The organism is Methylotenera mobilis 13 (genome assembly GCF_000384255.1).
Taxonomy (GTDB): Bacteria; Pseudomonadota; Gammaproteobacteria; order Burkholderiales; family Methylophilaceae; genus Methylotenera; species Methylotenera mobilis_B.
Window position 1 is genome coordinate 2180764 of record NZ_KB913035.1, and the last position, 57671, is coordinate 2238434.

The 57671-nt window shown below is 42.7% G+C and carries 62 protein-coding genes and 3 tRNA genes (2 of these 65 only partly in view); 27 read left to right on the forward strand and 38 right to left on the reverse strand.

Annotated features, from left to right (window positions below):
• From A391_RS0110270 to A391_RS0110285, 4 genes are all read right to left on the reverse strand, one after another.
• On the reverse strand, positions 1-132 hold the 5' portion of the coding sequence (locus A391_RS0110270; RefSeq protein ID WP_019899192.1) for a methanol dehydrogenase [cytochrome c] subunit. 144 nt of this gene lie to the left of the window's left edge; 132 of the gene's 276 nt are visible here — the first part of the coding sequence; the start codon lies at positions 130-132; the stop codon falls past the left edge of the window.
• A 147-nt stretch (positions 133-279) separates the two neighbouring features.
• Positions 280-855, reverse strand: coding sequence for a cytochrome c(L), periplasmic (moxG, locus tag A391_RS0110275; RefSeq protein WP_019899193.1), 576 nt, complete (start codon positions 853-855; stop codon positions 280-282).
• Positions 856-905: 50 nt separating this feature from the next.
• Complete coding sequence (moxJ, locus tag A391_RS0110280) at positions 906-1739, reverse strand: methanol oxidation system protein MoxJ (protein WP_019899196.1); 834 nt, start codon at positions 1737-1739, stop codon at positions 906-908.
• A gap of 187 nt (positions 1740-1926) precedes the next feature.
• Entirely contained in the window at positions 1927-3726 is a 1800-nt protein-coding gene (locus A391_RS0110285; RefSeq protein WP_019899197.1) for a methanol/ethanol family PQQ-dependent dehydrogenase, read from the reverse strand.
• 237 nt (positions 3727-3963) lie between these two features.
• Here A391_RS0110285 and A391_RS0110290 point away from each other — a divergent pair, with 237 nt between their 5' ends.
• The 5 genes from A391_RS0110290 to A391_RS14200 all read left to right on the forward strand — a co-directional run bounded on the left by A391_RS0110290 (position 3964) and on the right by A391_RS14200 (position 7135).
• Positions 3964-4908, forward strand: coding sequence for a sensor histidine kinase (locus A391_RS0110290; RefSeq protein WP_019899199.1), 945 nt, complete (start codon positions 3964-3966; stop codon positions 4906-4908).
• Between the two features lie 63 nt (positions 4909-4971).
• A complete protein-coding gene (locus A391_RS0110295; RefSeq protein ID WP_019899201.1) occupies positions 4972-5610 on the forward strand; it encodes a response regulator transcription factor in 639 nt (212 codons plus the stop codon).
• A 26-nt stretch (positions 5611-5636) separates the two neighbouring features.
• The gene (locus A391_RS0110300) at positions 5637-6017 is read left to right on the forward strand and encodes a hypothetical protein (RefSeq protein ID WP_019899202.1); all 381 of its coding nucleotides are present in this window, start codon (positions 5637-5639) and stop codon (positions 6015-6017) included.
• Positions 6018-6062: 45 nt separating this feature from the next.
• Complete coding sequence (locus A391_RS0110305) at positions 6063-6425, forward strand: thioredoxin family protein (protein ID WP_019899203.1); 363 nt, start codon at positions 6063-6065, stop codon at positions 6423-6425.
• Complete coding sequence (locus A391_RS14200) at positions 6422-7135, forward strand: hypothetical protein (RefSeq protein ID WP_019899204.1); 714 nt, start codon at positions 6422-6424, stop codon at positions 7133-7135. Before A391_RS0110305 ends, A391_RS14200 begins: the two co-directional genes overlap by 4 nt.
• A gap of 231 nt (positions 7136-7366) precedes the next feature.
• Here the strand turns inward: A391_RS14200 and A391_RS0110315 are convergent, their stop codons facing one another.
• The 11 genes from A391_RS0110315 to A391_RS0110365 all read right to left on the reverse strand — a co-directional run bounded on the left by A391_RS0110315 (position 7367) and on the right by A391_RS0110365 (position 14175).
• Positions 7367-7627, reverse strand: coding sequence for a (2Fe-2S)-binding protein (locus A391_RS0110315; protein WP_019899205.1), 261 nt, complete (start codon positions 7625-7627; stop codon positions 7367-7369).
• Between the two features lie 94 nt (positions 7628-7721).
• Entirely contained in the window at positions 7722-8609 is an 888-nt protein-coding gene (locus A391_RS0110320) for a hypothetical protein (protein WP_157261352.1), read from the reverse strand.
• A gap of 79 nt (positions 8610-8688) precedes the next feature.
• Complete coding sequence (locus A391_RS0110325; RefSeq protein ID WP_232416175.1) at positions 8689-9075, reverse strand: hypothetical protein; 387 nt, start codon at positions 9073-9075, stop codon at positions 8689-8691.
• A gap of 451 nt (positions 9076-9526) precedes the next feature.
• A tRNA-Gly gene (locus A391_RS0110330) sits at positions 9527-9602 on the reverse strand.
• A gap of 55 nt (positions 9603-9657) precedes the next feature.
• Positions 9658-9731 (reverse strand) — tRNA-Cys (locus tag A391_RS0110335).
• 114 nt (positions 9732-9845) lie between these two features.
• A tRNA-Gly gene (locus tag A391_RS0110340) sits at positions 9846-9921 on the reverse strand.
• A 74-nt stretch (positions 9922-9995) separates the two neighbouring features.
• Entirely contained in the window at positions 9996-10592 is a 597-nt protein-coding gene (pgsA, locus tag A391_RS0110345) for a CDP-diacylglycerol--glycerol-3-phosphate 3-phosphatidyltransferase (RefSeq protein WP_029144122.1), read from the reverse strand.
• Positions 10593-10675: 83 nt separating this feature from the next.
• Complete coding sequence (gene uvrC, locus A391_RS0110350) at positions 10676-12475, reverse strand: excinuclease ABC subunit UvrC (RefSeq protein WP_019899209.1); 1800 nt, start codon at positions 12473-12475, stop codon at positions 10676-10678.
• A 98-nt stretch (positions 12476-12573) separates the two neighbouring features.
• Positions 12574-13095, reverse strand: a complete 522-nt coding sequence (locus A391_RS0110355; RefSeq protein ID WP_019899211.1) for an SRPBCC family protein — start codon at positions 13093-13095, stop codon at positions 12574-12576.
• 137 nt (positions 13096-13232) lie between these two features.
• A complete protein-coding gene (locus A391_RS0110360; protein ID WP_019899212.1) occupies positions 13233-13415 on the reverse strand; it encodes a tautomerase family protein in 183 nt (60 codons plus the stop codon).
• Positions 13416-13482: 67 nt separating this feature from the next.
• Entirely contained in the window at positions 13483-14175 is a 693-nt protein-coding gene (locus A391_RS0110365) for a cation diffusion facilitator family transporter (RefSeq protein ID WP_019899213.1), read from the reverse strand.
• Positions 14176-14250: 75 nt separating this feature from the next.
• Between A391_RS0110365 and A391_RS0110370 the strand changes: the two genes are divergently transcribed.
• Positions 14251-15096 carry a 23S rRNA (adenine(2030)-N(6))-methyltransferase RlmJ gene (locus tag A391_RS0110370; RefSeq protein WP_019899214.1) on the forward strand — a complete coding sequence of 282 codons (846 nt, stop codon included), beginning with the start codon at positions 14251-14253 and terminating at the stop codon, positions 15094-15096.
• A 170-nt stretch (positions 15097-15266) separates the two neighbouring features.
• On the forward strand, positions 15267-15812 hold the full coding sequence (locus A391_RS0110375) for a TIGR00645 family protein (protein WP_019899215.1): 546 nt from the start codon (positions 15267-15269) through the stop codon (positions 15810-15812).
• Positions 15813-15818: 6 nt separating this feature from the next.
• On the opposite strand, the gene A391_RS0110380 is transcribed toward A391_RS0110375, so the two are convergent.
• From A391_RS0110380 to A391_RS0110455, 17 genes are all read right to left on the reverse strand, one after another.
• The gene (locus A391_RS0110380; protein ID WP_019899216.1) at positions 15819-16913 is read right to left on the reverse strand and encodes a DUF2914 domain-containing protein; all 1095 of its coding nucleotides are present in this window, start codon (positions 16911-16913) and stop codon (positions 15819-15821) included.
• A 19-nt stretch (positions 16914-16932) separates the two neighbouring features.
• Entirely contained in the window at positions 16933-17337 is a 405-nt protein-coding gene (locus tag A391_RS0110385; RefSeq protein WP_019899217.1) for a hypothetical protein, read from the reverse strand.
• A gap of 536 nt (positions 17338-17873) precedes the next feature.
• Positions 17874-18518 carry a hypothetical protein gene (locus A391_RS0110390; protein ID WP_019899218.1) on the reverse strand — a complete coding sequence of 215 codons (645 nt, stop codon included), beginning with the start codon at positions 18516-18518 and terminating at the stop codon, positions 17874-17876.
• 75 nt (positions 18519-18593) lie between these two features.
• A complete protein-coding gene (locus A391_RS0110395; RefSeq protein ID WP_029144124.1) occupies positions 18594-18905 on the reverse strand; it encodes a hypothetical protein in 312 nt (103 codons plus the stop codon).
• 111 nt (positions 18906-19016) lie between these two features.
• Complete coding sequence (gene acnB, locus A391_RS0110400) at positions 19017-21620, reverse strand: bifunctional aconitate hydratase 2/2-methylisocitrate dehydratase (protein ID WP_019899221.1); 2604 nt, start codon at positions 21618-21620, stop codon at positions 19017-19019.
• 137 nt (positions 21621-21757) lie between these two features.
• Positions 21758-22066, reverse strand: a complete 309-nt coding sequence (locus A391_RS0110405) for a hypothetical protein (RefSeq protein ID WP_019899223.1) — start codon at positions 22064-22066, stop codon at positions 21758-21760.
• A 95-nt stretch (positions 22067-22161) separates the two neighbouring features.
• The gene (locus A391_RS0110410) at positions 22162-23703 is read right to left on the reverse strand and encodes a fumarate hydratase (protein WP_019899225.1); all 1542 of its coding nucleotides are present in this window, start codon (positions 23701-23703) and stop codon (positions 22162-22164) included.
• A gap of 8 nt (positions 23704-23711) precedes the next feature.
• A complete protein-coding gene (locus A391_RS0110415) occupies positions 23712-25349 on the reverse strand; it encodes an acyl-CoA synthetase (protein ID WP_019899226.1) in 1638 nt (545 codons plus the stop codon).
• Entirely contained in the window at positions 25349-26479 is a 1131-nt protein-coding gene (locus A391_RS0110420) for an HpcH/HpaI aldolase/citrate lyase family protein (RefSeq protein ID WP_019899227.1), read from the reverse strand. The genes A391_RS0110415 and A391_RS0110420 overlap by 1 nt, the downstream gene beginning before the upstream one ends.
• 1 nt (position 26480) lies before the next feature.
• Positions 26481-26786: a succinate dehydrogenase assembly factor 2 gene (locus A391_RS0110425; protein WP_232416176.1), complete on the reverse strand. Its 306-nt coding sequence runs from the start codon at positions 26784-26786 to the stop codon at positions 26481-26483.
• Between the two features lie 6 nt (positions 26787-26792).
• Positions 26793-27530, reverse strand: a complete 738-nt coding sequence (locus A391_RS0110430; protein ID WP_019899229.1) for a succinate dehydrogenase iron-sulfur subunit — start codon at positions 27528-27530, stop codon at positions 26793-26795.
• Between the two features lie 19 nt (positions 27531-27549).
• Positions 27550-27735: a hypothetical protein gene (locus A391_RS14455; RefSeq protein ID WP_157261353.1), complete on the reverse strand. Its 186-nt coding sequence runs from the start codon at positions 27733-27735 to the stop codon at positions 27550-27552.
• Positions 27735-29495, reverse strand: coding sequence for a succinate dehydrogenase flavoprotein subunit (gene sdhA, locus A391_RS0110435; RefSeq protein ID WP_019899233.1), 1761 nt, complete (start codon positions 29493-29495; stop codon positions 27735-27737). Before sdhA ends, A391_RS14455 begins: the two co-directional genes overlap by 1 nt.
• A gap of 7 nt (positions 29496-29502) precedes the next feature.
• Positions 29503-29850 (reverse strand): succinate dehydrogenase, hydrophobic membrane anchor protein, encoded by a 348-nt coding sequence (sdhD, locus tag A391_RS0110440; protein ID WP_029144125.1) that lies wholly within the window; start codon positions 29848-29850, stop codon positions 29503-29505.
• A gap of 11 nt (positions 29851-29861) precedes the next feature.
• Positions 29862-30251 carry a succinate dehydrogenase, cytochrome b556 subunit gene (sdhC, locus tag A391_RS0110445; protein ID WP_019899235.1) on the reverse strand — a complete coding sequence of 130 codons (390 nt, stop codon included), beginning with the start codon at positions 30249-30251 and terminating at the stop codon, positions 29862-29864.
• A complete protein-coding gene (locus tag A391_RS0110450; protein WP_019899236.1) occupies positions 30252-31442 on the reverse strand; it encodes a malic enzyme-like NAD(P)-binding protein in 1191 nt (396 codons plus the stop codon).
• Positions 31443-31481: 39 nt separating this feature from the next.
• Complete coding sequence (locus A391_RS0110455; protein ID WP_019899237.1) at positions 31482-32216, reverse strand: GntR family transcriptional regulator; 735 nt, start codon at positions 32214-32216, stop codon at positions 31482-31484.
• Between the two features lie 182 nt (positions 32217-32398).
• Between A391_RS0110455 and A391_RS0110460 the strand changes: the two genes are divergently transcribed.
• From A391_RS0110460 to A391_RS0110485, 6 genes are all read left to right on the forward strand, one after another.
• Positions 32399-33280 (forward strand): HpcH/HpaI aldolase/citrate lyase family protein, encoded by an 882-nt coding sequence (locus A391_RS0110460; protein ID WP_019899238.1) that lies wholly within the window; start codon positions 32399-32401, stop codon positions 33278-33280.
• A gap of 12 nt (positions 33281-33292) precedes the next feature.
• Positions 33293-34360, forward strand: coding sequence for a MaoC family dehydratase (locus A391_RS0110465; RefSeq protein ID WP_036317254.1), 1068 nt, complete (start codon positions 33293-33295; stop codon positions 34358-34360).
• Positions 34360-35358 (forward strand): HpcH/HpaI aldolase/citrate lyase family protein, encoded by a 999-nt coding sequence (locus A391_RS0110470; protein ID WP_019899240.1) that lies wholly within the window; start codon positions 34360-34362, stop codon positions 35356-35358. The genes A391_RS0110465 and A391_RS0110470 overlap by 1 nt, the downstream gene beginning before the upstream one ends.
• Positions 35359-35486: 128 nt before the next feature.
• Positions 35487-36371, forward strand: coding sequence for a methylisocitrate lyase (gene prpB, locus A391_RS0110475; RefSeq protein ID WP_019899241.1), 885 nt, complete (start codon positions 35487-35489; stop codon positions 36369-36371).
• Position 36372: 1 nt separating this feature from the next.
• A complete protein-coding gene (prpC, locus tag A391_RS0110480; protein WP_019899242.1) occupies positions 36373-37527 on the forward strand; it encodes a bifunctional 2-methylcitrate synthase/citrate synthase in 1155 nt (384 codons plus the stop codon).
• A gap of 133 nt (positions 37528-37660) precedes the next feature.
• On the forward strand, positions 37661-39124 hold the full coding sequence (locus A391_RS0110485) for a bifunctional 2-methylcitrate dehydratase/aconitate hydratase (RefSeq protein ID WP_019899243.1): 1464 nt from the start codon (positions 37661-37663) through the stop codon (positions 39122-39124).
• A gap of 47 nt (positions 39125-39171) precedes the next feature.
• Here the strand turns inward: A391_RS0110485 and ung are convergent, their stop codons facing one another.
• The gene (gene ung, locus A391_RS0110490) at positions 39172-39867 is read right to left on the reverse strand and encodes a uracil-DNA glycosylase (RefSeq protein WP_019899244.1); all 696 of its coding nucleotides are present in this window, start codon (positions 39865-39867) and stop codon (positions 39172-39174) included.
• Between the two features lie 276 nt (positions 39868-40143).
• Between ung and purB the strand changes: the two genes are divergently transcribed.
• The 11 genes from purB (at position 40144) to A391_RS0110545 (ending at position 51934) form a co-directional block, all read left to right on the forward strand.
• Complete coding sequence (gene purB, locus A391_RS0110495) at positions 40144-41517, forward strand: adenylosuccinate lyase (RefSeq protein ID WP_019899245.1); 1374 nt, start codon at positions 40144-40146, stop codon at positions 41515-41517.
• Between the two features lie 40 nt (positions 41518-41557).
• Entirely contained in the window at positions 41558-43315 is a 1758-nt protein-coding gene (locus A391_RS0110500) for an autotransporter assembly complex protein TamA (RefSeq protein ID WP_019899247.1), read from the forward strand.
• Positions 43315-46473: a translocation/assembly module TamB domain-containing protein gene (locus A391_RS0110505; RefSeq protein WP_019899249.1), complete on the forward strand. Its 3159-nt coding sequence runs from the start codon at positions 43315-43317 to the stop codon at positions 46471-46473. Before A391_RS0110500 ends, A391_RS0110505 begins: the two co-directional genes overlap by 1 nt.
• A 17-nt stretch (positions 46474-46490) precedes the next feature.
• Positions 46491-47312, forward strand: coding sequence for an NYN domain-containing protein (locus tag A391_RS0110510; protein ID WP_019899250.1), 822 nt, complete (start codon positions 46491-46493; stop codon positions 47310-47312).
• Positions 47309-47908, forward strand: a complete 600-nt coding sequence (gene wrbA, locus A391_RS0110515) for an NAD(P)H:quinone oxidoreductase (protein WP_019899251.1) — start codon at positions 47309-47311, stop codon at positions 47906-47908. The genes A391_RS0110510 and wrbA overlap by 4 nt, the downstream gene beginning before the upstream one ends.
• Before the next feature lie 2 nt (positions 47909-47910).
• Positions 47911-48636, forward strand: coding sequence for a HugZ family protein (locus tag A391_RS0110520; RefSeq protein ID WP_019899252.1), 726 nt, complete (start codon positions 47911-47913; stop codon positions 48634-48636).
• Between the two features lie 20 nt (positions 48637-48656).
• The gene (locus tag A391_RS0110525) at positions 48657-49010 is read left to right on the forward strand and encodes a DUF2069 domain-containing protein (RefSeq protein WP_029144126.1); all 354 of its coding nucleotides are present in this window, start codon (positions 48657-48659) and stop codon (positions 49008-49010) included.
• A 97-nt stretch (positions 49011-49107) separates the two neighbouring features.
• Entirely contained in the window at positions 49108-49851 is a 744-nt protein-coding gene (gene surE, locus A391_RS0110530; RefSeq protein WP_019899254.1) for a 5'/3'-nucleotidase SurE, read from the forward strand.
• A 55-nt stretch (positions 49852-49906) separates the two neighbouring features.
• Positions 49907-50545 carry a protein-L-isoaspartate(D-aspartate) O-methyltransferase gene (locus A391_RS0110535; protein ID WP_036303770.1) on the forward strand — a complete coding sequence of 213 codons (639 nt, stop codon included), beginning with the start codon at positions 49907-49909 and terminating at the stop codon, positions 50543-50545.
• A complete protein-coding gene (locus A391_RS0110540; protein WP_019899256.1) occupies positions 50542-51555 on the forward strand; it encodes a peptidoglycan DD-metalloendopeptidase family protein in 1014 nt (337 codons plus the stop codon). Before A391_RS0110535 ends, A391_RS0110540 begins: the two co-directional genes overlap by 4 nt.
• Before the next feature lie 22 nt (positions 51556-51577).
• Positions 51578-51934, forward strand: coding sequence for a hypothetical protein (locus A391_RS0110545; RefSeq protein WP_019899257.1), 357 nt, complete (start codon positions 51578-51580; stop codon positions 51932-51934).
• Positions 51935-52063: 129 nt separating this feature from the next.
• Here the strand turns inward: A391_RS0110545 and A391_RS0110550 are convergent, their stop codons facing one another.
• The 4 genes from A391_RS0110550 to A391_RS0110565 form a co-directional block, all read right to left on the reverse strand.
• On the reverse strand, positions 52064-52435 hold the full coding sequence (locus A391_RS0110550) for a thioredoxin family protein (RefSeq protein WP_019899258.1): 372 nt from the start codon (positions 52433-52435) through the stop codon (positions 52064-52066).
• Positions 52436-52527: 92 nt separating this feature from the next.
• Complete coding sequence (locus tag A391_RS0110555) at positions 52528-53130, reverse strand: nitroreductase family protein (protein ID WP_019899259.1); 603 nt, start codon at positions 53128-53130, stop codon at positions 52528-52530.
• A gap of 6 nt (positions 53131-53136) precedes the next feature.
• Positions 53137-54216, reverse strand: coding sequence for an alkene reductase (locus A391_RS0110560; protein WP_019899260.1), 1080 nt, complete (start codon positions 54214-54216; stop codon positions 53137-53139).
• Positions 54217-54275: 59 nt separating this feature from the next.
• A complete protein-coding gene (locus A391_RS0110565) occupies positions 54276-54887 on the reverse strand; it encodes a YceI family protein (protein ID WP_019899262.1) in 612 nt (203 codons plus the stop codon).
• Positions 54888-55215: 328 nt separating this feature from the next.
• Between A391_RS0110565 and A391_RS0110570 the strand changes: the two genes are divergently transcribed.
• The 3 genes from A391_RS0110570 to tadA are packed head-to-tail and all read left to right on the forward strand — an operon-like array spanning position 55216 to position 57134.
• Positions 55216-56130, forward strand: coding sequence for a LysR family transcriptional regulator (locus tag A391_RS0110570; RefSeq protein WP_019899264.1), 915 nt, complete (start codon positions 55216-55218; stop codon positions 56128-56130).
• An 11-nt stretch (positions 56131-56141) separates the two neighbouring features.
• Positions 56142-56594, forward strand: a complete 453-nt coding sequence (locus A391_RS0110575; protein WP_029144127.1) for a phosphate-starvation-inducible PsiE family protein — start codon at positions 56142-56144, stop codon at positions 56592-56594.
• A gap of 42 nt (positions 56595-56636) precedes the next feature.
• Positions 56637-57134, forward strand: coding sequence for a tRNA adenosine(34) deaminase TadA (gene tadA, locus A391_RS0110580; RefSeq protein ID WP_019899268.1), 498 nt, complete (start codon positions 56637-56639; stop codon positions 57132-57134).
• 87 nt (positions 57135-57221) lie between these two features.
• On the opposite strand, the gene A391_RS0110585 is transcribed toward tadA, so the two are convergent.
• Positions 57222-57671 carry the 3' portion of a Bax inhibitor-1/YccA family protein gene (locus tag A391_RS0110585; protein ID WP_019899270.1) on the reverse strand. 240 nt of this gene lie beyond the right edge of the window, so 450 of the gene's 690 nt are visible here — the last part of the coding sequence; the start codon falls outside the window, past its right edge; the stop codon is at positions 57222-57224.

Sequence of the window (57671 nt, forward strand, 5' to 3'; positions counted from 1 at the left end):
TTTTTCAGGGTAGCCAGGCTTAGCTTCCCAGCAATTGCCTGGTTCTTTACAGTTATGGCCGTCATATGCAAAAGCTGCGCCTGATGCAACCATTGCACTTGCGATTGCTACTAAAGTCAAAATTCGTTTCATTCAAATCTCCTTGTCATATGGTCGCTGGTGAAATTGCACTATTAACAAAACGCCACCAGTGAGCGTCTTGCTATGTTCATTTAATCTAACTATCAACATTAGCTTCTTGTGCTAAATTACTTTTACACTTTAATTTTTCCATCTAAATTATTTTTTCCACTTGGCTTTCTTTGGGTCACCCACATACACACTACGAATCCAACTCATGATTTGAAGAATCTCATCTTGTGAAATCAATCCTTTTTGTGGGCCCATCATGCCTTGCCCGCCGCCATAAATCGTCTCAAAAAAACCTTTGTCATAAGCATTGCCTGGGTATGTCCAGTAATCGTCGGCAAGTGCAGGTCCAAGCTTTCCTTCAGCCAAATGTCCATGACACCCTGAACATGCTGTTGAAAACAATGTGTAACCATTTTTAATCACGTCTTCATTCAGGTTATATGGGTTTTTTCCAGTTCTTTTAAACTCCTGAACGGCTGGAGAGTCAGTGCCCTTTCCATCATTAAAGTCTAGTGGTTCACCAGAAATAGTCCCTCTAAAGTCTAAAACAGGACCTAAAGACTCTGGATTTGGGTGAACTAGTGCTTCTTTTGCCACAGCAGTCTTCTGCTCACCTGACGCAGCAGATTGTGGAGAGGCATGACATGCTGATAAGAAACTTGCCATCACTGCGGCTGTACAGAATGCTGAAATTTGGCTACGTTTAAAAGATAAAACTAACATCTTGACCTCTACATATTTTCTAAATGGTATTAATTAACTGCGAAACTTTGTTAAATAGGCAACAGCGGGATGCCTTCTCGCTTAAGTACTGACTCAATCTCACTGCGTTTTTCATCTATGGCTTTATTAAGTGCCTGTTGTAATTGCACATCATCCTTACGCACCCCCATCACAATCTCATAGTGCATTTGTACAGATTCACCATTAGATTTTTTTGCATCATCTTTCACCAACTGTACTTTCAATGGTTCTTTTGATTGCTTCACATAGCGTGCCGCCTCTGGCGCCCACAGCATGGCTGCATGGATATATTTATTAGACACATCGTTCACAACCTCTTGTGGGTCAACCCTCACATATTTATTACGTGTAGACTGGTACTTTTGCTTCTCTGCAAAATAATCAAACATGTCATCAAATCGATTAATTTGTAGTAACATCACCTTGCCTGGACTATCTGGCATGACACCAATGCGGAAATTTCTCTCTTTCAATAAATCATCATTCCACGAAGAAATATCAATTTCACGATCTTCTCTAGTAATAAACACGTAACCAGTTTTGTAATAAGGTTTAGTCTTAAGCACGCGTGGATCTGTACTATCTACGCCAAGTACCATATCGCATTTCTTCTTATCTAAGAAAAAACCAACGGCATAGCGCGGATCATCCCAGTACACATAATTCAATTTTTTATTCAATGACTTCGCGATTATTTCTGCAATATCATTCTCAAAACCCTCTTTCTTATCATTAGAAAAAGGCATTTCATTTTTTCCAGCACATACGTTCAAATCATCGGCATACACCTGCACTGCCCACAAACTTAAAACACCAAGTACTAAAGACTTAAAACCAGAACGCAAAAACTTTTTATTTTTCATGCTAAAAAATACTCCTCATGCTAAAAAATTCAGGACACATCCAAATAAACATCATGAAACATAAACTGATAGGTGATACATGAAACTCATTTGGATAAGCCTTGGGTGAATGCAGGATAGGTATCAACCACCCATCCTGCACTACCTTACTGATTCAGCTAATGACTAATTCAACTAGCGTTTTGGTTTAAAGACTAAACACCATCAAACCGCCACCCATGTTGGTGTGATTTTGTAGCTCTTTGAAAGCACCTACAGCACCAAGGCCAGCACTTGGGTCAGTCAAGTCAAACACTAGACCAACACCAGGCCAACCACCTACGCCATACATACTTGCAACGTATTGCTTGCCTTTAAATGCATAAGTCATAGGAGATCCGATACCACCTGAAGGCATTTTGAATTTCCACAACTCTTTACCGTTGTTTTTATCCAATGCTTTGATATGGCCGTCTAAAGTGTTGTACCAAACTAAGCCACCTTTGGTGTACAAAGTACCACCCCAAGCCGCGAATTTTTCCCACTTAGACCATTTCACTTTACCTGTCACAGTGTCAAAGGCACGTACAGTACCCATCTCTGTTTTAGTCGGTCCACTAGGTCCAGGATACATTGCTAGCGTTGCACCAACAAAGAACTGGCCTGCACGGTATGGCAGCATGAACGGCTCCCAATCCATACAAATATGATTCAAACCAGCATACAAAGTACGTGATTCTGGGTCATATGAATCGACACCTTGGTTGTGGAAACCCATCGCTGATGGACAGATATTAGTGCCTTTATGATCCATACGTGTTGAAAACTCTGGGTCACGCACTGGCAAACCTGTTTTCAAATCAACTTTCTTAAACACGTTAACCGCCGGATCAACTTTGTCAGCTAAAATTAATTTACCTGTATCACGATTGAGTGTGTACATAATGCCGTTACGGTCAATATGCGTAAGAAGCGGCGTCATTTTTCCTTGAACAGGTTGATCAGTCAGCACCATTTGATTTACACCTGCAAAGTCCCACTCATCATGAGGTGTTTTTTGGTAGCCCCATTTTGCTTCGCCTGTATCTACATCACGCGCCCAAATTGTCATCGTCCACTTATTATCACCAGGGCGCATGGTTTCATTCCAAGGTGCAGGGTTACCTGATCCGTAGTAGAACAAATTCAATTTAGGGTCATATGCATACCAACCCCAGTTAGTACCGCCACCAATTTTCCAAGCATCGCCTTCCCATGTTTTGGTACCTAAACCAAATTGACCATAGTGAGGGTTATGTTCATTGAAGTTTTTTGCTAAGCGAATTTCACTATCAGGGCCTGTAGCAAATGCACGCCACTTCAATGCACCAGTTTTCAAATCAACAGCATTCACCGCACCACGAACCCCTAATTCAGCACCTGAACAACCAATCAATACCGTATCTTTAACGACATAAGGTGCTTGCGTAAATGTCATACCAACTTTAGGATCGCAAAGTTCAACTTTCCAGTTCACCTTACCAGTTTTAGCGTCTAAAGCTAACAAGTGACCATCTGCTTGTTTTTTAACGATTTGACCAGCACCATAAGCCACGCCGCGGTCAACAATATCGCAACACATCACGGCTTTAGTAGAGGCATCTTGTTTTGGCTTATGAGACCAAACAATTTTGCCCGGGTCATTTAAATTAACAGCGAACGTATTGTTTGGGAATGCAGAATGGATATACATCATGTCACCAATCACTAGCGGCGCACCTTCATGACCATGCAACACACCGGTTGAGAACGACCATGCAGCCTTTACATTCTTGACATTGTTTTTATTAATTTGATCTAGCGTACTATTATGCTGGCTGTTGTATCCACCAGTTTGCGTTGCCCATTGGTTTGGGTCATTCACACGTTTGGTTAAATCCTCATCTGCAAAAGCAGTTTGCACTGCTGCAAGAACAAGTAAACCGCCGATTGCTGCACTAACACTGACGTTAGCAACTTTGCGTTTCATATTGATCGTCTCCCTATAAATTGGTTAAACCGTATAAATCCGAAGCCATCATGATTATCAATTTGGCGAGGTGCATTATGTGCCCTCGCTATCTTCCAAATAAGATGAAACATTCCCGATGAAAAATGAAATTACTCATTACTGTTACATCTTGTAACTAGTCATTTACTCGATTTCATATCATCGGGAATTATTCCCCTATTCAAGATCCTGTATTTACAGAACAATCACTCACTTATGAAAATCAAAGAATTTTGGAATATACGTAAGCATTCTCAACGTGATGCAGCGGTGATAACCGTTGTGATTTCGCTGATATACATCTTCATATTGTGGATTGACTTGGCAGAAACCCTGACCAATTGGTTTGCACAATACGAAGAAGTACAGCTAGATGAAGTGCCATTTCTACTGTTGCTAATAGCGTTCGGAATGGCATGGTTCTCGAGAAGAAGAATGGTAGAACTCAATAACGAAATTCATTTACGTGTATCAGCAGAAGAAAAAATCATGCAATTACTAGTGCAAAACAAAGCACTCACTAGACATGTATTAAAAATACAAGAAGCCGAACGCCTACACCTTGCTAGAGATTTACATGATGATATTGGCCAATACTTATTAGCGATTCGATTAGACGCCTCTGCATTGAATTTAAGTAAAAAAGATCAAAATCTACATGCATCTACTACTCTTTATGCAAAAAGAATTTTAGCTAATGCTCAACATATACAAGAGATGACCAGAACACTGATGCGTCGTCTAAGACCAGCACCAACCAGTAGCCAAGACTGTACAGCAGCTATCAGCATATTGATTAAAGAATGGCACGAGCAACAACCTCATATTCAGTTAGATATCAACGTTGAAGCATGCTCATCCTTATTTACAGAACAAATTAACATCACCATTTATAGATTCATTCAAGAAGCACTCACCAATATCTCAAAACATGCTGACGCGCTAAATGTCAGCATTTCGCTCAAGTCAATCTCAAATGAACGTGGTCGGTTGCTATGTATAGAAATCATCGACGATGGCGTTGGATTTAAAGCTGAAGAAACTTCATATGGAATGGGAATCATCGGGATGCGCGAACGTATAGATGCAGTGAATGGTACCTTCATTGCAAAAAACAATACCAGCAAAGGTGTAACCATCAGCGCACAAATCCCTATCTAGACTTTTTTAAAATACATAAAGCGATTAAAAATCAATGTCACAGAAATTACTTGGGGTAAATGAATGAATAAAACAATTCTATTAGTGGATGACCATGCAGTAGTAAGACAAGGCTTAAAAAGTCTATTAGGTCAATGGGGATATCGTGTGGTGGCAGAAGCATCCAGCGGCGAGTCCGCAATATTGTTATGGCAAGAACATCAGCCCAGCTTAGTACTCATGGACCTAGACATGCCAGGACTAGGTGGCCTAGAGGCATTACAAAGAATTTTAGCGCGTAGCAAAGATGCAAAAGTGCTCATCTACAGTATGCATGATGACAACATCTATGCAATGCGTGCCATCCAAGCAGGTGCAAAAGGCTATGTGGTAAAGACAGATGACGTCAATATTTTATTAGAAGCGGTTGATAAAATCATGAAAGGTGGAAAATTTATAGAACAAAAACTAGCACAACATCTCGCCATCGATTTAATCAATGAAGCCAACAAACCTTTAGAAAAACTTTCCCCTAGAGAGTTTGAAGTATTTAGGCAACTAGCATCAGGTAACTCTCTTACTATCATTTCGGATAGTTTAAACATTAGCTATAAAACTGTTGCCAACATTCAAACCCAAATTAGACAAAAGCTTAACGTACATACAACCGCTAATCTTGTTCATCTCGCCATTCAGTTTGGCGTTACTCAGAGCAAAATCTAACTATCAACCATTCAAGGATCATCATTTTGAAAAATACAAAAACATTTTTAACACTGGCAATGACCAGTCTGATTATCGGTATTTTTATCAGCAACGTAAGCTTTGCAGAAAACACCAAACCAAATAACACTTACCAAGAAATGGAGTTTATTCAAACATTCAAAGGTAAAAATAAAGCGTTTGTACTGCAAACACTAGGCCAGCCAACTAAAAAAAGTAAACCTGTCAAACCATCTAATGCAGACAGCATCGTAGGCCAATCAAATGGTCCGGCTAATTTAAAGAAGGATGAAATTGAGATGTGGTACTACTTTAATCTAGTCAAATACAACTCAAAAAATACTTATAAACAAACTGAAATTACCTTCATCAATGATGCTGCAACCAATATGATGTTTCTCAACTAAACATTCATGCATCATAAAAACTAACCAATTAGGCAGACTATCAACATGGCAATTACTAATCTGACACAAGATAACTTCAAAACAGTGATTGAATCCAATCCTTTTGTCGTGATCGACTTCTGGGCACAATGGTGTGAACCATGTTTAATGTTCAGTAATACTTTTAAAAATGCAGCTTCTAAACATCCAGATGTCATGTTCTGTATGCTAGATACAGAAACCAATGCCGAGATTGCTGCTTACTTTAATATCGAGCAGATTCCATGCGTGCTAGCGATTAAAAACAAAATCGTGATTGATGGCATTGTCGGAGTCATGCCAAGTCAATCATTTGAAGAAAGCCTACAACAATGGAGAGATTTTGACACAACAGAAATTAATCGTCATTTCGCAGAACAAGATGCATGAAAATATTCGTCATGACCATACGCTGCTTAGCTGTAATCACCGCACTATGCCTGAATAATCAGGTATGCCTAGCTGGAGAACAAACAAAACAAGAAAACACCACTAAAAAAGCTAAAGTGCATCATTTATCGCCTATCGCACCAAAGGCTAGCGAAGCTTTCAAACGACAAAATGATGACCTCAGAAAATTGATGTTACAGCTATATCAATGCAATCAAAAAGACTTATTAAAAAGCACAAAAGTCAGTGCAGAAGAACTCGTACAATGGGTTTTTGAAGGCCCATTCGGTTGGAAGTTTGAAGCCATCAGACGAGTGCAATCTGTAGATGCTTTATCATTAAGCTTCAATGAACAATATCAAGGTGACCGTATCCTTCCCTTAATCACAGGCTTGCATACCATGCTTGTAAGCGCTTATGGGGGAGAGAACGACTTTAAATTCACAAAAACCATCTCACCAAAACATTTATATGATGCCGCTCACAATATTGAAATGACACGATTAAAACTCATCAACCCATCGAACGATGTTCATCACTTCAACGCCAATTGCTCAAGCGAGCAAATAAATGAAATTGAAACTACGTTTACAAACATCATTAAACGTACTAATCAATATGTGCAAAGTATAGATCATGCTGGCTCGATGAGAGAAAGCATAGTATCTGTAGATTATAGCTCAGCCGATTTTATAAAAATGGCTTACTAAAGGCACAACAAGAGAGTGCAATCTTAATTAAGCACAAGATACTTTAAATAGTTGGATATGACTTCACAAAATAAGAACATCCCTTATTTAAGGGCTTGGTAGCGTTAAATAAGGGTTATTTCTGGAGTAAACACAAATATAAATGTGGCGGAGTGGCTGCTGGCAAAGATACAGCTCTTTATATATTCAACCTTAGTAGCAAAGTATAAAAAATCTTTTTGTAACATCAAGTTATGCGCCATTTTCACGTTGAGCACTTAAACACTTTAAAAAGTCAGCGATATCCCACTCACAACCACCACAACCTGAGAGCGCCCCAGTCCATTGCGAGATTTGTTCCATATCCATACCGCGCTCAAAGTATTTTTGTATTTCGGCTCGCGTGGTGCCGCTACATTGGCACATTACCTCATCTGCAGCGCTATTATTCTGTGTACTCATTGGTGCATTAGCTTCAAGATTAAAAACAACAGATAGTTTAGCATCATCCATTTACGATGCTTAATCAAGCATTACACATTCATCAATGATTAGTGCGATGAATATATCTCCAAAGCCATCCAAAATGATTGATTGCCAGCATCACTCAAGGCACAAGCACCTCAATAGGTGTATTCAGCGATTCATCCACTGTGAAGAAGTCTGGTTCAGTACTGCCAGCTGGTGCAGATATTTTGATCGATGTTAAGGCTTGTGCGATAAAGGCAGAAGATTGTTTCACCCATTCTGGACGTTCCTTATCTTTAGGGTAACGGCTTGCGGTGTAGGGGGCACGTACTATTAATCGAATGTAACTGTTTTCTGATACGCCAGTGTAATAGGTATCTACCGTTTCCTCGGGCAAATCTACGATAGCTACTTTTTCGTAATGCTCTCGTGCCCATTGGCGTCCATTGATCACCACCACATCTCTTGAGATTTCTTTTCTACCTAGGCGGTTACCTTTAGCGTCGTATATATAATTAAAACCTTTCGTCTTTTCCACCAGACTTTCTAAGGTTCTATAGTCCGCCCACATCCATGCTTTATCTGAGGTGCGGTCTATTTTTGATTCCCACTCTTCAGCTAGATAAAGGCTAGCACCAATCCCAGTTTCCCCATAGGTACTCACGAATGGCCATATGCCAGTCTGATCTTTACGCCGAAAGCCAATCAAACCTAACATGCGCTGGTATTGATGATTGTCCAATACTTTAATTGCCTCGGAGATTTGCTCTCGATAATTTTGAGTATCTATGTCTTTCCGGTTGTAGCTTGCTGCCGTCCTGCCTTGTGGGATAGTCATACTAAAGGTGCGATCATCAATTCGGAGGGTGTAATCGCCTGGTGGAACAGGATTATTCACATCTGCCCAATGTTGACGAACTTCTTCATGAATGCGTTTTTCTCTTTGCTCGTAGTCTTCAGCAAGCAAAGTATTGGGAAGAGAGGCCAAGATCACGAATAGTATTACGGGGAGTGAGCAATATTTCATGGTGTTTTTTATATGGTGTGATATAGCGTGGTGGCTCTACGACATAACCGAATACCAAAGTACTTGGTTGCCATTATCTTTATATTAGATTGATTAATAAAAGTCCTATGATAATGTTAATCATCACAATCACAACAAATGAAGCAGCGTTATTCACCATGCTATTTCTTAGCATTTTCCCCGTTTCATTTAGATACCTGTCTGAAAAAGCTAATGGTGATAACACGAATACAGTTGATAAAAATATTGCTTCATTTTTGTGATGAATCATCTTTAAAAAATCGCCATACCCTTGTGACAAAAAGCGTATAGCGAGTGCAATATTGCATATTAAAAAACTAGTATCTAGTCCCAAAACAATCCTAAACAAAACTGAGTTTGATACGTTCTCTATGGCAAAAAATACTGTAATTGACACAAAGCATAAAACACATACAAACGCGCTATTCAATAACTTATTACTCATAAAACTCATTCTCAATCCTTAACCACTTCTACACTTTTAACTCGTACCAAAGTAGTACCGTGTTTTATTCATCAAACAAACCACCTTTTTACTTGGTAGTCACACTTTTCAATACACCCTTGCCAATTGAACTACAAAGCCAAACTTCTAACATAATTGATTAAACGTATATGCTACTAAACTCTTTAATCCATTACTGTAAATTGTTGTTAACTGAATAGTTAACAACAACGCTATTAACAACAATTGTCCTCGGCAGAATACAAAAAATTTCAGACAAAGCGTTTAATGAATAATAAAATAGGACAAGCAGGGGTGAGCTGGTAAAAGTTTTTTAGTGTGGGATATTTCAAGCACAGATAAAACCTGTCATATGTATAAACAGGTACAGGGAATTATTTTTGAAATGAAAAACGGCGAATACATGACTGTATTCGCCGTTTTTAATGTTTGGAGCGGGAAACGAGGCTCGAACTCGCGACCTCAACCTTGGCAAGGTTGCGCTCTACCAGCTGAGCTATTCCCGCCTAACTAAAACCAATTAAAGCTGCCAAATTAATACAAAAAACCACTACAAAACACTGGAGGCGCGAGCCGGAGTCGAACCGGCCTAAACGGCTTTGCAGGCCGCGGCATAACCGCTTTGCTATCGCGCCAATGTTGGCATTATATACCATACAACAGAAGTACATTCATTGATGATAAAACCAAAGAGGCATACTTTTTAAAACTAAAACGGCGAAGCATTTATGCATTCGCCGTTTATTATTTGGAGCGGGAAACGAGGCTCGAACTCGCGACCTCAACCTTGGCAAGGTTGCGCTCTACCAGCTGAGCTATTCCCGCGTGTCGTTAAGACAGGCGCCATTATAGAGGGTTTGAAGATATCGTCAAGTACTAGATGCGCATTTTTCACTAAATTATTTGCGGTTTATTTTCGGCATTGCAGCACGTAAATAATAAGCCATTGATAGCAATGTTAAAAATGCTGCGATCACGATTAGTACCTGTCCAAATAATTTTGTAGGGAACATGCCAAGGTTTGCCACCTCAATACCATCCCAGTACAATAAAAATAAAATTGCGACCATTTGTACAGCTGTTTTCACTTTACCTATCATTGCCACACCGACGCTACTGCGCTGACCTTCCCCTGCCATCCACTCACGCAATGCACTGATCGCAATTTCGCGGCCAATAATAATCAAAGCCACCACAGCACCTACACGCTCAAACTCAACTAACACGATTAATGCAGCCGCTACCATTAATTTATCAGCAACAGGGTCTAGAAAAGCCCCAAATGAAGAGATTTGATTTAGCTTTCGTGCCAAGTATCCATCAAGCCAGTCCGTCAATGCAGCGACGGCAAAAATCGCTGTTGCTGTTAAATTTACCCAATGTGCTGGAATAGCACCGAACGCCTGCGGATTTGTGGGCAAATAAAAAATAATGACAAATACTGGTATCAACAAGATACGTAGCCATGTCAGCATGGTTGGGATGTTGCAAGTCATATAGTTAATCTCTAAAAAGTAACGATTTCTATCAATCGCCAACTACTTATTGCCTAATTGCTAATTGCATTAGTTAATTGCAATTAGTGTAGTTCGCCGTATATTTTCTCAGCCAAACTTTGGCTAATGCCTTCAACATTGGCAAGTTCGTCAATACTAGCATTTTTTACGCCATCTAAACCGCCAAAACGCGTTAGAAGCGCTTTACGGCGCTTAGCACCAATCCCCTCTATATCTTCTAAGCTCGAGTGCAATCTGGCTTTCGCGCGCTTCGCACGGTGACCGGTAATGGCAAATCGATGTGCTTCATCACGAATCTGTTGCAGCAAATGCAAACCTTTGTTGTCTTTTTCCAGATTAATCATTTCACCCGTATCAGAAAATATCATGGTTTCCAATCCTGGTTTGCGGTCCTCACCTTTGGCAATACCAACCAACAGAATGTCATCTAGCCCAACTTCAGCCATGACTTCAATCGCCACGCCAAGTTGGCCTTTGCCGCCATCAATAAATACCAAATCTGGACGCTTCCCCTCACCCGCCGCCACTTTCTTATAGCGTCTGGTGAGCACATCTCGCATCGCCGCATAGTCATCACCGGGGGTGATACCTGTGATGTTATAACGTCGATATTCACTATTCTGCATATCGCCACGGTCAAATACGACACAGCTGGCAACGGTGGCCTCGCCCATCGTATGGCTAATGTCAAAGCACTCCATACGTTCTGTGCTATCTGGCAGGTTCAATGCTTCTCGCAGCGCAATCAGTTTAGCTGCTTGATTGGCAGAGGTTGCAGCACGCTGGCTTAACGCTAACTCCGCATTGGTTTGCGCCATTTTTAACCATACGCGCTTATCGCCAATAGGATTAGTGTTAATCTTGACCTTACGGCCCGCTTGCTCGCTCAACACCTCTTCAATTAGGTCTGTTTCAATTTTAATGCCAATCACAATAAGTGGTGGTGTATTCTGCGCCACATAATGCTGTGTTAGAAAGGCTTCCATACTCGTTTCTAAAGTCTCACCTTCAGAATTTTTCGGCATATAGCTTCTATCACCTAAATGCCTTCCACCTCGTATCATCACTAAGTTAATACAATGTTGTCCTTGTAGCTCAGTACAAGCAATCACATCAGCATCAGATACATTAAAATCACTGACAAACTGCTTAGCTTGCACTTGGCGTAACGCCTGAATGCGATCCCTAAACACGGCAGCTAGCTCGTAATCTTGATTAGTTGCGGCCATATTCATTTGTTCAGCAATGGTATCCATTACTTCTGTTGTTTTACCCTGCAAAAACATCGCGGCCTGATGCACGTCATTGCGATAATCATCAGCCGTAATAAAACCTACGCAAGGCGCTGTGCAACGCTCGATTTGATGCTGTAAACATGGACGGCTACGGTTGGAAAATACGGTATTTTCGCAAGTACGTAATTTAAAAACTTTCTGGAGTAACTGGATACTTTCACGAACAGCGACAGAGTTAGGGAATGGCCCGAAATACTGGTTGCCTTTGCGTTGTGAGCCCCGATGAAATGCTAAACGTGAATATTCATCGCCTGTCAGCGTGATGTAAGGGTAAGATTTGTCGTCTCGAAACAACACGTTGTAACGTGGCATCAACCCCTTAATCAGGTTATTTTCGAGCAACAAGGCTTCTGCTTCACTGCGCGTGACGGTTGTTTCCAAGCGCACGATGTTGCTCACCATCATTCGCGTACGTGGGCTTGGTAGATTCTTATTGAAATAAGAGGAAACTCGTTTTTTGAGATCTTTGGCTTTACCGACGTAAATAACCTCGTCACTCGCGTTAATCATGCGATAAACGCCTGGCAAGTTAGGTAAGTTTTTTAAGATGGGTTTGGGGTCGAACATGAGCGTATTTTAACAGCCCATTAATTGAATTGGCTTAAATCAGTGACGGTAAATATAACAAGACCAATATTAACCGTCACTGTTACTGCTGAAGCGCGTTATTCTGAGATTTTTTTAATATTTTCTAAACCTGATTTAAAAATACCCAAAATTGCCGCTTTAGCTGCAGCATCATCTTGGCCAGCTGCACCTGGGTTAGCTGGGTCTTTGCGCTTAAAGTTTGCACTCCAAACAACGGTCGTTTTACCGTCTGCACTTTCTTTAATCTTTAAAGTGGCACCATACTCACGCACAGGTAATACGCTTTCAGTGATTTCATACTTCATTGTTTTTGTAGCGGCATCAAAACTAGTGAGCACTTCATTAATTTTGCCGCCATCTTGTGTAGTTAATACACGCGTAGCGCCAACTTCATCAGCTTTACCGCTAGTGATTTCAGTTTTAGCAATCGCTGGGTGCCAACTCATGTCTGCAAAACTACCAATTTTTGCCCACACTTTGTCAGCTGGCGCATTAATTTCAACGGTTTCTTTCAAACGGATTGTTTCATCAATCGCAGCAGATGCTTGGTTAGTAAATGCAAACAATGAAACCAACATTGCTGTAAAAAATTTACTCATAAAAACCTCAAAATGTTAATAATTAAGAATACGCTCGTCTTAATACGAGCCGGTAAGAATATACATGATAATTTAAGCAAGATGTATGCAAAATAACAGCGCCTCTAAGGATGCCTCTAAGAACTAGAGCTTTGACGCTAGGCATCCAGCAACTCACCTGCTATCGCCCAATCCTCATAGGCAATCTCTTCAAAAGTGATGTAAGTATAAGATTTTGGCTTATGTGCAACACGCTCTAATGTTTCTGTAATTTCTTTAGCGATTTGCGCCTTTTGCTCACGAGTTACTTCCCCTGCTAATTTAATATTCACATATGGCATGCTTATTCTCCTTTGGTTTACAAAAGTGACGGTTTATTGTTGAAGTATGATAATACTGAGATAGTGCTTAATGATCGTGATTATGGTGATGTCCGTGGTCATCTGCATGTTGATGATATTTAGTATGCTGGCCTTTTAATGTAGACCATATATCTCGTATGAGGTTTAAAGTAAGCATCAATAGCAAAAATGAAATCAATATCGACAAAATAGGATCAATCAGCATCCAGCCTGTAAAATAAATCACGACACCGGCGACCACTGCAGCAACAGAGCCTAGTAAATCACCTAAGACGTGCAAAAAAGCAGCACTATTATTTAAACTCTCACCATGCTCATGTGCTTGATGATGTAATTGCTTAGCCACAACCAGATTAACAATTAGTCCGACGCTTGCAATAATGATCAAACCAAATCCTTGTACATGATGCGGCTGTTTGAACCTAGAAATTGCCTCAACCACGATAAAAATAACGACCACTAACATAGTGACAGCATTGATGATTGAAACAACAAGTTCTGCATAACTTACACCAGATTGATGACGCGAAACATTGGATTTCTTACTCATCACAGAGGCCATCCATGCTAACCCAAGCGCTGCAACATCAGAGAACATATGCCCAGCATCACTTAAAAGTGCTAATGATCCTGTGTACCAACTACCGATGGCTTCGACGACAGCGAAAATAAGAATAAGTAAAAAAGGAAGGAAATAATGATCGTGATCATCATGGTTGTTGTGTGTTGATGTATTCATAAGCTAAATGCTAACCCAAAAATATAGGATAATGTCGGCTTACCACTACTTTTAATCATCCTTATTTAATACGCTATGCTCAGTTATCGCCACGCATTCCATGCAGGCAACCACGCCGATGTACTTAAGCATTATGTACTAGGCCTAGTGCTTGCCCACACCAAACAAAAAGATAAACCATTTTGGTACATAGACACGCATGCAGGTGCTGGCATGTATAGCCTGCAAGATGGCTATGCAACACAAAACCAAGAGTTTAAAGAAGGTATCAGCAAATTATTATCTGCTAAAAACTTATCGCAACCCTTAGCAGATTATGTGGCACAGATTCAATCTTTCAACACTGGTAGTGAGTTGAGCTTTTACCCCGGGTCACCCATGGTTGCTGAATCATTTATGCGCGCAGATGACAGAATGCGTCTGTTTGAATTGCACCCAAACGACTACAAGCTATTGTCAGAAAACTTTGAAGGCTTTGGCAAACAAGCTAAAGTTGAAATGCAAAATGGCTTTAAAGGTCTAAAATCATGTTTACCGCCACCACCGCGCCGAGCAGTAGTGCTGATAGACCCCCCCTATGAAGATAAACAAGATTATCACTATGTAGTAGATGCAATTAAAGATAGCTTAAAACGATTCCCTACTGGCACCTATATCGTTTGGTATCCCTTACTACAGCGCCCAGAACCCGCTGAGATGTTAGATGAGCTATTAGCACTCAATGTACCAGACTGGCTACATGTGACTTTATCTGTTGAAGCCCCGTCGGAAGAGGGATTTGGCATGTATGGCAGCGGATTATTTATCATCAACCCTCCATGGACGCTACCCAAAACCTTAGCAGAAACAATGCCTGTTTTAACAGCGCTACTTGCACTGGATGAAACGGCAAGTTTCACTTTAGATAGCCAGATTGAATAAAAAACAGTCGTTCAAACTGCTACAATACACACGTTCTATTCCAAATTCTTAATCATTCGTGTCTAGGCGATGAGGCGAAGACAGTGCTGTAGCATGGCAAGCCGAAGGTAACAACGACAGGAATGGTTTAGAATTGGAATTACGTTATTTATTTAAAGGTTTTACACACTATGCAAGAAAAAACTAAACAACATGCGACCGTATATAAACAAGGTAGCATTATGACCAATATTTTATTTGGTAGCCGCTGGTTACAACTACCGCTTTATTTAGGGTTAATAGTAGCGCAGGCTGTCTACGTGTTCTTTTTTGGCGTTGAGCTTATCCACTTAGTATCAACTGCACACAAGATTGTTGAAGCGGACATTATGCTGATTGTATTAGGCCTGATTGACGTAGTGATGATTTCAAACTTGCTGATTATGGTAATTGTTGGTGGCTATGAAACGTTTGTTTCGCGCCTGAACTTAGAAGGCCATCCAGATGAACCGGATTGGCTCTCTCACGTTAATGCCAACCTGTTGAAAGTAAAACTAGCGACAGCCATCATTGGCATTTCATCGATTCACCTGCTCAAAACCTTTATCAATGCGCACAATCTATCCGATAGAGTATTAATTGCACAAACCGTGATTCACATGGCTTTTGTACTTTCTGCTGTGGCGATTGCTTATATCGACAAACTGATGGCACATTCAGAACCTACACAACACTAAAAATCACTAATACAACAGCACCACTCTAGGTGGTGCTGTATCTACATGGTGTACTGAAAACTTATGTACGGTAATCGTTTTTTCGTTTTCAGTTTCCACACTGACACGCCAATCACCCGCTGCCAAATTATTTTTATAAGTGTACCCTCTAAAGCCCTCATAACGACCGCCAGACAATTCAAAACCAATGCGTGATTGCGTTACCCAGCCTTGCTTTTTATTGTAATGCTGCCAGCGATGGAACAATTTTGCTTCAAGGCCCGGTGGCGCGAATATCGAAGAAAAACAATAAACACGCTGTCCCGCTACCATGTCTAAATCATTGCTAGTTTTACGCCAAAACACCCACCAAGGTGATGCCTGTTGTGATAATCGATATTGACCATTGGCTTTATCCAACTCAAATGCCACCACCACATCACGCTTAACTAAAGGCACAGGCGGAATCATATCAGCTGCATAAGCCGCCATGAGCAATGCCGCAATACCAGCCACAGGCTTAATACTACCTAAATGATTAGGTGTTTTTTTGTAGAGCCAAAAAGCCAGACTAGCACCAAGTAAGGTACTTAAATAAAACCATACAGCATGAATACTGCCTAGCAAAAATGGCAATGCAAAGTTAAACAACAACATTGCGCACAAACCAAACATAGACCAGCTTAATGTAAAACGTTTATATTTGTCTTCTAAAAACTCATTCGCTACCAATAATATCGCCAGTGCTAGCGACATTAGCCATGACAGCCAGTGGCTAGAACTTTTAAAATACAAGATAAATAACGCACTGAAAAGACTACCAAACAGGAACTGAAGTAAGAAATAAGGGAGCCGTGGCGAGTAGTGTCGTTTAAAGACCGACACTAACCTACCCTCACTATTTTCGATTGGTATTGGACGGCCGATTAAATAGAGAATAATTGCGGCGCAAAGAAGATATCCAGCAAATATCCATAAATCCGAAGCGACAACGTTGTGGCCTATCGTCAATGCATCCCACACGAAACCTGCAACAAAGAATATAGCTGGTAAAAAATCAGTAAGTCTGCGTACGCGTTGCATACTTACCTGCACCCAAGAAGGATTGGTTAAAGTGTTCATACAATACTAGCAATGAAGCCTATAAAAAATGGCCGAGTACATAGCCAATGATAATACCGATGATTAACGCGATGGTAAGCCCACGATAGGTGAGCACATCTTTTGAATAACCGCGCTTAATGGCGACAAACGAGACGATATAACCAATCGCATTTAACAGCCAAATGATAGATAAGCTCAGCACCTTGACGATCAATGGACCGATGACAGGCACTAAGCCAATCACACCTAGCAACCAGACAAATACATTAGAGACAACGCCAAATAACAAAATACCCGCGGTTACAGCTTTAGCATCCCAGCCGAAGTGCCACGCGGCGAAAACCACCACGACCAACACAATGCTAAGTGGCAACATCCATTTCCATGTGCCTCGTTTCGGAGGCTTGATGATATCACTATCAAAAATGTGTTTTTCGTCCATGGGATAATCAAGGTAGTTTAGGATGAGATGATTTTAGCATTGAACCGTGTTTTCGATGTTGCTAAACCTAAAGTAATCAAGTATGCGCACCTACGACTTTACAAGTGCTTTAGCGATTAGCAAGTCGAAATAACTTGCGGTGCGTTAGCGGTAATTCACCTGTGACTAGATAATTTACAATGCAACCGCGTGGGTAACAAGTTACCCACCCTACGGGGCAGAGCTTGAAAAAATAACGGCAAGTTCAGATGGTTTTGACCTTAATCCCTTTCTGCTGCGCCTATGTTGATTGGGTTTAATGGGGGAAGTCGGCAAGCGGTTGTTTGAGTGCTTAAAGCACGAGTTTCCGCTTGCCGCCCATTAAGGCTAAACAACACAGGAAACAAGCAGCAGGGGGGTAGCTTTTTCTTTGGTTTCTTTCTTTTGGCTACACAAAAGAAAGAAACTCGCCGGTCGGGCGAGACCGACAAACTAACTAAGGAGAAGTGGCGTGAGCAAACAAGTTGCCTACCCTATAGAGCTGCTACGAGGTTAATTCATTTTGATTTCAATATCGAACTAAAGACGTAGCTAACTTGGGAGTGGTCTTCTACTATTGTGCGATGAAAATTGTCGAGCGCTACACACGTCCTGAAGCTAAGGACTGCTATGAGCTTTTGGCTTGAAGAACCATAGGTCATCTCATACATACTGGTTTTTCCAGCATCTAACCCCATAAGAATTGGGTAGACAGCAGACCAGATGTCGAATGAAGGCGGAAGAAGTTCGTGTATGTTGGCTGCTAGTTGCCGAAGGTTTTCGTTGTCGAGCGCAGAAATATGATCTGGTAGGAAATTCTCATGAAGCACTTCACGCAGCGTTTTTCCGGGAAGCGCCATTGCATTCATGGCTTCAGCTACTTGCTTGCTATAAAACTCGATGTCTGTTCTTGCTTGTTGTAAGTACGCTTGATCGAACTCATGCGTATTCAGTGATTGTTGAAGCACCAACTGCCAGAATAAGACAGAAAGAGTCAGAAGCGCGACTATTGGTGAATAAATTCCACCGATAGCTGAGCCGAATTCAGCCCATCTAGCGTGATTCGAAGAGAGCTTCCATCCAAAAATCAATATGTAGGTTCCTACAGGTGCCGCTATTGTAGCTATGGCAAAGAAAGCAAGAATACAAGTTCTGCGAATCATGGCTTAAGGCCTAACGTTTGAATTAAGGAATGCAGTTAGGCATCCCGCCTGAATGATGCGTTAGGCCTATATATTTCATTTTAGAAAATTGATGATAAGCAATACTATAAATGCCACCATCAGAACTTTTATATATCGTAGTGAACGGTTAATTTCCGTAATTTCCGCTAGACTCTTTGGCAAATAACTCATACGGTCTTCATAACAAAACTTTCTCTCTGCCTCAAACCCTTCTTCAAGCCTTTCTAAACTGTCAGAAATCCGTGTAATACCATTCGACATTTCTTTGACTTCACACTCGATTGAAAAAAGGGCATGTGCATGCTGCAACGGATCACGTAAATTTTGCTCACGAAGATCGTCAAGACCATCGTTATATTGCTTCATAAGCTCACCTGGTACCATAGGCCTAAAGTAAATTAGCCATGCTATTTGACCTATACCTCTCTGTCAAACTAGCATGGCTAATCATTTCAAATATGATTAAAACTTAATGCTTCAAACCGCCTCAGTAATCGGAATGACTTTTTTACCGTTAGAAAGTGCTTCTAAAGCTGGCGTGTAATCTGTCATTTGATCGAAATTCAGGTATTTGTAGATTTCAGCCGTATTCGCAAGTTTATTGCCTACCGTCTCCAAATACTCTGCATGCGTCGGCATGCGGCCTAACTTAGCACAAACTGCTGCCAATTCAGCTGAACCCAAATAAACGCGCGCGTCTTTACCCATACGGTTATCAAAGTTACGCGTACTGGTTGAAAACACAGTGGCTTTATCTGCCACACGCGCTTGGTTACCCATACATAATGAACAACCTGGCACCTCTGTTCTGGCACCTGCAACACCAAACACAGAGTAAACACCTTCATCACGCAATTGCGCCTCATCCATACGGGTCGGTGGTGCAATCCACAAACGTGTTGGAATGCCACCAGAACCTTCTAATACTTTAGCCGCTGCACGGTAATGGCCGATATTCGTCATACAACTGCCGATAAATACTTCGTCAATCTTATCGCCAACCACTGCTGTTAATGGTTTGATGTCATCTGGGTCATTCGGGCAAGCGACTAAAGGCTCAGTAATCGTGTTGAGGTCAATTTCAATCACATGTGCGTACTCAGCATCTTTATCCGCCTCTAATAACTCAGGCTTAGCCAACCAAGCTTGCATGCTTGCGATACGACGTTGCAGTGTGCGTGGATCTTGGTAGCCGTTATCAATCATGTTTTGTAGCAACACGATATTTGAAGTCAGGAACTCAATCACAGGTTCTTTATTTAATTTTACGGTACAACCGTTCGCTGAACGTTCAGCTGAGGCATCGGCAAACTCAAACGCTTGCTCTACTTTCAAATCTGGTAAACCTTCAATTTCCAAGATTCTGCCGTTAAATACATTCTTTTTACCTTGTTTACCAACGGTTAAAGTGCCTTCTTGGATGGCAGCGTAAGGAATTGCATTCACTAAGTCACGCAAGGTAATGCCAGGTTGCATTTCACCTTTAAAACGCACTAAGACAGATTCAGGCATATCAAGCGGCATTACACCCATGGCTGCAGCAAAGGCAACTAAGCCAGATCCAGCCGGGAACGAAATACCAATCGGGAAACGGGTATGTGAGTCGCCACCGGTACCAACTGTATCAGGCAACACCATACGGTTTAACCATGAGTGAATCACACCATCGCCTGGGCGTAAGCTGACGCCACCACGGCTACTCATAAACTCAGGCAAGCTATGCTGTAATTTAATATCCACTGGTTTTGGATAAGCAGCTGTGTGGCAGAAGCTTTGCATCACTAAATCAGCACTGAAGCCCAGACACGCCAACTCTTTAAGCTCGTCACGCGTCATACCGCCAGTCGTATCTTGTGAACCAACCGTTGTTGCCTTAGGCTCGCAATATGCGCCTGGACGCACGCCTGTACCTTCAGGCAGGCCACAAGCTCTACCCACCATTTTCTGCGCCAATGTGTAGCCTTTGCCAGTATCTTTTGGTGCGATGGATTGAATAAATAAATCTGATGCTGGCAAACCTAGCGCATGACGTGCATTGGTAGTTAAACCACGACCAATAATCAATGGGATACGGCCGCCAGCACGTACTTCATCTGGCATTGTCGTTGGTGCTAATTCAAACGTGCTAATCACTTCACCTTGTTCATTTAATACCTGTCCTGCATAAGGTTTAATGGTAATCACGTCACCCATTTGCATTTTTGATACATCACATTGAATCGGCATCGCGCCAGAATCTTCTGCAGTGTTAAAGAAAATCGGCGCTATTTTGGTGCCTAGAATAACCCCACCAGTGCGTTTATTAGGAATATTAGGAATGTCATTACCCATAAACCACTGCACTGAGTTGATCGCTGACTTACGTGATGAGCCAGTACCGACCACGTCACCCACATAAGCAAGTGGTAAACCTTTTTCTTTTAAGGCTTCAATGGTTTTTAAACCTTCTGGCATTTTATTCACCAGCATTGCTTTTGCATGTAATGGAATATCTGGGCGGCTCCAAGCCTCTTGCGCAGGGCTTAAATCATCCGTATTAGTTTCACCATCCACTTTAAATACAACGACTTTAATTTCGTCCGCTAATATTGGCGCATTGGTAAACCATTCGGCATTCGTCCAAGACTCAATGAGTTTTTTAGCATGCGCGTTGCCTGCTTTCATTTTTTCATCAACATCATGGAATGCATCAAACATGAGAATCGTTTGAGACAATGCCTTTACAGCTGCGTCTGCCATGGTTGGGTTCGTCGCCGACAGATCTAATAGCCCGACTAATGCTTGAACATTGTAGCCACCAAGCATGGTGCCCAACAAAGCAACCGCTTGCTCAGCGCTCACTAAAGGCGACGAAGCTTTGCCGTGCGCGATGTCTGACAAAAATGCCGCTTTCACATAGGCAGCCTGATCCACACCTGCTGGTACGCGATTTTCAAGCAAATCGACCAACAGTTTTTCTTCACCCGCTGGCGGATTTTTAAGTAGCTCGACAAGTTGTGCAACTTGTTCTGCTGATAATGGTAATGGAGGAAGTTGTTGTGAAGCACGCTCTTGTACGTGCGCTGCATAGGCTTTTAACATAACGGTTTTCTGCTTAGATTTCTAGTTAAATAAAATTGTGATTATTATAAACTAGCTTAACTTAATGTTGATTAGTGCATATATGATGATTCACGCATTGATATTAAGTGACCATCTATAAAATCAAATCAGCAAAGCTAGTTTGTTAAATGTAATGTGCTTGCAAATGGTGTGCCACAGCTAGTGCCTTTAATCGAAGCTTCAAATCTTTCTAAGACCTCACTCTGATAACCCTTGCCATGTTTAAGCTCTAAAAAGGCACGGACTTCGCTGGCATCAGCAAATCCGTTTTTATCTGTGTCCATCGACACCACATTATCTTCTACTGTGGGACCGATATATTTGCCTTGCGTGTCGGTCAATACATCAAGCACTGTAGCTGCATGCACATGGAACGTCGGTATCAAGCAAACCAATATCAATAGCTTTGTCATTTGTGATTTCATCAAACTACTCCTTAATATGAGTTAAGAGTGATAATCCAAGCAATAATTCATTAAAGCATCACTCATCAAACATAATGTATTCAGTCTATCACTTATTAACTCAATGGATGAATCACTATCACCTCATCTGACGCTTTACGCTGCGCTATTTTATGCTTCCATTCCGCAGGGCCAGTAGTGTGCACTGAACTACCGCGACTATCAACGGCTACTGTGACTGGCATATCCTGCACAGTAAATTCGTAAATCGCTTCCATGCCTAAATCAGCAAAGGCTAGGACTTCAGCTTTTTTAATGGCTTTACTTACCAAGTAAGCCGCTCCACCCACCGCGGTTAAATAAACGGATTGATATTTAGCAATGGTTGCTATCGTCTCTTCACCTCGCTCAGCTTTGCCAACCATGCCTAACAAGCCTGTTTGGCCCAACATGATTTCTGTAAAATCATCCATACGTGTAGCTGTGGTAGGGCCTGCTGGACCGACCGCTTCAGCACCGACTGCATCTACCGGGCCTACGTAATAAATAAAACGGTTAGTAAAATCTATTGGTAGCTTTTCGCCTTTTTGCAACATGTTCACCATACGCTTATGTGCTGCATCTCGGCCTGTTAGCAGTTTGCCATTGAGCAACAACGTCTGCCCTGGTTGCCAAGCATTTATCTCTTGCTGAGTAATGGTATCGAGATTTACCCGTAAAGACTGATCGCTAGGTGCCCAATTCACATCAGGCCAATCTGCCAAATTCGGCGCTTCTAGTGCGGCTGGACCACTGCCATCCAACTCAAAATGCACATGTCTAGTGGCCGCGCAATTAGGAATAATCGCCACAGGCAGACTCGCAGCATGGGTAGGATAGTCTAATATTTTCACATCCAGCACGGTAGTTAGGCCGCCTAAGCCCTGCGCGCCTACACCTAGATTATTGACTTTCTCAAATATCTCCAACCTCAATGCATCAATCTTATTTTGTGCACCTTTTGCTTTCAGTTCATGCATATCAATTGGCGCCATCAGTGACTCTTTAGCTAACAGCATGGCTTTCTCAGCGGTACCGCCGATGCCAATACCTAGCATACCAGGGGGACACCAGCCAGCGCCCATGGTTGGCACTACCTCTAATATCCAATCGACAATGCTGTCGTTAGGGTTAAGCATGGCAAGCTTTGCTTTATTTTCACTACCGCCGCCTTTGGCTGCAATGCTGACTTCAACCTTATCACCCGCTACCAGTTCTACATGCACCACAGCAGGCGTATTGTCTTTGGTATTTGCACGCTTACCAGCTGGGTCACTCACAATCGAAGCGCGCAGCTTATTTTCCGGTAACAAATAAGCGCGACGCACACCTTCATTCACCATCTGCTCCAATGAAAGCTCAGCATCAAAATGTACATTCATGCCGACTTTTACAAACGCCACTACTATGCCAGTATCTTGACACAATGGGCGCTTACCTTCTGCACACATGCGTGAGTTGGTCAGTATCTGTGCAATTGCATCTTTTGCCGCTGGTGATTCTTCCTGCGCATAAGCAGCTGCTAATGCTTGGATAAAATCGGCTGGGTGATAGTAAGAAATATATTGCAAGGCATCTGCAATGCTCGCAATAAAATCTTCTTGTTTAATCTTAGTCATCGTATGATTTATCGTGTTGATTTTGCTATCGCAATGGTTGAGTTAATATCTTTACGTAAGATTTTACCATTCTTAGTACGCGGGAAATCTTTTGCCAGATAAACCGTTTTAGGCGATTTATAAGCCGCAAGATGCTGTTTACCAAACTGTAATAAGTCATCTGGGGTGACGCTTACTTCTGGTTTCAAAATCACATAAATCACCACGAGTAGTTTATCTTTTTCAATTTCCTCGCCAATCGCCGCGCAATCTGCCACATCAGGATGTCCTTTGTACACACGCTCAATTTCATATGGCGATACACGATACCCAAAACTTTTAATGATGTCGTCTTTACGTCCTAAAAACCAAATATAACCATCAGCATCGTATTTTGCATAATCTCCGGTAAAAAAGTAGCCATCATGCTTATATTTTTTCGTTTCATCGTCTAAATTCCAATAGCGCAAAAACAAGCCTGGATCAGTATCTGTGACGCAAATCATGCCCTCTTCACCTGTTGCAACGGGTTCACGTGTGTCTGGATTTAACAATTGAATATCGTGCCCAGGTTGTGGAAACCCTGCTGACCCTGCACGGATAGGGCGAAACTTGCTTTGTGACAAGTAGTATGAAAACTCACTCATCCCCACTGCCTCATAGATATCCAAACCAAAACGTTCACGCCATTGGTTTAAAACCTCATCTGACAAATGCTCACCCGCACTCATGTAGTGGCGCATGCTTGGCAGCTGTTCTTTTGCCGTGGTGGTTTTCTGTAATATCTGGCGATAGATGGTAGGCACGCCAATAAAAATAGTCGCCTGATGTTTTTGTATGAGATCTAGCCATTTTTGCGCATCATTTTTACCCTCATGCACAATCACAGTTTTACCTAAGTACAAAGGATCCATCAAACCAGTACCTAGCACGTAAGTCCAGTTAAACTTGCCAGAGTGCATGATTCTATCTTGCACTTGCTCACTGTAATTAAACCAATACTCTGCTGCAGGCTGACGTCCTAATAAAGCGCGGTGTGCGTGCAGCACGCCTTTTGGATAACCTGTAGTCCCTGAGGTGTAAACTAGATAAGCTGGGTCTTCAGCTTTAGTGATGGGCATCTCTTCGACTGCTCCCACGCTTGCCATCGTCAACTCAAGGTCATGCACCGCCAGTTTACTAGGCGCAATTGCCTGTGTTAGCTGTGTTAATAGCACATGTTTTAGGTTTGGCGTATTGCCCAAAGCGCCTTCTAGCTGAGACTGCATCGCACTCCATGCGGTAGCATCCGTCACCAGCACTGCAGCCCCTGAATCTTTGGCTAAATAAGCCACTTCTTCAGCCGTGAGTAAGGTGGAGGTTGGCACTGAAATGGCACCCATTTTCATGGCACCTAAAAAAGCAATTGGATAATCCAAGCTATTAGGTAGACGAATTAATACACGATCGCCGACTTTAACGCCTAAATCACGCAATACTTGCGCAAAAAGATTAGTTTTAAGTGCTAATTCTGCAAAAGTAATCGTAGAGGTACCTAACGCATCATCTTCTACAATCATGGCAATTTCATTGGCTTGTGCAGTGCCTAAATGCTTATCAGAACAAGCGACACCAATATTAAAATATTCTGGAATTTGCCAATCCCACTTTGGAAAGTCAGTCAACATTATAAGAGCACTCCATATGGCCAGTTTTCTCGCACAACCTGTGCAGGTAGCAGTTGTAAAACATGCAAAGCAAATTCCATATCACTGGATTTAAGCGCACGTAATGCATGTGCTCTTAGTAATGTTTGCAAAGCTTTACCAAACATTGGTGGATCTAACATTTCGCCATCAAATTTAATGGCACCACCAAGCAACGCATCCGCTTCAATCGCCGCTTTTAAAATACTTACCTTTTGTGCAACCTCAGTTGGAGAGGGTGTGTAAGCTGTTTTACAAAGGTGGATATGTCCAGGGTGAATCACTTGCTTACCAGTTAAACCCATTGCCGACTCTTTGCAAGCATGCTTGTACACAACACGCGACTCGTTATCGCCATGCAAGTCCAGCCAGCGACGTACATCATGCGGCTCTAGGTATTTTTCTGGCATTGCACTAGCGCCTATAAGTGTTTCCACCCCGCCAATCACGCCCTTACCGGCAATCCGTGCTTCAAACATCAATGTATTCATGTAAAACTGCAACTCATCAATCCAGTTTTCTGGTGTGATTTGAATGCCCATCGCTTTGGAAAAGTCATGAATCCCGAATACCACATGCTTAACCGTGGTGTACTGCATTAAATCAGGGGCTATCTTTAATGATTTTGGATGCTCAATAATCGGTTGAATCGTAATTTTAGGATTCACACTGAGCAAGAAGCTTGATAAATCACGCACCTCTGCTGCACCATAAGCTTCACCTGCTTTGGCTAACATCACCACATCGATGTAATCACCCATGTCGCGCACCAACTGCATATCTAGCTCGTACTCATCTGTTCTAAATGAATTAGCTCGAATAGCAACAGTGACACGCTCGTTCATTTTGCGTAGCAGAGGTAACTCTTGCCGCAACAAATCACGGCTCATTGCTTTTTGGCGGCAACCGTCTTCCAAGTCAAAAATAAGCGTATGTGCATGCGTAAAGTGCGCGTGTTTTTTCATACGCGCAGACGCTTGCTCCATATCCTCATAAATACCCAAACTAGGCGCATATTTAACTGGCGGATAATATAGCTGTATGCCAGGCCAATAATCGCCTAGCGCTTTGGCGTCGAAAGTGATTGGCTCTTCACCTATATGCATCATCATCTTATTCAGCCTCCTCTAGTTTATTTAATCTGGCAGTCTTTATTTTGTAAATCATTGCATTTCTTGCTTTTTCTTTAGCACCAGTTGCCTTAGCAATCTCACTTGTATTGTTAATCAACGCCCAGAACTCATTATCTGGTAATGCGAGCAAAGCGTCGAACACTTGCAACTCATCTAAGGTCAGTGCATCGTATTGATAGAGCACAAAGTTTTGCAGCACGATATCAAGCTCCAGCAAGCCTCTTCTACAGCGCCACGCAAAGCGTCTTTGTTCTGCATCTTTTAAGATTTCTGCATTCATCATCATGGCACCTCAAATCGCTTTAATTGATACAGTTTTCTTTGTTGCCTTTGCTTCTTTTGCGCGTTCTATTTTTAAATCTTTAATGCTGGCAATCGCTGCATTCGGGTTCAACTTTTTCGGGCAGACGTCTACACAGTTCATAATATTGTGGCAACGATACAAACGGTACGGATCTTCTAGATTTTCGAGACGCTCGGCTTCTGCCTGATCACGAGAATCGACAATAAAACGGTAAGCCTGCATCAAACCAGATGGCCCTACGAACTTATCAGGATTCCACCAAAAGCTCGGGCAAGCGGTAGTACATGCACCGCACATAATGCACTCATATAAACCATCTAACTTTGCACGGTCTTCTGGGCTTTGCAAACGCTCAGTTTCTGGCAACGGATCATCGTTAATTAGATAAGGCTTCACTGAGTTGTAATGCTCAAAGAACTGCGTCATATCAACAACTAGGTCACGTATCACAGGCAAACCTGGCATTGGGCGTAGCACCACAGGTTGCTCAAGTTCGGATAGTTTGGTGGTACAGGCCAGACCATTTTTACCGTTAATATTCATGGCGTCACTACCGCAAACTCCCTCACGGCAAGATTTACGCAGTGACAAAGTGTCGTCGTATTGCTTGATACGGATCAGCGCATCCAACAGCATTTGGTCGCCGTCTTGCAATTCAATTTCATAATCTTGCATGTACGGCTTTTTATCTTCATCTGGGTTGTATCTATAAATAGAGAATTTCACTTGGACACCTCGAAAAACGTTAGATATTGGGATGAAGTGCACCCGCAAGGGGTGTGTCCGTCAAGACGGCTGCTAAAGCAGCTCGGCTTAACGCCAAAGGCGCACGGAACTTAGTAACTGAGACAGTACAATGGGTACGGCGAGGTTGCGAGTGACGTGCAACGCAGCAATTCGCCCAAGAAATAAGGTTTTTAGAAGTGTCCATTAATAAACCCTCGCTTTAGGTACAAATGGTTCCACCGTTAATGGTTGCAAACGCACAGGCTTATAAAGCAACTGATGGTCTTTTTTATAGTAGAGTGAATGCGTTAACCAATTTTCATCATCTCGCTCAGAAAAGTCTTCTCGCGCATGTGCTCCTCGGCTTTCTTGTCGATTGTTGGCTGCGTGCATCGTGGCGACAGCCACCTCAATCAAGTTATCCAACTCTAATGCCTCTACTCGCGCCGTATTAAACACTTGGCTTTTGTCTTTTATTTCAATACGTTGCACACGTTCTGCAATTTCATTGATGCTTGTCACACCATCTTGCAACAAATCTGGAAACCTAAACACACCGCAATTGGTTTGCATGGTTTTACGCATCGCAGCACCAACTTCAGCCACATTTTCGCCATTTTTCTGATTATTTAGACGAGAAATTCGTGCCAATGTTTTCCCTGCGGCATCTACTGGCAATGGCTTATGTGCGTGATTTAATGCAATCTCTTTCGCCATTTTGTCACCAGCCACTTTACCAAACACCACTAAATCTAACAGTGAGTTTGAGCCTAAGCGATTCGCACCATGCACTGAAACGCAAGCACACTCGCCCACCGCATATAGGCCATTCACCACTTTTTCACTGCCATTGCTAGGCTCTACTACTTGCCCATCTAAATTGGTTGGTACACCACCCATCATGTAATGCGCTGTCGGCACAATCGGAATGGGGTCAACGACGGGGTCAACATTCGCAAAGGTTTTAGCAATTTCACGGATACCTGGCAAACGCTTACTAATTAGCTCTTCGCCTAAATGGTCGAGTTTTAAATACACCGCATCTTTATTTTTACCAACACCGCGGCCAGCTTTAATTTCTGTGGCAATGGCGCGAGAAATCACATCTCGGCTCGCTAAGTCTTTCGCATGAGGAGCATAACGCTCCATAAAGTGCTCGCCTTCAGAGTTAACTAAATACCCCCCTTCACCGCGCACCCCTTCGGTAATCAGCACGCCTGCGTGTAGAACACCTGTGGGGTGAAACTGCCAGAACTCCATGTCTTGTAACGGCAAACCAGCACGTATTGCCATACCGAGACCATCACCGGTGTTAATAAAAGCGTTAGTGCTCGCTTGGAATATGCGTCCTGCGCCACCTGTCGCTAGCAGTGTGGTTTTAGCTTGCAGCACATGAATGTCACCAGTTTCAATTTCCAAAGCAATCACGCCGAGCACGTCGCCATCAGCGTCACGAATTAAGTCCAGTGCAAACCATTCAACAAAAAATTGAGTATTTGCACGAATGTTGCGTTGATACAAAGTATGCAACATGGCATGGCCTGTTCTATCAGCCACCGCACAGGTACGTGAAATAGGTTTCTCACCAAAATTCTGCGTCATCCCACCAAATGGGCGCTGAAATATTTTGCCATTTTCTAAGCGATCAAACGGCATGCCAAAATGCTCAAGCTCGATAATGGCTTTAGCGGCATTTTTGCACATAAACTCAATGGCATCCTGATCACCTAAATAATCAGAACCTTTAATTGTGTCGTACATATGCCAAAGCCAGTTATCGCCAGACACATTGCCTAAAGCTGCGGCCACACCGCCTTGCGCAGCCACCGTATGTGATCGGGTAGGAAACACTTTAGACAGCACGGCGACTTTGACGCCCGCTTCCGCCAACTGTAGTGAAGCACGAAGCCCTGCACCACCACCACCGACAATCACTGCATCAAACTGATGATTTTTTATATTCATATGAGACTTAAAGCTTCCATAAAATAATGCTTACCCAACAGAGGTAACCAATCAACAACATATCAACGACAATCTGCAAAAACGCACGCAACCTTAAGTTAAAGACATAATCTTTAAATACATCGCGTACACCAAGCCATGCATGTACAAACAGGCTAACAAAAAACACCAGTGTTAATACGCGCCACCACCAAGGTGACATCAAACCTAACCATTCTTCATAATTAGCAGGCTGCCTAATCACTAGTACTAGCAACATCAGAAACAAATAAACCACCATCACGACTGCTGAAATACGCTGCGTTAGCCATAAACGCATGCCTGGATATTTTTTTGTCAGTAACTCTATCAACATAAGCGTGGCTTTTACCAAATATAATAAGCAAAAATAAACATCGAACAGACACCTAACACCAACACTATTCGACTAGAAAACCGTGCTTTATTTAGTGTAGTCATCCAATGCACATCCTGTCCCAAATGTCTTAAACCTGCATATAGGTGATGAAAGAACGGCCAGGAAAAACCAATTAAAATCAACTTTAACGTCCAGTGTTGAAACATCTCACCCAGCTCGGCAAAACTCGCCTCACTGCTTAATGAAGCCTGCATTGACCAAATCAGCACAGGAATCAATATAAACAACAACATGCCACTCATACGATGCAGAATCGACACTACCGCGTTAATAGGTAAACGAATCGTAAAAAGATTAAGATTCTTTGGTCTATTGCGCACAGGAACTTGCTTCGGCATTTAAGCTGCTCCAGCCACTGCTTTTGAAACACGTGCCAACAGGCGCGGGTCAAATGGTTTAGGAATAATGTATGTTTTTCCAAACTCAAGCGATTGGAGATTGTAAGCAGCCAACACTTCAGCTGGCACTGGTTCGCGAGCAAGTTCACTAAGGGCATGTGCCGCGGCAATCTTCATTGCTTCTGTGATTTGTTTCGCTTTAGCGTCTAATGCACCTCTAAATAAATAAGGAAAGCACAGTGCGTTATTGACCTGATTTGGAAAGTCACTGCGCCCAGTAGCCATTAAAATATCATCACGAATCGCATGCGCTACACTCGGTAGCACTTCAGGATCAGGGTTAGCCAGCGCAAAAATAATTGGATTTTTTGCCATGCCTTTTATCAAGCTAGCATCGAGTGCATTTTTGGCAGAGACGCCAATAAACACATCTGCATTTAGCATTGCATCTGCTAATGTTTTTATAGCGCTTGGCACAATAGCTAGCTCACGATTATTATCATGTAGGTCAGGCCTGTCAGTATCCAGCACACCTGTTCTATCTACCATCGTGATGTGATTTGCCCCCATACTTTTGAGTAGTTTGGCACAAGAACACCCTGCCGCACCCGCTCCCAAAAACACGATCTTGGCAGTTGCCAATGTTTTACCTTGCAGTTCAAGCGCATTCAACATGGCTGCAGCAACAATCACTGCCGTACCGTGCTGATCATCATGAAACACCGGAATATCCAGACGTTTTTTAAGCTCATTCTCTATATAAAAACAATGTGGTGCGGCAATGTCTTCTAAATTTATGCCGCCAAATGTTGGAGAAATATTTACTACCGTCTGAATAAACTCATCAGGTGTCTTTGCATTAATTTCTATATCAAATACATCAATCCCGGCAAAGCGTTTAAACAATACAGCTTTACCTTCCATCACAGGCTTACTCGCTAGAGGCCCCATATTACCTAAGCCCAATACAGCCGTACCATCGGTAATCACTGCCACTAGGTTTCCTTTATTGGTGTATTTATAGGCATTACTTGCATCAGCATGAATCTCCCTGACAGGTTCCGCAACACCTGGCGTATAGGCAAGCGACAAATCATCCTGTGTTGTGCAAGGCTTTGATGACTCCACACTCAGCTTTCCTGGTATTGGAAACTGATGGTAATCAAGTGCTCGTTTTTTTAGATCGTCCATTATTTATCTCTTTAAAGTTTTCTGGCTGATGCTTTTAAACTACTCCAACTCACTCATATAATGATGATCATCGGTTAAACACAAACCTAATCGCCACTCCATCGGCTTATCCCCATAGGTAAACGAAACGCGCTCAATACTTAACAGCGGAAATCCTTCTTTCAGTCCAAGCGCTTTTGCTACTTCTTGGTCAGCACCAACTGCTTTCAAGCGCTCCTCAGCACGAATCATACGTATGCCAAATTGTGATTCGTACATGCTATACATTGAGCCATTGCAATCTTCGACCTTATTACCGTTTAAACCTTTAAAAGTGGCAGCTGGCACAATTAGATGGTCGTAAATGATTGGACGGCCAGAAAAAGTTAATAAGCGCTTCACCTCTATCGTTGCTGCGCCCGCTTTAATCTCCAAAATCTTAGCAATATAGTTATCTGCTTTCGACTTAACGCAGGAAATTAGCTCGTTATGTAACAGCTCCTTTTTTCCATCAACCGCAGTTAACCTTAAAAATCTAAGCTTAGTCACCTCTTCACTATGGGTTGCGACAAAAGTACCTTTTCCTTGCCGGCGAATCAAAATATTTTCGGCAGAGAGGCTATCAATAGCCTTGCGCACAGTCCCTTGACTCACTTTGTAGCGAGCAGCCAATTCAATTTCACTAGGGATCACATCACCAGGACCCCATTCACCACCAATCAAACTCTGTGTAATTAACACTTTAATCTGATCATATAAAGGTCTGTAACTAGGTGAACTCAATTGCTTATCCATAATTTTTAAACCTATGCATTTGGTTGTTATCAACTTGCTTAATTTCCATGATTGAATTTATATCATGCAAAATAAAAATAGTCTAGTGTTTTATATCTTATATAAGACATAAGATAAATGTTGACACTTATTTAATTTCATCTATATAATCAAATCCACATCTTTAGAAAGTCATATTGATTATGGAATATCACATCAGACCACGGCGCTCTATGCTTTACGTACCAGGTTGCAACAAGCATTATCTTGATCGCGCACGCACACTAGCTGCCGACTCTGTCATTTTGGATCTGGGTGACCCGATTCTTGTCGATGCAAAAGAGCAATCAAGAGCCAATGTAGTAGAAGCTATCCAACAAGGTGGCTATGGCTCAAGAGAAGTGGTCGTGCGTGTAAACAATCTGGACTCAGCTTGGGGACATGATGACATTCGCGCTGTCGCCAACATTGGCGCCAATGCGATTTTGTTTCCAAACATAGAGTCTCGTGAAGACGTACTCAAAGCACAATCATATTTAGATGAAGCTGGTGGCAGCCATATGCCTATTATGGTAATGATTGAAAGCCCACTTGCTGTGTTGAATGCTAAAGAAATTGCAGCTGCATCAGACAGAATCAGCTGCATTGTAATGGCAACCTCAGATTTAATCTCTCAACTACATGCTCATGTGACACATGAGCGCTCTGCCATTCTCACTTCACTATCATTGGTGATTTTAGCGGCGCGCGCTTATGGCAGAAGCGTGATAGATGGCATCACTAGCGACTTTAAAAACATGCATTCTTTTGAATATGCATGCAGACTGGGTCGCGACATGGGTCTAGATGGAAAGTCTCTCGTTCACCCTGCCCAAATTGCTTACTGCAATGATGCATACACACCAAAAGCGACCGAAGTAGCTAACGCAAGACTCATTATTACCGCGCTGAAAGAGGCGAATGAAGCAGGCCGCGGCACAGTGGTTGTGAACGATAAATTAGTAGAGCATCACCACATAAAAGCGGCACAACGCTTAATTAAACTACATGAAGCAATTGTTGAGCTTGAAGAAGAATACATATAAATGGCGACCATCATGCACGCAAACAAAACCTCATCAGGACGCTTTTTTGAACATTTCACTTTAAATGAAGTGATTCAACACGCCACCCCACGTACCATTACTGAAGGCGATGTTGCGCTTTACATCGCATTAACCGGCAGTCGCAACCCATTACATTGTAGCGAGCCATTTGCGCAAAGCGTGGGCTACCAATCTGCGCCGATAGATGACTTACTTACGTTTCATATCGCTTTTGGAAAAACAGTCCCTGATATTTCAGTGAACGCAGTGGCAAATTTAGGGTACGCGGATGTACGTTTCTTACAACCTGTATCAGTAGGGGATACATTAAGCACGTCGAGCCAAGTAATAGGGCTTAAACAAAACTCCAATGGCAAAAATGGAGTGGTCTATGTACGGTCAACCTCAGTGAATCAGCATCATCAACCAGTTTTAAGCTGGGTCCGCTGGGTAATGGTACATAAAAACGACGCCAATGCGCCAGCGCCCGAGACCACAATCCCTGAATTACCAACATTTGTTGCAGCAAATCAATTAAACATCCCAGCATACTTAACTGCTAGCAACTTTGACCAACAAGCAACAGGTGGCCAATTCTATTGGGATGACTACCAAGCAGGCGAACGTATTAATCACGCAGCAGGCATGACCATCAACCAAAGTGACCATTCATTAGCTACGCGTCTTTATCAAAATAACGCCCGTTTGCACTTTGATGCACATTTAATGCAATCCTCCTCATTCGGCAAACGTTTAGTGTACGGCGGTATTGTCATTTCCGCATGTAGGGCCCTGAGTTATGAAGGACTAGAAAATGCCATCAGTATTGTTGCCATTAACGCTGGCACCCATGCCAACCCGTGCTTTACTGGCGACACCATCTATACGTTTACCGAAGTATTAGACTGCTGGGAACTGCCCAATAGAAGCGACATTGGCGCACTCAGGTTGCGCATGGTTGGCATCAAAAACATGAGCTCAGCCGATTTAGCAGAAACCAAACAATTTAATAGTTACCACCCTAATGTAGTACTTGATCTTGATTACACGGTACTTATGCCACGCAAAGGAAATCAATAATGGCTGTGACTTTAACCCAAAAACACCCGAATGAAGCGCTGTTTGGCGGCGAAAAACCATTCCCACTCATCCCTGCCTGCGAGCACTTTGCCGGCAGTGAAAAACTCATCTTAAAAGCACTATCACTACAAGATAGCATTGGCGCTGTTTTTGATATCACTTGCGACTGCGAAGATGGCGCAGCTGCTGGACAAGAGCGTGAACATGCAGAAATGATTGTCCGCGTATTAAATTCAGATGTGAATAAACATAAGATGGCTGGGGCACGTATTCACGATTACACCCATCCGGGATGGAAGCTAGACATCGACATCTTAGTTGCCGGTGCCGGCAAGGTACTGAGCTATATCACGATTCCTAAATGTACGGATATCAGCCAAGCCAGCGAGATGATTCAATATGTTCAGAAAGTGGCTAAAGAAAATAACATTGATCGTGTAATACCAATCCATATACTCATTGAAACCCACGGTGCACTCAAACAAGTACATGAAATTGCCGCACTACCATGGTTACAAGTATTGGATTTTGGACTGATGGACTTTGTCAGTGCGCATCACGGCGCAATCCCTGCAAGCGCGATGCGTAGTCCTGGTCAATTTGAGCACAAGCTATTATCTCGTGCCAAAACGGAAGTAGTCGCTGCGGCCCTTGCCAATGGTGTAGTGCCAGCACATAACGTGACGCTCGATTTAAAAAATGTAGAGACCACATTAAATGATGCTAGCCGTGCACGCAATGAGTTTGGCTTTATGCGGATGTGGAGCATCTATCCCACGCAAATCCAAGCTATTGTGGATGCAATGAAACCTAACTTTGATGAAGTGATTGACGCTGCCAACATCTTGCTTGCTGCACAAAAAGCAGATTGGGGACCGATTCAATACAACGGTGAGTTACACGACCGCGCTACCTACAGATACTTTTGGGAAGTACTACAAAAGGCCAGACTCACCAGGGTAGAAATTTCTGCAGAAGCAACAGCAGCATTTTTCTAAACAACTAACCATCTTGCTACCTAACACTGATCGGCAGGCACTTCTGCTGCCGGCAGGATGGATTTGAATGCAACGCACGCTGAAAAAGCAATCTTGCGTGATTAAATGAACTAAAGGAAGTCAGCAACATGAGCAAACAAACGACAGCAGGTGCACGTTTCAGAGCCGCATTAAGCGCCGAAACACCTTTACAAATCATAGGTGCAATCAACGCTTATCATGCACTACTCGCTACACAAACAGGCTACAAAGCCTTGTACTTATCTGGCGGCGGAGTTGCTGCAGGCTCATTAGGCATTCCAGATCTGGGCATATCAACCCTTGAAGATGTACTGATTGACGTACGCAGAATCACAGACGTCACCGAAACACCTTTACTGGTGGACATTGACACGGGTTTTGGTGGTGCATTTAATATCGCACGCAGCATCAAAAGTATTATTAAAGCAGGCGCGGGCGCAGTGCATATTGAAGACCAAGTGCAAGCTAAACGCTGTGGACATCGCCCCAACAAGGCGATTGTCAGCCAAGCTGAAATGGTAGACCGCATTAAAGCGGCTGTTGATGCAAAAACTGACCCTGACTTTGTCATTATGGCGCGAACCGACGCACTGGCTGTCGAAGGCTTGCAATCAGCAATCGACCGTGCATGTGCATGTGTTGAAGCTGGTGCGGACATGATCTTTCCAGAAGCTATTACTGAGTTAAGTATGTATCAACAATTTGCAGATGCAGTCAAAGTACCAGTACTTGCCAACATTACTGAGTTTGGCTCCACGCCATTATTCACCGTAGATGAGCTACGCAGCGCCAATGTGAGCATGGTGCTATATCCACTTTCAGCATTTAGAGCAATGAATCAGGCCGCACTTAACGTATACCAAGCCGTACGCAAAGATGGCACACAAGCAAATGTGGTAAACACGATGCAAACACGTGCAGAACTCTACGAACACCTCAATTATCACGCTTATGAGCAAAAGCTTGACGAACTATTTAAGGGAGAAAAGTAGCATGACACACCCCACCACTACTCAAGAACCTAAAAAGAAAAAAGGCGTAGCGCTTGCTGGCATTTCGGCTGGAACCACTGCGATATGTACTGTTGGCCACACAGGCAACGACCTGCACTACCGCGGCTACGACATTATAGAACTTGCTAAATCTGCAACGTTTGAGGAAGTGGCCCACCTCCTGATTCATGGTGAACTGCCTAACAAAGCTGAGCTAGCCGCGTACCACCAAAAACTCAAGAAGTTACGCGGTCTGCCAGATGGTTTAAAAAAGGTATTAGAGCAAATCCCAGCGAACGCACACCCAATGGATGTGATGCGCACCGGCTGTTCTATGCTAGGTACACTAGAGCCTGAAGCAAGCAACCGTAATATTGAAGACGCAAAAAACTTGGGCGATAGACTCATTGCCTGTTTTGGCTCTATTTTGATTTATTGGTACCACTTTAGTCACAATCAACAACGTATTGAAGTGGAAACAGACGAAGATTCTATTGCCGCGCATTTCTTACATTTACTGCATGGTAAAAAACCGTCAGAACTACATATCAGCGCAATGAATACATCGCTGGTACTTTACGCAGAGCATGAGTTTAATGCCTCAACATTTACGGCGCGTGTGGTAGCAGGCACCTTATCTGACATGTATTCATGCATCACTGGTGCGATTGGTGCGCTACGTGGGCCTAAACACGGAGGCGCAAATGAAGCGGCCATGGAAATCATTGAGCGCTATAAAACAGCCGATGAAGCCGAAGCCGACATCATGCAACGTATGGCGCGTAAAGAAATCATCATTGGTTTTGGCCACCCCGTCTACACCATAGCCGACCCTAGAAATGAGTCAATCAAGGCTGTTAGTCGTAAGTTATGTGAAGATAGCGGTAATATGATGCTATTTGATGTTTCAGCACGTATTGAAGAAACCATGTGGCGCGAGAAAAAAATGTTTCCTAACTTGGATTGGTATAGCGCGTCCAGTTATCACATGATGGGCATCCCTACTGGCATGTTCACCCCTATTTTTGTGATATCACGTACCACAGGCTGGGTCGCGCATGTGATTGAACAGCGTATTGATAACAAAATTATCCGTCCAAACGCTGAATATGTTGGGCCTGATAATCGCCCTTACGTGCCACTAGAAAAACGTTAACACTTAACTTCTATGCTTCTGTCATTTCCGCTAAAACTGAATCCAGTTTTTTATCCTCCGTTTAAATATGGATTCAGTTTTGGTGGGAGTGACGAACTCAATTAAATTACTTTCATATTAAAGGTCCTAAAATATGTCGTCGCACATCTCAAACGTCCGTCCCGCACCTGACCAAGTCATTGTTGATATTGCTAATTATGTTGCAGATTTCGAAATCAATAGCGACGAAGCATACGACACTGCACGTAACTGCCTTATGGATACATTAGGTTGTGGGTTTGAAGCGCTAGACTATCCAGCCTGTACCAAATTACTCGGTCCAGTCATTGCTGGTACAGTTGTGCCAAACGGCGCAAAAGTGCCAGGCACTAACTTTCAGCTCGACCCCATCCTTGCGGCATTCAATATCGGTGCAATGATTCGCTGGTTAGATTTTAACGACACATGGTTAGCTGCAGAATGGGGGCACCCATCCGATAATCTAGGTGGTATTTTGGCGGTGGCAGATTATATGTCGCGTAAAAATATTAGCGAAGGAAAAGCACCGCTGACGGTAAAAGACGTACTCACTGCCATGATCAAAGCGCATGAAATTCAAGGCGTACTTGCCCTTGAAAACAGCTTTAATCGTGTGGGCTTAGATCACGTTATTTTAGTGAAAATCGCCTCTACCGCTGTGGTGACCAAACTACTAGGCGGAAATAAAGAGGATATTATCAATGCCGTTTCTAATGCGTTTGTTGACGGCCAAAGCTTACGTACTTATCGCCACAGTCCGAATACCGGCTCGCGTAAGTCTTGGGCGGCTGGCGATGCCACCTCACGCGCAGTAAGGCTTGCTTGGATGACAATGCAAGGCGAAATGGGCTATCCATCTGCGCTCACCGCAAAAACATGGGGGTTCTACGACGTGCTGTTTAAAGGCAACGCGTTTAAATTCCAACGTGCTTACGGCTCTTATGTCATGGAACAAGTGCTTTTCAAAATCTCGTTCCCTGCAGAGTTCCACGCACAAACAGCGGTGGAATGCGCCTTGCAGCTCAATAAAGAAGTCGGCAACCGTTTGCAAACTGTAGAACAAATTGCAGAAATCGACAAAATCGTCATCACAACCCATGAGTCTGCAATCCGCATTATTGATAAAACAGGGCCACTCGACAACCCTGCCGACCGCGACCATTGCATTCAGTACATGGCAGCCATAGGCCTATTAAAAGGCAACCTGACTGCTCAAGATTACGAAGATGAAGCTGCCGCAGACCCACGCATTGATGCGATTCGTAGCAAAATGAGCTGCGTAGAAAAAGTAGAATACACCCGCGACTACCTAGACCCAGAGAAACGCTCAATCGCCAACGCCATTCAAATCTTTTTCAAAGATGGCACGAGCTCAAGCAACATTGCCGTAGAGTACCCAATTGGCCACCGCCGTCGCCGTGGCGAAGGCATCCCTGAGTTAGTAAAAAAATTCAAAGTGAATTTAGCACGCAGATTTGATACGAAGAAACAGGAAGAAATTTTAGCGTTATGCTTAGCGCAGAAAACATTAGAAACGATGCCTGTTAATACTTTTGTAGATATGCTGTGGCAAGGTTAATACCTTAAAGTACAGGTGGGCAAAAGATCACTTTTGCCCACAACCGCTTAAACTTGCCAATCAATTGGCACTTCACCACGCCTTTTTAGGTACTCATTGATACTCGAAAATTGGTGGTTACCAAAAAAACCTCGATGTGCTGATAACGGTGATGGATGTACCGATTTCAGTACCAAATGTTTTTTCGGGTCGATCATCCCACCCTTTTTCTGGGCATAACTCCCCCACAGCACAAACACCAAGCCTTCCCGATACTGGTTTAAAGCTGCAATCGCCGCATCGGTAAAGGTTTCCCAACCCCGTTTCTGGTGTGAGCCAGCGTTTGCCATCTCCACTGTAAGTGTTGCGTTTAATAACAGCACTCCTTGATTAGCCCAAGGCGTCAAATCGCCTTTTCCTCGCATTTTAATACCAAGGTCACTTTCTATTTCTTTAAAAATATTGAGTAGCGAAGGTGGCAACGCAACGCCCTCTGGCACTGAAAAGCTCAAACCATGCGCCTGAGGCTGCCCTTTATCCTGTCCGTGATAAGGATCTTGCCCGATAATTACCACGCGCACCCTATCAAACGGCGTGTGATTAAAGGCATTAAAAATCAATGGGCTAGGTGGAAATATTGTCTTGCCAGCGGCTTTTTCCTGCTTTAAAAAAAAACGCAGTGATTGCATATAAGGCTTATCAAGCTCGTCACCTATCATCGCTTGCCATGAAGGGTGAAGTTGACCAGGTTTTTCTAGAGGCATTTTAAAGTCAGAGTGATGAAGATAGAATAATTATAGTCCGAAGTGGCCTGCTCATTTTATGTGACAAATACTTAGCTAGACTATCCGTCTCTTAAATATTAACTTGCCTACCTGGCGCCGGTAGATAATTTACAACTTACGTACGAAATTCTTAACAATAAATCACTAGTATTAAGTAGAGGGTGAGAATAGCTACATAAATAAAAGCTTTTTGCACTCACTACGACTAGGGTAAAATACAGTTTCATTAAAATCTATGTTTTGAAAGTTTGCCGCATGTCACTTACCACGCTAAATGCGCTATCTCCTCTTGATGGCCGCTACCAATCTAAACTTGATGCTTTACGCCCTTACTTTAGTGAATATGCACTGATTAAACACCGTGCATGGGTAGAGATTGAGTGGCTAAAGGCTTTAGCTGGTGCGCAGGAATTGTCAGAAATCGCAACATTTAGCGAGGAAACCATCAAAGAGTTAGATGCTGCAATTACAAACTTTAGTGAAGCCGATGCTTCACAGGTAAAAGCAATTGAGGCACGCACCAATCATGACGTGAAAGCGCTTGAGTACTGGCTAAAAGAGAAGTTTGATAGCAACCATGAAGTTAAAAAAGCGAGCGAATTTATTCACTTTGCCTGCACCTCAGAAGACATCAATAACTTATCTCACGGTTTAATGCTAAAAACTGCGCGCGATAGCGTGATGTTGCCGTTTTTGAATAGCCTAATCGCACGTTTAACTGAACTATCAGAGCAATTGGCTAATCAGCCAATGCTATCACGCACTCACGGCCAAACAGCATCGCCAACTACGATGGGTAAAGAGTTAGCCAACGTGGTATACCGCTTACAACGTCAGCAAAAACAATTGGCTAGCAATGATATTCTAGGGAAAATCAACGGTGCAGTTGGTAACTTTAATGCGCACTTATCTGCATACCCTGATTTTGACTGGGAAAGCTTTGCAGAACGTTTTGTATCATCATTAGGTCTGACTTATAACCCGATGACCATACAGATTGAACCACATGATTACATGGCAGAGCTTTATGACACACTTGCACGTATTAATACGATTTTAATTGATATCAACCGCGATATTTGGGGTTACATCTCTGTAGGTTACTTTAAACAAAAAGTAAAAGCGGGCGAAATCGGTTCATCGACCATGCCACATAAAGTAAACCCGATTGATTTCGAAAACAGCGAAGGCAATTTAGGTTTAGCGAATGCAGTATTACGCCATATGGCAGAAAAGCTACCAATTTCTCGCTGGCAGCGTGATTTAACCGACTCTACCGTATTGCGTAATATGGGTGTGGCTTTCGGCTACACATTGCTAGGCTATGATTCTTGCTTACGTGGTTTAAATAAATTAGAAATAAACCCTGCGCGTCTAGATGAAGATTTAAACAATAGTTGGGAAGTATTGGCTGAGCCAATTCAAACCGTGATGCGCCGTTATGGTATCGAAAATCCATATGAGCAACTGAAAGAACTGACTCGCGGAAAAGGTGGCATCAATCAAAGCTCATTGCACACATTTATTAGCGGTTTATCTATTCCAGAAGAGGCTAAACAAGCACTACTGGCACTGACACCTGCAACTTACACAGGTAAAGCAGCGGAGCTTGTTAAAACGATCAAGTGAGTTTAAATGCATTTAAAAACTAATGACAAGGCGCTGACTCTTGAATAGGCGCTTTGTCATCTACGTGTATTTTTTATACGTGATTTTTTTCTGTGGGGGCGGGGTCGCATATGCGGATAATAATAGCTACCAAGTAGAAATTGAAGCACCCTCCCCGCTAGCAACATTGCTAAAGAATCATCTCGATATCATCAAATGGCGTCAAAATCCACGCATGTCACCTGGCGAGTGGAAGCGCCTATCCACAGAAGCCCATCAACAAATCAGAGACTTACTGGCAACAGAAGGTTACTTTTCACCAAATATCAACCTGCAAGCCACACAAAATAACAGCGAACATATTGCTAAATTTATGATTGAGCCGGGCAATCCTGCTGTAATAGACAAGGTAGACATCACTTTCACTGGCGACATTACACAGCAACCAGCTAAATCGTCGCCGAGCCAGCAACAAATTCGTGATGAATGGCTACTAAAATCTGGCATGACATTCACTCAGACCGCTTGGTCAGATGCAAAGCGCAACTTACTGAGCAAGCTATTGGTTAACCGTTATCCAAATGCAACCATTACGGACACCAAGGCAATCATCGATGCCAATCAACAAACGGCATCATTGCAAATCAGCGTGGATAGTGGAAGCACAGTACATTTTGGCGACATACAAATTGAAGGCCTGCAACGCTACCCTGAAAGCATCATCCACAACCTTAACCCGATTAAACCTAATGAGGTTTATAGCCAAGCACAGTTACTCACTTTTCAAACCCGTTTACAAGAGAGCGGCTATTTCCGTGTGGTAGAAGTCACCTCAGATGCTAGAGCTGCTTCTCAAGAAAACAACTTGGCGCCAATTAAAGTAAGAGTTGATGAAAATCAATCCATTAAACTCAGCACAGGCGTGGGTTACAGCACCAATACTGGCGCACGTACTCAACTGACCGTAGATCACTTAAACTTGTTTAACCGTAATTGGCGGATGACTTCCAGCCTCAGGCTAGAAGAAAAACTACAATCGATCTCAGGTGTCATTCGGCTACCAACAACAAAAAATGGTTATCGCGATAGTGCCAACGCCGCCACAACACGCACAGAGATTGAAGGACAAACAACCACAGTCACACAAGCAGGTGTGAAGCGCGCGTGGGGAACACTTAAACGTGAGCAATATGTTGGGGCCAATGTACTGTCTGAACACGTTAAGCTAGATAGTGCAGAATCATCCGATAATTATGCAGCGACGCTAGGCTACGGCATTACATTAAGACGCACTGATAACAACTTAAACCCTTCACGAGGTTATTTATTTAACGCTCAGTTTAATGGCGCACCGTTAGCATCGCTTTCCAATGGTACTTTCTTGCAAAGCTACTTTAAAACACAGGCTTATTACCCCATTACCAAAAGCACACAACTCATCGCCCGTGCTGAAATAGGGATGGTGAATGGTAAAAATAGCGCACCAGCAGCTTTTCTATTCCGCGCAGGCGGTGATCAATCGGTACGTGGTTACGGCTTTCAAAGCTTAGGCGTCACTGAAGGCGATGCGATTGTGGGTGGGCGCTATCTGGCCACTGGCAGTATTGAAATCATTCAATGGCTAACACCCGAGTGGGGAGCAGCAATATTTACTGACTTTGGTAATGCCGCTAACACCATTAAAGATTTAAAGCCTGTTTATGGATACGGCTTAGGAGCCAGATGGAAAAGCCCTGTCGGCCCGATTGGTGCTGACATTGCCTACGGACAGGAAACAGACGAATATCGCATGCATTTCAATATCGGGGTGGTATTCTAATGAGACGCTACCTGCAAATTCTACTGGTGAGCATTGCCTTATTGTTATTTCCCTCTGCGCATAGTGAATCAACCATTAGTGTCAGCACCAGCTTAGATACTTTTAGCTACGACCTAGACAGCATCCACCTAAAACTAGAAAAACTCAGCACTCGCTGGCAGCTTTCGCCTTTTGGTGAGGGTGATTTACTCATAGAACAATTAAAAGCAAAGCGCCTGATTATTACCGTTAAAAATAGCGACACTGAATCTACAGAGTCGCCATTACCTAAAAGTATCAAACTGCCGTTTCCCATTACTATTGAACAGTCAGAAATCAACGAAGTGATTGTTGTCACAGGGGAAGATAGGCAGATCTTTCATAACGTAAAATTGAATTTTGAGGGTAATGCAAAAACGCTCAAACTGAATTTGTCTCATGCTACTACCCCGTGGGGAGAAGCATCAGCATACGTCAATATGAGCGCAACCAAACCATTTAACCTATCAGGTGATGTTTCACTCAAAAAAACAAATACGGATTACCCTTATGATGTAAAAGCGCAACTTAGTGGTAATCTCAACACCATCAACATCCATTCAACATCATGGTTAGCACTACAAGATGGAAAAATAAATCTATTAAAATCAGCGACTAAACAAGCAGGTGCACAAATCATCATTGATGCACAGCTTGAGCTGAACAAAAACTATGCAATACATGTACGCGGCCAACTTCTGGAGCTATCTCCTGCTCGTTTAGGCAACTATCCAGAGGCATTGCTCAATGTAGATGTAAAGCTAGATGGCGCACTAAAACCATCACTAAATGCAGCGCTCACCATCACAACACATGATAGCGTTTGGCAACAACAAGCTGTATCAGGTTCAGTAACCGCACAATTAATTGACCAAACACTGGAACAAGTATCGTTTGCAGTGAGTATTGCCAACAATCAAATGAAAGGCACTGGAAACATTAGTAAAGAAAACATGCACTTAGCATGGCAGGCAGATTTACCTGACATGAGTAAACTTGATGAAGCCTACGCTGGGCAAGTAAGTGCAAACGGCACTATTGATGGTGCCATTGATAACCCATCAGCCACACTCAAATTACTCGCCCAGAAACTACGCCTGTCTAAAGACTTACAGATTGAGCACTTAACAGGTGAAGCGAACATGACAGCTGGTGAAAACGGTACTACAGCCGCAAATATTGAAGCACAAACAATCAAGTACGGGAGCTACGCCCCTATCAATGGCAATATCTCACTGAAGGGCACACAAGCTGACCATACCATCACCATTACCGCAGAAAACAAAGACAATAAATTACAAAGCACACTCAAAGGTGGCATTCAACTTAATCAATCCACAGCAAAAAAACAGTGGTTAGGGTTATTGCAACAACTTGATTACGTAGGAGGCACACCTATCAAACTTAAAGACCCTGCCCCGCTCAGTGCGGATATTGAGCAGGTATCACTCAAACAAGCATTACTCACACTGAAAAATGGCGCTATTAATATCGAACACCTACATATAGGCAACGGCATATTAGAAAGCAAAGGTTCTCTAGAGAAGATAACTTTAGATGACTTACCGCCTAACATATTGCAACTACCAACTACGCTGAGCAGTAATGCAGTATTTTCAGGAAAATGGTCACTTGAAACTAGAGAGACAATCAATGCTCACTTCAGTTTGTGGCGTGATAGTGGCGATATCACTTTTAAAAAATCAGACGGCACATCGTTACCATTGGGCTTATCAGAGGTAAAAGCAGAACTTAATGTTACCAACAATGCGTTAGCTGCTAAGGTCAATTTAAATGGTAAAAATATTGGCACACTGAATGCTGAAACATCAACCCGACTCACCAAAACGGATTCAGGCTTTAGCTTACACAATAACGCACCTTTTAAATTAACTAGCAATGCCCAACTCAATACATTGCTGTGGCTTCCCATGCCATCATCCATGTTGGATGCCGACCTTGATGGCAAAATAACGCTCACCGCAAACGCGAACGGCACAATTGAACATCCTAATCTGAGTGGCAGCATTGATGGCGAAAAAATCAGTTTCAACCTGCCCTCAGAGGGGATTCAATTAAGCAATGGTATATTTCAAGCACGCTTTGAAAATGAGCAGCTACACATTGAACAAATGATCTGGCAAGGCGGCTCAGGCAACCTAAGTGCAAACGGCTGGTTAAGGCTTAACCATGGCAAACCAACCATAGACCTCGCTTGGACAGCAGATCAATTTACGATACTTTCCAGAGCAGATCGTCTGCTCACGCTTAGCGGTACAGGTAAAACCATGCTCGCTGACAGCTTACTCAACATTTCGGGTGATTTCACCGTCAACAAAGGCCTGATCGAACTCGCACAAGAAGATACGCCTACGCTAGGTGATGATGTTGTGATTTTAGGACAAGCCGTTGTAGAAAAAGAAACCTCATTACAAATTCTACTCAATGGTTTACATATCAAATTAGGTAATGACTTTACCCTGCGTGGACGTGGTTTAGACGCACAATTAACAGGTGAGTTAACACTAACAGGCCTCACCGAATATAGACCTTATACCGAAGGTAGCATCAATGTCGAAAAAGGCACATTCATGGCTTACGGCCAGATTTTAACGATTGAACGCGGCATTTTAAATTTCAATGGTCCAATGGATAACCCAGGCCTCAATATCCGCGCTATGCGTAATAGTAAACCAGTCAATGCAGGGGTTGAAATAACAGGGAGTGCAACCATTCCGATAGTGAAACTAGTCTCAGATCCCAACGTACCAGAAACAGATAAGCTCGCATGGTTAGTATTAGGGCATGGCACAGAACAAGCAGGTAAAAATGATTTTGCAATACTCTCACTCGCCGCTGGTGCACTATTCTCACAAGGACAATCTGTACCGCTACAAAGCCAAATAGCGCGCGCTGCGGGGCTAGATGAGTTTAGCTTTGCTGGTGGAGATGCAGAAAACGCATCACTTACACTAGGTAAACGACTCAGCTCACAACTGTATCTCAGTTACGCAAAAAGTATCAGCAGCTTACAAGATGTCGCCAGACTCACCTTCAACATCACGCCACGCTGGGCATTACGTGCTGAAGCTGGCAATGAAAGTGCTGTCGATGTGTTATATACTTTCAGCTTCAAGTAAGATTTGGATTCAAACGTATGAGTGATGACAAAAGCAATCCTAGACTAGCAGTACTGATTGATGCAGACAATGCGAGAGCAAATATTATTGAAGGATTGCTTGCTGAAGTAGCCAAATTTGGCGTTGCTAGCGTTAAACGCATATATGGAGACTGGACCACGCCAAATTTAGGTCAATGGAAAACTGTCTTGCTAGAGCACTCAATTATACCAATGCAGCAGTTTCGTTACACCACAGGAAAAAATGCCACTGATAGCGCCATGATTATTGATGCAATGGATTTGCTATATACAGATACTTTTGATGCATTTTGTATAGTTTCAAGTGACAGTGACTTTACAAGATTAGCTTCAAGAATTCGTGAATCTGGCAAACGTGTATACGGCTTTGGTGAGAAAAAAACGCCACGTCCTTTTATAACGGCCTGTGATAGATTTATCTATACAGAAATATTAGTAGTCTCTGCAGATAATGAAATAAACGAAACAGATACTTTAGCTAATACTAGAGAAGGCTCTGTTGAATTAAAAACTGAATCAAAAAAATCAATATCTGACAGTAAAGTGGATGTAAAAAATTCACAGCCAATACCTGGTAATAAATTAAGACAAGATACACGCCTCATGAATCTATTTAGAACAGCTATTGCCGCAGCTTCAGATGAAAATGGGTGGGCTTATTTAGGTCAAGTAGGCACAAACATCGTTAAGCAAGCTCCAGAGTTTGATCCTAGAAATTACAATTATGAAAAATTGAGTGAGCTAGCAATTGCCATTGGTTATTTTGAGATTAATAGAACAGAACAAAGAATTTTAATTAAAGACTCGAAGAAAAAATGAACGAAATCCTAGTCCTCTATTATTCTCAAGGTGGCGCAGTCCGTGAAATGGCGCAACTGATAGCACGTGGTGTACAAAGCGTTGACGGCATCAAAGCACGCATACGCACCGTCCCTAAAGTATCAGCCAACTGTGAAGCCACGGAGTCTGACATCCCCAGTACCGGCGACCCATACGTTGAATTGCAGGATTTAGAAGAGTGCATAGGCTTAGCGTTAGGCAGCCCTACCCGCTTCGGCAATATGGCAGCACCAATGAAATACTTTCTTGATGGCACCACTGCACTTTGGCTAAAAGGTGCTCTAACTGGTAAAGCAGCCGCTGTATTTACCTCTAGCGGCTCTATGCATGGCGGTAACGAAACGACACTCATCACCATGATGCTACCATTAATGCACCACGGCATGATCATGGTCGGATTACCCTATTCAGAACCTGCACTATCAGCCACCACTTCTGGTGGCACACCTTATGGTGCGAGCCATATTGGTGGTGCAATGGACGATAAACCCATCAGCGATGATGAAAAAAAACTGTGTATCGCACTAGGTAAACGTCTCGCTGAGTCTGCGTTAAAGTTATCGAGAAAACTTTAAAAATGGCCAATTTACATCTAGATGCTAGGCAGTTTTTGAGAAGCACGCGAACCGCTATACTCTCAACTCATTCGGCAAAATTTGAAGGCTATCCATTTGGCTCGGTCGCACCGTTTGTATTAGATCACCAATGCCAACCCATCATATTAATTAGCAACATTGCAGAACACACCAAAAATATCGCCGCTAATCCTAAAGTATCATTACTAGTCTTTGCAGGGGCCGAAGACTTACAAGCGAATGCAAGGCTCACGTTGCTAGGTAGCGCCAATGCAATCGATAAAAACGAAGATGCTAACTTACGCGAGCGGTATTTACGTTACCTACCACAAGCGAGCGGCTATTTTGATATGCATGATTTTGCTTTTTATCGTATAAAAATTGAAACAGCGCGCTATATCGCTGGTTTTGGAAAGATGGGCTGGATATCGGGTGATGATTTAATTAATGACATCCCTACAGAGGCATTACTCGCGAATCAGGAAGCACAAATTATTGCACACATGAATGCTGACCATGCCGATAGCCTAGTCCGTTATTGTCAGCACGTGCACGGTGTCAAAGCCCAAAATGCAACCATGCTAGGAATAGATTGCGATGGCTTTGATGTCAACGCCACTGTTGGCGAGAAAACGACGACTTTGCGCTTTGACTTTGAAACAAAAATCCATGATGCCCAATCTGCCAGAGCGGCATTAGTGAGCCTCTCAAAATCAGTCAACCTTTAAAAAACGTGAATAAAATCAACATGCTTAACAAACTTCAACTGGGTGCTTCGATTAGCCTCATCTCACTTATTTTACTCACACTCGCATGGGAAACTATTTTAGCGCCATTAAAACCTGGCGGCTCACTACTCATGCTCAAGACTTTACCGCTATTACTGCCTTTGTTTGGCATTTTGCGAGGCAAACGCTACACCTACCAATGGTCGTGTATGTTCATCTTATTTTACTTCACTGAAGGTGCGGTTCGCGCTTGGGCTGATACAGGTCTTTCTGCCAAACTTGCCCTACTAGAAGTTATCCTAACAATCTTATTTTTTACATGTACGATTTTTTACGCACGACTAACACGTCAACCGAAGCAAATCAGTGTATAAATCATGTCAACAAGCATAAGTTTTTATATCCATACCGCGCCAAACATGCCGTCTTCTACTATAATTTAGTCATGAATATACTATTAGCAAGTTACGCATGAAAATACTGCTCTCAAACGATGATGGCTACTTCGCACCAGGCTTAAATATACTGGCAGAACATATTGCAAAAATTGCAGATATTACAGTCGTAGCCCCTGAAAGAAACAGGAGTGGCGCAAGCAACTCCCTCACGCTTGATCGTCCATTAAGCGTAAAAAAAGCATCTAACGGCTTCTTTTATGTCAACGGCACACCAACAGACTGTGTACATATTGCACTAACAGGGCTTATGGATACCATGCCAGACATGGTGATTAGTGGGATTAATGATGGTGCCAATATGGGAGACGATACGATCTACTCAGGCACTGTTGCTGCGGCCATGGAAGGCTATTTACTTGGTATACCATCCATTGCAGTATCAATGTCCCAACACAACTCGACACACTTTGAAACCGCAGCAAGAGTTGCTGTTGAACTTATTCAGCACTATCAAAAAACTGGATTCAGCTCACCAACTTTGCTTAATGTGAATGTGCCTGACATCCCTTATGAAGCACTGCAAGGTAGAACGGTAACACGCTTAGGAAAACGCCACAAAGCAGAGCCGGTTGTTCAGCTCAAAACGCCTCGTAACGAAACAGTCTACTGGGTTGGTGCTGCTGGCCAACCAAATGACGGCGGTTTAGGCACAGACTTTCATGCGATTGCAAACCAACAAGTGTCTATTTCTCCCATTCAAGTTGATCTAACCTGCCATGCACAGCTGAATGATATAAAACAATGGTTATCTAGCTAACAACACTGGAAATAAAATCTTGGCACTCATTAGATCATCACAAGCTGGTATTGGCATGACATCACAACGTACGCGTGATCGCATGCTAAATCGTCTGCGTGAACAAGGCATTAAAGATGAGGTGGTACTCTCAGCGATAGGTAGTATTCCTCGTCATATATTTGTAGATGAAGCGCTCTCTATTCGCGCCTATGAAGACGTATCGTTGCCAATTGGATTTGGTCAAACTATTTCCCAACCCTACATTGTCGCACGCATGTCTGAACTGCTACGCAATGGTCAATCGATAGAAAAAGCACTAGAAATTGGAACAGGCTGCGGCTATCAAACGGCAGTTTTGTCAAAATTGGCAAAAGAAGTCTACTCGGTAGAACGCATTCGGCCTTTGGTTTTAAAAGCACGCGACCATCTACGCCAACTAAAATGCATCAACGTTAAGCTAGACCACGCTGACGGCAACATGGGACTTGCACAATTAGCACCGTTTGATGCCATTATCGTCACAGCGGCAGCGAGCCATATTCCGCAAGAGTTATTAACACAGCTAGCGATTGGCGGTCGCTTGGTCATTCCTGTCGGCACTGATGAACAAATTTTATATCTGGTAGAGCGCGTCTCTACAAACGATTACCATCAAACACAATTAGAGCCTGTAAAGTTTGTTCCATTACTAGGTGGCACCAGTTCACAATGAATGTAATACGTTATTTTATCATCCTACTAATTTCATCACTTAACTTCGCTTGTAGCACGACCCCAGCACCTGTGATTGACAGAATGCCGCACGGTAAATCAAATAAGTCACAACCCGCATCTATCTCACACAAATCAGGCAGTGACTGGCGACCATCAAGCTATGTTGTCAAAAAAGGCGACACGCTCTATAGCATTGGACTTGAGCATGGTTATGACTACAAAGAAATCGCTCAAGCCAACAACATCAGCGCACCTTACCTCATTAAGATTGGCCAAACACTTAAGTTTTCTACTTTAAATGAAACACCTGCTAATGTAGATACCAGTTCAGCAACTGATAATGCCAATGGCGTAGTCACCTACGCCATTAGCAACGACAGCCCTCAAGAATCCAGCACTACTTCAACAGTTGCCCCACCCAAAACAGTGGCAATTAGTGAACCTAAAGCACTACGTGAACCTTATAGTGATGAGGCCTATAAAAAGCCACTACCAACAGCAAAAACAGTCGCTACGTCACAACCCACCACTAGTGATGCGGTGAAGAAGTCAACTGTAGAAAAAGCAAACGCCGACCCAAAAGCAGAGATAAAAACAGCTGAACCAAAAGTTGAAACAAAACTTAAACTGGAGCCTAATGGCCAAGTAAGTTGGGCATGGCCAACCAAAGGTAAAGTGATTGCCAACTTTAACGATGCTGGTAATAAAGGTATTGATATATCAGGAAAAATGGGACAAGCGATTCATGCTGCTGCCCCCGGTAAAGTCATTTACAGCGGCTCTGACTTGCGTGGCTATGGTAAATTAGTCATCATCAAACATAATGCTACTTACTTGTCTGTGTATGCTAACAATAGTCTGATTTTAGTCAAGGAAGGTCAGCAAGTAAGTAGTGGTCAAAAAATTGCAGAGATGGGTGATACTGATAGCAACACAGTAAAACTACACTTTGAAATTAGGCAACAAGGTAAATCTACAGATCCCATGAAATTTCTCAGTGCGGATTAAGTAAATACCCAAGGAGTAGCATATGGCAAATATTGAACCCAACAAATATCTGAAAAATAAAGACATTAAGCCGGAAAGTAAAGCGAGCGTGCTCTTTGCTACTATACGAATGGGGCTGATGATTATAGGGATTGTAGGCATCGCCCTAGAGCTGTTTCGCGAAGATGGCTTGATATCAAAAGCGATAGGCAGTCTGTTTGAATCAACCACCAGTATGTTGATGATACCTGTGATTATTTTTGGATTATGGTTAATCAACAGGTGGATTAGTACTCCTAATAAATCAGAAACCAAAAAAAGTGGTGACTTACCAATGTATGTAATGATGGCAATTGGTGTTTTCTTCTTAATCAGGTTTTACATGACGGGGTCTTTTTAGATCAATAACAGCCAAACTTTCGTCACCACACATTAGATATGTCCCAGATGTAACTTACTACATATAATAAAAAAGCGGCTTGAAGCCGCTTTTTTATTATTATTACTGCAAGAAATAAATCATCAGCTTTTAGTTAGCCGCTTTCGCTTGCTCTTTATAGTACTCACGCACAGGAGTCATATCAAAATCACGCGCCCATTTGATAATTTCATCAAATGCTGGGGCACCAATTTCACCCACTTGCGCATGGATACCAGCTTGCTCACGAATCACCAAAATACCTGGAATTTGCGTTACTTCGAAATATTCGCCAATTTCTGGGTCTGTTTCTGTATTGACCATACCAAACACGATATCTGGGTTTTTTTCTGCCGCAGCTTCGAATGTAGGCGTGAACGCAACACATGGATCACACCATTGAGCCCAAAAATCAACAATCACAAAAGGATTATTTTCTATCGTTTCTTTAAAATTAGCTTTGGTAAGTGCAATAACTGCCATAATTTTGCCTTTAATTGAATAAGGTAACACCTAAAGATAGCAGTTTATCAGAAGCCATATATTTCGTTAAGTTTTACATTCGCATGCATTACTCACGCTTTAATAGAGTTACCCCAGGCAGCATCAAAAAACAAATCTGACAAAGGCTTTCTCACGCGTTCAGCAGTCTCTTTTGCTAAGGCCTCACCCGCTAAAGTTGCAATATCAGCAGGATATCCAACCGCTACCATTGCCATCAAAGTGTACTGTTCTGGAATATTAAATTCCTTTCGTGTCTTATCCGCATCAAACCCACCCATTTGGTGCGCCATCAGACCCATGCTAGATGCTTGCAAACATAAGTTTTCTGCTGCTGCACCTGTGTCATATTGTGCCCAACGATTTGGCTTTTGATTGTGGCCAAACAAGGTGTCTGCGCAAATCAACAGTAACAATGGTGAGTTCTTTACCCAATCCTGATTACCAGGGACAAGACAATCAAATGCCTGTTGCCAGCTTGCTGCATCTGAGCCTTTATTCCAGACAACAAATCGCCAAGGTTGATCGCCAAAACATGATGGTGCCCATCTTGCGGCCTCAAGTAATGTAATCACTTGCGCGTGTGTAACGCCTTTCGCTGCATCGTAAGCGCGACCACTCCAACGATTAGCAAGCGTAGTATCAATTGGTAATTGGGTAATAGCAGGTTTATGCATGGTTATTTAAGCCTCAATAAATGGGTAATCGGTATAGCCCTTTTCTGTGCCGCCGTAGAATGTTGATGAGTCCGCCTCATTTAAAGGCGCATCTGTTCTAAAACGTTCAACTAAATCAGGATTAGCAATGAATGGTACACCATAAGCCACTACATCTGCATGGCCACTTGCAACAACGGCATTACCACGGGCTTTATCATAAGCTAGATTAGCCATGTAAGGGCCTTTGAACAACTTGCGCAACGCATCAAAGTCAAATGGGTCTGCAATACCACCACCGTGAATACCACCTTCGACCACGTGCAGATAAGCAAGATTAAACTGATTTAATGACTCAGTCACAAAGTTAAACAAGGCTTGCGGATTGCTATCTTTCATATCATTGAAAGGATTCACAGGTGAAATACGCACACCCACTTTATCTGAACCAGCTACATCCACCACAGCTTTTGTCACTTCCAACAAAAATCTCGCACGGTTCTCAAAGCTACCACCATACTGATCAGTACGTTGATTAGTACCATCGCGTAAAAACTGATCAAGTAAATATCCGTTAGCCGCATGAATCTCTACACCATCAAAACCAGCTGCGAGCGCAGATTTAGTCGCATGCACGTAGTCAGCCACAATGCTTGATAACTCATTTGCATCTAATGCACGTGGCTCAACATAATCGACCAGACCTTGATAAGTGAATGCTTTGCCAGCTGGTTTAATTGCGGATGGCGCAACAGGCAATGCGCCATCAGGTAGCAGTGTTGGATGAGAAATACGGCCTACATGCCATAACTGAATCACAATCTTCCCACCTTTTGCATGCACCGCATCGGTAATTTTTTTCCAACCAGCGACTTGAGCATCAGTGTAAATGCCCGGCAATGCAGGGTAGCCATGTGCCATCGCTGATATTGGTGTTGCTTCAGTCACAATCAGCCCAGCGCTTGCACGTTGCTCGTAATATGTCACATTGAGTGGCTGTGGTACGCCGTGCTCACCAGCTCTATTACGTGTCAGTGGAGCCATTACAATACGGTTACTCAATTGCATACTTCCCAGCTTTACTGGGCTAAATAAGTCTAATGCCATTATTACTCCTAATATTCCCGAACGCTCAACCTTAATTGATTGAATAATTTATTTTTTGATTATTTCTTTGGTTTTTCAGCAGAAGGCTTTACTGCCTCAATCAATAACGTAACTTCGATATCATCACCAACTGGTGCATTTGGTTTTACACCCCAACCAAAACCGTAATCAGAGGCCTTAAGTGATGTTTTAGCCTCAAAACCACTGCGCTCACCACCCCATGGATCATTACCAAAACCCAAGACTTTAAACGGCAACACTATTTCTTTAGTCACGCCATTCATGGTGAACTTGCCAGTCATCATACCTACTGTAGCACTCTTTGCTTCAATTTTTGTGCTAACAAAACGCATCTCTGCAAACTGACCCGCGTTCAAGTAATCCTTCTCCTTGATATGCGCATCACGCTTAGCCAACCCACTGTTGACACTAAGTACGTTAATTTTTGCATCAACTGATGAGTTTGCTAAATTGTCGGCATCGATAGAAATATTGCCTGTAATTTCGTTAAATGTGCCAGACGCCTTTGCGACTACGTGACGAACACTCCAGTTAGCAAAACTATGTGCCGTATCAATCTTGTAAGTGACTGGTGCTGCAACGGCCGCATTCATGCCTGAAAATAGTACACCAAACAATAGTGCTGTCGTTTTTAAATGTGAGTATTTCATATCGTATCCTTTTTCTAGACTTGGTTTTTTATCGCAATTTTTAATAAAATTTAGTAGTTATCTATGATTAAACAGTACACTATTCTTCAGTGTAACTTCACCTTGAATGGTTTTTCCAATTCATCACGAGCTATGGTGTTGGTCAAACATGATGGCATAAAGTTGCACACACTGACTCAATGCGGAACATAATATCCCATTGCAAATTAACACCATCATTCAAGTTAATTGAATAATTAAGAGCATGTTATTACTAATGAGAATATACTAATAGCAAATAATTTTGCATGATTTGTTCAAAAAAATTGACTAAGATTCACCAACCCCTATGTCGATAAAACTTTCTTTAGAATCACTTGAAGTTTTAGATGCGATCGCCCGTAAAGGAAGCTTTGCAGCTGCCGCAGAATCACTGTTCCGCGTGCCTTCTGCAGTTACTTATACAGTAAGAAAGCTTGAAGAAGACCTAAACATCAAACTGTTCAACCGTAGCGGCCATCGTGCAGAACTTACTTTAGCTGGAGCAGAGCTGCTCAAAGAAGGTCGTATCCTACTGAACGCAGCCAGTGAGCTAGAATCTAGGGTGAAACGTGTTGCAAAAGGCGTAGAAACTGAATTAACCATCGCTGTCAGTGATTTATTTGATATCACAAGTGTCTATCCTATTCTAGAGAAATTCTATGCCCAGCATTTCGGCACCAGAATAAGATTATCGCAAGAAGTATATGGGGGCAGTTGGGATGCACTCATCAGCGGACGTGCGGACATTGCCTTAGGCGCACCCGGCGACGCACCGCCTAACGCAGGATTTATGACAAAACCAATTGGCACGCTGATGTTTAGCTATGCCGTGGCGCCGCACCACCCGCTTGCCAAATTGGCAGAGCCATTGCAAAATCAAGACATTATCCAATACCGTTCAGTTTCAGCTGCAGATAGCTCACGCAACTTGCCGCCACGCACATCTGGCATTTTAACTGGGCAAGATATGCTATCCGTGCCTAATATGCATTTAAAATTACAAGCGCAAATTGCTGGTCTGGGTGCTGGGTACATCCCACATCAGCTAGCAGAGCAATACGCTAGCAAAGGCCTGCTAATGATTAAACAGGTTGCAGAACCAAAGCATGAAGTCACCATTTTTCTAGCTTGGCGGAGTGACGGCGGCAAAGCACAACAATGGCTCATTAAACAATTCCAATTATTGAACATCAATGATATTTTGTTATCACCAGCACAATGAAAGAAATTAGCATGTCACAAGAACAATTACCAAAGAACTTTTCCACGATCAACAACTTCGCCATCAAGGCGATGCAGTGGCTAAATGGGTTTGCTCACGTCATCATCGGGCTTGCGCTTGCCACCTCAGTCATCATGTTTACTTGGTTGTTTTTTAAGGATGTTTATGCGGCCGCAACTGCACATAACCTTGTGCATGGCTTTTTACATGCACTTGGCACACTGATGTTGCTATGGTCAATTTCCGCACTGATTTCTGCAGAAATACGCTACCTGCAAGGTAGCAAGCTATTAGTAGAAACGTTTGTTGAAGTTGTACTGGTACTATTTTTACGTAAATTAATTGTGATGCCAGTGCAGGATCTTTCACCAACTACAGAAGAGATTGCAACATGGGTAGGTGGCGCTTTTGTGCTAGGTTTAATTTATGTATTAATCCGCTGGGGTCAAAAGCAAAAAGACTAAGCAATTGATTGACTGTATAAAAATATTAGGCCACCTCGAAAAATGACAAGCAATACTGCTAACAGCTTGGAACAAGACCAAGCTTTTATGTCCATCGCGCTAGCCCTAGCAGAACAAGCCGCCATCGCAGGTGAAGTTCCTGTTGGTGCGATTGTTGTGAAAGATGGCGAAATTATAGGTCGCGGCAGCAACGCACCCATCGGCTCACATGACCCTAGTGCACATGCTGAAATTCAGGCCATGCGTAATGCAGCAAAAAACTTAGGTAACTACCGTCTGGTTGACTGCACGCTTTATGTGACTTTAGAGCCATGTGCAATGTGTGCGGGCGCAATACAGCATGCCAGAATTGCCAGACTAGTCTATGGTGCAAATGACCTAAAAACAGGCGCATGTGGCAGTGTAGTAGACCTCATGGGGGAGCAAAAACTTAACCATCATACGCAGGTGATAAGCGGCATACTCGCTGACGAATGCGGGAAAGTGCTATCCAACTTCTTTTCTGAGCGTCGTAAATTAGCGAAACTGCAACGCCAATAATTACACCCAACAGCTGAACATAGCTTGCATAAAAAAAACCCGCCGAAGCGGGTTTTTTAATCTAAACGTATGTATTAACAATCGTTATTAGTCGTTACCACCCATCAAACCCATTAACAAATGTAACAAGCTTGTAAATAGGTTATAGATGCTTAAATAAAGACCTAGTGTTGCCATGACGTAATTGGTTTCACCACCGTTTACGATACGGCTAACATCGTACAAAATAAAGCCAGAGAATAAGATGACACCAACTGCTGACAAAGCAAGTGCCATGGCTGGAATTTGTAGAAAGATATTAGCTAATGAAGCAACAATTAGTAAAATAATACCAACCAATAAGAACTTGCCCATGAAGCTAAAGTCTTTTTTGGTAGTCGTTGCAATACCAGCTAACGTCATCAGAATAATACCTGTACCGCCAGCCGCTAAACCAACGATTTGTGCACCATTACTCAGGTTAAGTGCATGTTGTAGAATTGGGCCAAGCAACATCCCCATTAAGAATGTTAGGCCTAATAAAAGTACCACACCAAA

Bases quoted from the DNA above. Each gene is read 5' to 3' on its own strand.
- A391_RS0110365 (WP_019899213.1), bottom strand. From the start codon at position 14,175: ATGAATACATCAACACACAACAACCATGATGATCACGATCATTATTTC.
- A391_RS0110375 (WP_019899215.1), top strand. From the start codon at position 15,267: ATGCAAGAAAAAACTAAACAACATGCGACCGTATATAAACAAGGTAGC.
- A391_RS0110575 (WP_029144127.1), top strand. From the start codon at position 56,142: ATGTCACAAGAACAATTACCAAAGAACTTTTCCACGATCAACAACTTC.
- sdhD (WP_029144125.1), bottom strand. From the start codon at position 29,850: ATGTTGATAGAGTTACTGACAAAAAAATATCCAGGCATGCGTTTATGG.
- A391_RS0110325 (WP_232416175.1), bottom strand. From the start codon at position 9,075: ATGAGTAATAAGTTATTGAATAGCGCGTTTGTATGTGTTTTATGCTTT.
- prpC (WP_019899242.1), top strand. From the start codon at position 36,373: ATGACACACCCCACCACTACTCAAGAACCTAAAAAGAAAAAAGGCGTA.
- A391_RS0110295 (WP_019899201.1), top strand. From the start codon at position 4,972: ATGAATAAAACAATTCTATTAGTGGATGACCATGCAGTAGTAAGACAA.
- wrbA (WP_019899251.1), top strand. From the start codon at position 47,309: ATGAACGAAATCCTAGTCCTCTATTATTCTCAAGGTGGCGCAGTCCGT.
- A391_RS0110565 (WP_019899262.1), bottom strand. From the start codon at position 54,887: ATGAAATACTCACATTTAAAAACGACAGCACTATTGTTTGGTGTACTA.
- purB (WP_019899245.1), top strand. From the start codon at position 40,144: ATGTCACTTACCACGCTAAATGCGCTATCTCCTCTTGATGGCCGCTAC.
- A391_RS0110405 (WP_019899223.1), bottom strand. From the start codon at position 22,066: ATGAAATCACAAATGACAAAGCTATTGATATTGGTTTGCTTGATACCG.
- surE (WP_019899254.1), top strand. From the start codon at position 49,108: ATGAAAATACTGCTCTCAAACGATGATGGCTACTTCGCACCAGGCTTA.
- acnB (WP_019899221.1), bottom strand. From the start codon at position 21,620: ATGTTAAAAGCCTATGCAGCGCACGTACAAGAGCGTGCTTCACAACAA.
- A391_RS14455 (WP_157261353.1), bottom strand. From the start codon at position 27,735: ATGGACACTTCTAAAAACCTTATTTCTTGGGCGAATTGCTGCGTTGCA.
- A391_RS0110505 (WP_019899249.1), top strand. From the start codon at position 43,315: ATGAGACGCTACCTGCAAATTCTACTGGTGAGCATTGCCTTATTGTTA.
- A391_RS0110370 (WP_019899214.1), top strand. From the start codon at position 14,251: ATGCTCAGTTATCGCCACGCATTCCATGCAGGCAACCACGCCGATGTA.
- A391_RS0110525 (WP_029144126.1), top strand. From the start codon at position 48,657: ATGCTTAACAAACTTCAACTGGGTGCTTCGATTAGCCTCATCTCACTT.
- A391_RS0110385 (WP_019899217.1), bottom strand. From the start codon at position 17,337: ATGGACGAAAAACACATTTTTGATAGTGATATCATCAAGCCTCCGAAA.
- A391_RS0110320 (WP_157261352.1), bottom strand. From the start codon at position 8,609: ATGAAATATTGCTCACTCCCCGTAATACTATTCGTGATCTTGGCCTCT.
- A391_RS0110520 (WP_019899252.1), top strand. From the start codon at position 47,911: ATGGCCAATTTACATCTAGATGCTAGGCAGTTTTTGAGAAGCACGCGA.
- A391_RS0110465 (WP_036317254.1), top strand. From the start codon at position 33,293: ATGCACGCAAACAAAACCTCATCAGGACGCTTTTTTGAACATTTCACT.
- A391_RS0110455 (WP_019899237.1), bottom strand. From the start codon at position 32,216: ATGGATAAGCAATTGAGTTCACCTAGTTACAGACCTTTATATGATCAG.
- A391_RS0110420 (WP_019899227.1), bottom strand. From the start codon at position 26,479: ATGATGATGCATATAGGTGAAGAGCCAATCACTTTCGACGCCAAAGCG.
- ung (WP_019899244.1), bottom strand. From the start codon at position 39,867: ATGCCTCTAGAAAAACCTGGTCAACTTCACCCTTCATGGCAAGCGATG.
- A391_RS0110410 (WP_019899225.1), bottom strand. From the start codon at position 23,703: ATGACTAAGATTAAACAAGAAGATTTTATTGCGAGCATTGCAGATGCC.
- A391_RS0110555 (WP_019899259.1), bottom strand. From the start codon at position 53,130: ATGCATAAACCTGCTATTACCCAATTACCAATTGATACTACGCTTGCT.
- A391_RS14200 (WP_019899204.1), top strand. From the start codon at position 6,422: ATGAAAATATTCGTCATGACCATACGCTGCTTAGCTGTAATCACCGCA.
- A391_RS0110550 (WP_019899258.1), bottom strand. From the start codon at position 52,435: ATGGCAGTTATTGCACTTACCAAAGCTAATTTTAAAGAAACGATAGAA.
- sdhC (WP_019899235.1), bottom strand. From the start codon at position 30,251: ATGCCGAAGCAAGTTCCTGTGCGCAATAGACCAAAGAATCTTAATCTT.
- A391_RS0110535 (WP_036303770.1), top strand. From the start codon at position 49,907: ATGACATCACAACGTACGCGTGATCGCATGCTAAATCGTCTGCGTGAA.
- A391_RS0110355 (WP_019899211.1), bottom strand. From the start codon at position 13,095: ATGAGTAAATTTTTTACAGCAATGTTGGTTTCATTGTTTGCATTTACT.
- tadA (WP_019899268.1), top strand. From the start codon at position 56,637: ATGACAAGCAATACTGCTAACAGCTTGGAACAAGACCAAGCTTTTATG.
- pgsA (WP_029144122.1), bottom strand. From the start codon at position 10,592: ATGACTTGCAACATCCCAACCATGCTGACATGGCTACGTATCTTGTTG.
- A391_RS0110460 (WP_019899238.1), top strand. From the start codon at position 32,399: ATGGAATATCACATCAGACCACGGCGCTCTATGCTTTACGTACCAGGT.
- A391_RS0110470 (WP_019899240.1), top strand. From the start codon at position 34,360: ATGGCTGTGACTTTAACCCAAAAACACCCGAATGAAGCGCTGTTTGGC.
- uvrC (WP_019899209.1), bottom strand. From the start codon at position 12,475: ATGTTCGACCCCAAACCCATCTTAAAAAACTTACCTAACTTGCCAGGC.
- A391_RS0110560 (WP_019899260.1), bottom strand. From the start codon at position 54,216: ATGGCATTAGACTTATTTAGCCCAGTAAAGCTGGGAAGTATGCAATTG.
- moxJ (WP_019899196.1), bottom strand. From the start codon at position 1,739: ATGAAAAATAAAAAGTTTTTGCGTTCTGGTTTTAAGTCTTTAGTACTT.
- A391_RS0110415 (WP_019899226.1), bottom strand. From the start codon at position 25,349: ATGTTGACTGACTTTCCAAAGTGGGATTGGCAAATTCCAGAATATTTT.
- A391_RS0110305 (WP_019899203.1), top strand. From the start codon at position 6,063: ATGGCAATTACTAATCTGACACAAGATAACTTCAAAACAGTGATTGAA.
- prpB (WP_019899241.1), top strand. From the start codon at position 35,487: ATGAGCAAACAAACGACAGCAGGTGCACGTTTCAGAGCCGCATTAAGC.
- A391_RS0110380 (WP_019899216.1), bottom strand. From the start codon at position 16,913: ATGAACACTTTAACCAATCCTTCTTGGGTGCAGGTAAGTATGCAACGC.
- A391_RS0110545 (WP_019899257.1), top strand. From the start codon at position 51,578: ATGGCAAATATTGAACCCAACAAATATCTGAAAAATAAAGACATTAAG.
- A391_RS0110510 (WP_019899250.1), top strand. From the start codon at position 46,491: ATGAGTGATGACAAAAGCAATCCTAGACTAGCAGTACTGATTGATGCA.
- moxG (WP_019899193.1), bottom strand. From the start codon at position 855: ATGTTAGTTTTATCTTTTAAACGTAGCCAAATTTCAGCATTCTGTACA.
- A391_RS0110485 (WP_019899243.1), top strand. From the start codon at position 37,661: ATGTCGTCGCACATCTCAAACGTCCGTCCCGCACCTGACCAAGTCATT.
- A391_RS0110450 (WP_019899236.1), bottom strand. From the start codon at position 31,442: ATGGACGATCTAAAAAAACGAGCACTTGATTACCATCAGTTTCCAATA.
- A391_RS0110540 (WP_019899256.1), top strand. From the start codon at position 50,542: ATGAATGTAATACGTTATTTTATCATCCTACTAATTTCATCACTTAAC.
- A391_RS0110315 (WP_019899205.1), bottom strand. From the start codon at position 7,627: ATGGATGATGCTAAACTATCTGTTGTTTTTAATCTTGAAGCTAATGCA.
- sdhA (WP_019899233.1), bottom strand. From the start codon at position 29,495: ATGAATATAAAAAATCATCAGTTTGATGCAGTGATTGTCGGTGGTGGT.
- A391_RS0110395 (WP_029144124.1), bottom strand. From the start codon at position 18,905: ATGAAGCAATATAACGATGGTCTTGACGATCTTCGTGAGCAAAATTTA.
- A391_RS0110290 (WP_019899199.1), top strand. From the start codon at position 3,964: ATGAAAATCAAAGAATTTTGGAATATACGTAAGCATTCTCAACGTGAT.
- A391_RS0110425 (WP_232416176.1), bottom strand. From the start codon at position 26,786: ATGATGATGAATGCAGAAATCTTAAAAGATGCAGAACAAAGACGCTTT.
- A391_RS0110285 (WP_019899197.1), bottom strand. From the start codon at position 3,726: ATGAAACGCAAAGTTGCTAACGTCAGTGTTAGTGCAGCAATCGGCGGT.
- A391_RS0110390 (WP_019899218.1), bottom strand. From the start codon at position 18,518: ATGATTCGCAGAACTTGTATTCTTGCTTTCTTTGCCATAGCTACAATA.
- A391_RS0110360 (WP_019899212.1), bottom strand. From the start codon at position 13,415: ATGCCATATGTGAATATTAAATTAGCAGGGGAAGTAACTCGTGAGCAA.
- A391_RS0110570 (WP_019899264.1), top strand. From the start codon at position 55,216: ATGTCGATAAAACTTTCTTTAGAATCACTTGAAGTTTTAGATGCGATC.